50 protein-coding genes, 2 tRNA genes, 3 rRNA genes and 1 riboswitch (2 of these 56 running past the window's edge) are annotated in these 57,671 nt (G+C 40.8%); of the genes, 22 read left to right on the forward strand and 33 right to left on the reverse strand.

All coding sequences use genetic code 11. The features are described 5' to 3' along the window. The 7 genes in view from DYH63_RS01905 to tpiA are tightly spaced (at most 56 nt apart) and all read left to right on the forward strand, a layout consistent with a single transcriptional unit that may run on beyond the window. A protein-coding gene (locus tag DYH63_RS01905; RefSeq protein ID WP_116787188.1) for a DUF1599 domain-containing protein crosses the window boundary here: on the forward strand, positions 1 to 108 show its 3' end. The gene continues 435 nt to the left of window position 1, outside the view; 108 of the gene's 543 nt are visible here — the last part of the coding sequence; its start codon lies off the left edge, out of view; its stop codon occupies positions 106 to 108. Positions 109 to 164: 56 nt separating this feature from the next. Continuing rightward, complete coding sequence (locus DYH63_RS01910; RefSeq protein WP_116787189.1) at positions 165 to 1,271, forward strand: MauE/DoxX family redox-associated membrane protein; 1,107 nt, start codon at positions 165 to 167, stop codon at positions 1,269 to 1,271. A 3-nt stretch (positions 1,272 to 1,274) separates the two neighbouring features. After that, the gene (locus tag DYH63_RS01915) at positions 1,275 to 1,460 is read left to right on the forward strand and encodes a hypothetical protein (protein ID WP_116787190.1); all 186 of its coding nucleotides are present in this window, start codon (positions 1,275 to 1,277) and stop codon (positions 1,458 to 1,460) included. 1 nt (position 1,461) lies between these two features. After that, the gene (locus DYH63_RS01920) at positions 1,462 to 2,538 is read left to right on the forward strand and encodes an ABC transporter permease (protein ID WP_116787191.1); all 1,077 of its coding nucleotides are present in this window, start codon (positions 1,462 to 1,464) and stop codon (positions 2,536 to 2,538) included. 11 nt (positions 2,539 to 2,549) lie between these two features. Beyond that, the gene (locus DYH63_RS01925; RefSeq protein WP_116787192.1) at positions 2,550 to 3,128 is read left to right on the forward strand and encodes a hypothetical protein; all 579 of its coding nucleotides are present in this window, start codon (positions 2,550 to 2,552) and stop codon (positions 3,126 to 3,128) included. Positions 3,129 to 3,182: 54 nt separating this feature from the next. Beyond that, the gene (locus tag DYH63_RS01930; protein ID WP_116787193.1) at positions 3,183 to 3,686 is read left to right on the forward strand and encodes a TlpA family protein disulfide reductase; all 504 of its coding nucleotides are present in this window, start codon (positions 3,183 to 3,185) and stop codon (positions 3,684 to 3,686) included. Next, positions 3,686 to 4,441 carry a triose-phosphate isomerase gene (gene tpiA, locus DYH63_RS01935; protein ID WP_116787194.1) on the forward strand — a complete coding sequence of 252 codons (756 nt, stop codon included), beginning with the start codon at positions 3,686 to 3,688 and terminating at the stop codon, positions 4,439 to 4,441. The genes DYH63_RS01930 and tpiA overlap by 1 nt, the downstream gene beginning before the upstream one ends. Before the next feature lie 179 nt (positions 4,442 to 4,620). On the opposite strand, the gene DYH63_RS01940 is transcribed toward tpiA, so the two are convergent. The 7 genes from DYH63_RS01940 to DYH63_RS01970 all read right to left on the reverse strand — a co-directional run bounded on the left by DYH63_RS01940 (position 4,621) and on the right by DYH63_RS01970 (position 13,218). Beyond that, positions 4,621 to 5,856, reverse strand: a complete 1,236-nt coding sequence (locus DYH63_RS01940; RefSeq protein ID WP_116787195.1) for a homoserine dehydrogenase — start codon at positions 5,854 to 5,856, stop codon at positions 4,621 to 4,623. Between the two features lie 9 nt (positions 5,857 to 5,865). After that, a complete protein-coding gene (locus tag DYH63_RS01945; protein ID WP_116787196.1) occupies positions 5,866 to 7,044 on the reverse strand; it encodes a trans-sulfuration enzyme family protein in 1,179 nt (392 codons plus the stop codon). Positions 7,045 to 7,188: 144 nt separating this feature from the next. Then, positions 7,189 to 7,300, reverse strand: a riboswitch (SAM riboswitch). Between the two features lie 65 nt (positions 7,301 to 7,365). Beyond that, positions 7,366 to 8,982 carry an MFS transporter gene (locus DYH63_RS01950; protein WP_116787197.1) on the reverse strand — a complete coding sequence of 539 codons (1,617 nt, stop codon included), beginning with the start codon at positions 8,980 to 8,982 and terminating at the stop codon, positions 7,366 to 7,368. Position 8,983: 1 nt separating this feature from the next. Beyond that, positions 8,984 to 10,015, reverse strand: a complete 1,032-nt coding sequence (locus DYH63_RS01955) for an HlyD family secretion protein (RefSeq protein WP_116787198.1) — start codon at positions 10,013 to 10,015, stop codon at positions 8,984 to 8,986. Between the two features lie 4 nt (positions 10,016 to 10,019). After that, complete coding sequence (locus DYH63_RS01960; RefSeq protein ID WP_116787199.1) at positions 10,020 to 11,351, reverse strand: TolC family protein; 1,332 nt, start codon at positions 11,349 to 11,351, stop codon at positions 10,020 to 10,022. 315 nt (positions 11,352 to 11,666) lie between these two features. Then, positions 11,667 to 12,548, reverse strand: coding sequence for a helix-turn-helix domain-containing protein (locus tag DYH63_RS01965; protein ID WP_116787200.1), 882 nt, complete (start codon positions 12,546 to 12,548; stop codon positions 11,667 to 11,669). 40 nt (positions 12,549 to 12,588) lie between these two features. Beyond that, positions 12,589 to 13,218, reverse strand: coding sequence for an EamA family transporter (locus DYH63_RS01970; RefSeq protein WP_369692813.1), 630 nt, complete (start codon positions 13,216 to 13,218; stop codon positions 12,589 to 12,591). Positions 13,219 to 13,663: 445 nt separating this feature from the next. On the opposite strand from DYH63_RS01970, the gene DYH63_RS01975 reads away from it, so the two are divergent. Both DYH63_RS01975 and DYH63_RS01980 read left to right on the forward strand, forming a co-directional pair. Then, entirely contained in the window at positions 13,664 to 15,280 is a 1,617-nt protein-coding gene (locus DYH63_RS01975) for a S8 family serine peptidase (protein WP_116787202.1), read from the forward strand. A gap of 15 nt (positions 15,281 to 15,295) precedes the next feature. Continuing rightward, on the forward strand, positions 15,296 to 16,234 hold the full coding sequence (locus DYH63_RS01980) for an NAD(P)H-dependent flavin oxidoreductase (protein ID WP_116787203.1): 939 nt from the start codon (positions 15,296 to 15,298) through the stop codon (positions 16,232 to 16,234). Positions 16,235 to 16,321: 87 nt separating this feature from the next. Here DYH63_RS01980 and DYH63_RS01985 read toward each other — a convergent pair whose 3' ends face one another. The 10 genes from DYH63_RS01985 to DYH63_RS02030 form a co-directional block, all read right to left on the reverse strand. Next, complete coding sequence (locus DYH63_RS01985; RefSeq protein WP_116787204.1) at positions 16,322 to 16,933, reverse strand: YiiX family permuted papain-like enzyme; 612 nt, start codon at positions 16,931 to 16,933, stop codon at positions 16,322 to 16,324. Continuing rightward, positions 16,902 to 17,735 carry a hypothetical protein gene (locus DYH63_RS01990; protein ID WP_162926892.1) on the reverse strand — a complete coding sequence of 278 codons (834 nt, stop codon included), beginning with the start codon at positions 17,733 to 17,735 and terminating at the stop codon, positions 16,902 to 16,904. The genes DYH63_RS01985 and DYH63_RS01990 overlap by 32 nt, the downstream gene beginning before the upstream one ends. Positions 17,736 to 17,781: 46 nt before the next feature. Beyond that, a complete protein-coding gene (locus DYH63_RS01995; RefSeq protein WP_116787206.1) occupies positions 17,782 to 18,618 on the reverse strand; it encodes a hypothetical protein in 837 nt (278 codons plus the stop codon). 55 nt (positions 18,619 to 18,673) lie between these two features. Beyond that, entirely contained in the window at positions 18,674 to 20,092 is a 1,419-nt protein-coding gene (locus tag DYH63_RS02000; RefSeq protein ID WP_116787207.1) for an alkaline phosphatase, read from the reverse strand. A gap of 138 nt (positions 20,093 to 20,230) precedes the next feature. Beyond that, entirely contained in the window at positions 20,231 to 20,584 is a 354-nt protein-coding gene (gene rplS / locus DYH63_RS02005; RefSeq protein WP_116787208.1) for a 50S ribosomal protein L19, read from the reverse strand. 149 nt (positions 20,585 to 20,733) lie between these two features. After that, positions 20,734 to 21,315: a hypothetical protein gene (locus DYH63_RS02010; protein ID WP_162926893.1), complete on the reverse strand. Its 582-nt coding sequence runs from the start codon at positions 21,313 to 21,315 to the stop codon at positions 20,734 to 20,736. A gap of 2 nt (positions 21,316 to 21,317) precedes the next feature. Then, positions 21,318 to 23,189, reverse strand: a complete 1,872-nt coding sequence (locus tag DYH63_RS02015; protein WP_116787210.1) for a hypothetical protein — start codon at positions 23,187 to 23,189, stop codon at positions 21,318 to 21,320. A 135-nt stretch (positions 23,190 to 23,324) separates the two neighbouring features. Continuing rightward, a complete protein-coding gene (locus DYH63_RS02020) occupies positions 23,325 to 23,585 on the reverse strand; it encodes a DUF6952 family protein (RefSeq protein ID WP_116787211.1) in 261 nt (86 codons plus the stop codon). After that, positions 23,566 to 23,880 carry a thioredoxin family protein gene (locus DYH63_RS02025; RefSeq protein WP_116787212.1) on the reverse strand — a complete coding sequence of 105 codons (315 nt, stop codon included), beginning with the start codon at positions 23,878 to 23,880 and terminating at the stop codon, positions 23,566 to 23,568. The genes DYH63_RS02020 and DYH63_RS02025 overlap by 20 nt, the downstream gene beginning before the upstream one ends. Positions 23,881 to 23,908: 28 nt before the next feature. Then, a complete protein-coding gene (locus DYH63_RS02030; RefSeq protein ID WP_116787213.1) occupies positions 23,909 to 24,547 on the reverse strand; it encodes a peroxiredoxin in 639 nt (212 codons plus the stop codon). 215 nt (positions 24,548 to 24,762) lie between these two features. Here DYH63_RS02030 and DYH63_RS02035 point away from each other — a divergent pair, with 215 nt between their 5' ends. Both DYH63_RS02035 and DYH63_RS02040 read left to right on the forward strand, forming a co-directional pair. After that, positions 24,763 to 26,442 carry an amino acid permease gene (locus DYH63_RS02035; protein WP_116787214.1) on the forward strand — a complete coding sequence of 560 codons (1,680 nt, stop codon included), beginning with the start codon at positions 24,763 to 24,765 and terminating at the stop codon, positions 26,440 to 26,442. After that, positions 26,443 to 26,937 carry a MepB family protein gene (locus tag DYH63_RS02040; protein ID WP_116787215.1) on the forward strand — a complete coding sequence of 165 codons (495 nt, stop codon included), beginning with the start codon at positions 26,443 to 26,445 and terminating at the stop codon, positions 26,935 to 26,937. Positions 26,938 to 27,124: 187 nt separating this feature from the next. Here the strand turns inward: DYH63_RS02040 and DYH63_RS02045 are convergent, their stop codons facing one another. Further along, entirely contained in the window at positions 27,125 to 27,988 is an 864-nt protein-coding gene (locus DYH63_RS02045) for a cupin-like domain-containing protein (protein WP_116787216.1), read from the reverse strand. Positions 27,989 to 28,449: 461 nt separating this feature from the next. Here DYH63_RS02045 and DYH63_RS02050 point away from each other — a divergent pair, with 461 nt between their 5' ends. Beyond that, on the forward strand, positions 28,450 to 28,872 hold the full coding sequence (locus tag DYH63_RS02050) for a DoxX family protein (RefSeq protein ID WP_116787217.1): 423 nt from the start codon (positions 28,450 to 28,452) through the stop codon (positions 28,870 to 28,872). Between the two features lie 596 nt (positions 28,873 to 29,468). On the opposite strand, the gene DYH63_RS02055 is transcribed toward DYH63_RS02050, so the two are convergent. From DYH63_RS02055 to DYH63_RS02090, 8 genes are all read right to left on the reverse strand, one after another. Beyond that, positions 29,469 to 29,651: a CsbD family protein gene (locus tag DYH63_RS02055; protein WP_116787218.1), complete on the reverse strand. Its 183-nt coding sequence runs from the start codon at positions 29,649 to 29,651 to the stop codon at positions 29,469 to 29,471. Positions 29,652 to 29,743: 92 nt separating this feature from the next. Further along, the gene (locus DYH63_RS02060; RefSeq protein ID WP_116787219.1) at positions 29,744 to 30,781 is read right to left on the reverse strand and encodes a COX15/CtaA family protein; all 1,038 of its coding nucleotides are present in this window, start codon (positions 30,779 to 30,781) and stop codon (positions 29,744 to 29,746) included. Between the two features lie 206 nt (positions 30,782 to 30,987). Next, positions 30,988 to 32,415: a CCA tRNA nucleotidyltransferase gene (locus tag DYH63_RS02065; protein ID WP_116787220.1), complete on the reverse strand. Its 1,428-nt coding sequence runs from the start codon at positions 32,413 to 32,415 to the stop codon at positions 30,988 to 30,990. Beyond that, complete coding sequence (locus DYH63_RS02070) at positions 32,415 to 33,014, reverse strand: L-threonylcarbamoyladenylate synthase (protein ID WP_240409049.1); 600 nt, start codon at positions 33,012 to 33,014, stop codon at positions 32,415 to 32,417. The genes DYH63_RS02065 and DYH63_RS02070 overlap by 1 nt, the downstream gene beginning before the upstream one ends. 188 nt (positions 33,015 to 33,202) lie before the next feature. Further along, positions 33,203 to 34,336: a hypothetical protein gene (locus DYH63_RS02075; protein ID WP_162926894.1), complete on the reverse strand. Its 1,134-nt coding sequence runs from the start codon at positions 34,334 to 34,336 to the stop codon at positions 33,203 to 33,205. Next, the gene (locus DYH63_RS02080; protein WP_116790719.1) at positions 34,336 to 35,439 is read right to left on the reverse strand and encodes a DegT/DnrJ/EryC1/StrS family aminotransferase; all 1,104 of its coding nucleotides are present in this window, start codon (positions 35,437 to 35,439) and stop codon (positions 34,336 to 34,338) included. The genes DYH63_RS02075 and DYH63_RS02080 overlap by 1 nt, the downstream gene beginning before the upstream one ends. Positions 35,440 to 35,473: 34 nt before the next feature. Next, positions 35,474 to 36,397: a glycosyltransferase family 2 protein gene (locus DYH63_RS02085; protein ID WP_116787222.1), complete on the reverse strand. Its 924-nt coding sequence runs from the start codon at positions 36,395 to 36,397 to the stop codon at positions 35,474 to 35,476. A 1-nt stretch (position 36,398) separates the two neighbouring features. Beyond that, positions 36,399 to 37,196: a glycosyltransferase family 2 protein gene (locus DYH63_RS02090; RefSeq protein ID WP_116787223.1), complete on the reverse strand. Its 798-nt coding sequence runs from the start codon at positions 37,194 to 37,196 to the stop codon at positions 36,399 to 36,401. 172 nt (positions 37,197 to 37,368) lie between these two features. Between DYH63_RS02090 and DYH63_RS02095 the strand changes: the two genes are divergently transcribed. Together DYH63_RS02095 and DYH63_RS02100 are read left to right on the forward strand one after the other, a co-directional pair. Next, positions 37,369 to 38,136 carry a protein kinase family protein gene (locus tag DYH63_RS02095; RefSeq protein ID WP_116787224.1) on the forward strand — a complete coding sequence of 256 codons (768 nt, stop codon included), beginning with the start codon at positions 37,369 to 37,371 and terminating at the stop codon, positions 38,134 to 38,136. An 82-nt stretch (positions 38,137 to 38,218) separates the two neighbouring features. Continuing rightward, positions 38,219 to 39,049: a glycosyltransferase family 2 protein gene (locus tag DYH63_RS02100; protein WP_369692814.1), complete on the forward strand. Its 831-nt coding sequence runs from the start codon at positions 38,219 to 38,221 to the stop codon at positions 39,047 to 39,049. A 338-nt stretch (positions 39,050 to 39,387) separates the two neighbouring features. On the opposite strand, the gene DYH63_RS02105 is transcribed toward DYH63_RS02100, so the two are convergent. Both DYH63_RS02105 and DYH63_RS02110 read right to left on the reverse strand, forming a co-directional pair. Beyond that, positions 39,388 to 41,226, reverse strand: coding sequence for a glycosyltransferase (locus tag DYH63_RS02105; protein ID WP_116787226.1), 1,839 nt, complete (start codon positions 41,224 to 41,226; stop codon positions 39,388 to 39,390). Between the two features lie 9 nt (positions 41,227 to 41,235). After that, on the reverse strand, positions 41,236 to 42,051 hold the full coding sequence (locus DYH63_RS02110) for a 2,3,4,5-tetrahydropyridine-2,6-dicarboxylate N-succinyltransferase (protein ID WP_116787227.1): 816 nt from the start codon (positions 42,049 to 42,051) through the stop codon (positions 41,236 to 41,238). Between the two features lie 138 nt (positions 42,052 to 42,189). On the opposite strand from DYH63_RS02110, the gene DYH63_RS02115 reads away from it, so the two are divergent. The 6 genes from DYH63_RS02115 (at position 42,190) to rrf (ending at position 49,188) form a co-directional block, all read left to right on the forward strand. Continuing rightward, positions 42,190 to 42,924 carry a class I SAM-dependent methyltransferase gene (locus DYH63_RS02115; RefSeq protein ID WP_116787228.1) on the forward strand — a complete coding sequence of 245 codons (735 nt, stop codon included), beginning with the start codon at positions 42,190 to 42,192 and terminating at the stop codon, positions 42,922 to 42,924. 1,044 nt (positions 42,925 to 43,968) lie between these two features. Next, positions 43,969 to 45,484 (forward strand): 16S ribosomal RNA (locus DYH63_RS02120). A 105-nt stretch (positions 45,485 to 45,589) separates the two neighbouring features. Then, a tRNA-Ile gene (locus DYH63_RS02125) sits at positions 45,590 to 45,663 on the forward strand. A gap of 93 nt (positions 45,664 to 45,756) precedes the next feature. Next, positions 45,757 to 45,830 (forward strand) — tRNA-Ala (locus DYH63_RS02130). A gap of 220 nt (positions 45,831 to 46,050) precedes the next feature. Further along, a 23S ribosomal RNA gene (locus DYH63_RS02135) occupies positions 46,051 to 48,930 on the forward strand. Positions 48,931 to 49,079: 149 nt separating this feature from the next. Further along, a 5S ribosomal RNA gene (gene rrf / locus DYH63_RS02140) occupies positions 49,080 to 49,188 on the forward strand. Together the 16S, 23S and 5S rRNA genes with 2 tRNA genes alongside form the textbook arrangement of a ribosomal RNA operon. Before the next feature lie 146 nt (positions 49,189 to 49,334). On the opposite strand, the gene DYH63_RS02145 is transcribed toward rrf, so the two are convergent. The 4 genes from DYH63_RS02145 to DYH63_RS02160 all read right to left on the reverse strand — a co-directional run bounded on the left by DYH63_RS02145 (position 49,335) and on the right by DYH63_RS02160 (position 52,638). Continuing rightward, positions 49,335 to 49,700 (reverse strand): transposase, encoded by a 366-nt coding sequence (locus tag DYH63_RS02145; protein WP_240409050.1) that lies wholly within the window; start codon positions 49,698 to 49,700, stop codon positions 49,335 to 49,337. Between the two features lie 74 nt (positions 49,701 to 49,774). Further along, positions 49,775 to 50,521, reverse strand: a complete 747-nt coding sequence (gene istB / locus DYH63_RS02150; protein WP_116787229.1) for an IS21-like element helper ATPase IstB — start codon at positions 50,519 to 50,521, stop codon at positions 49,775 to 49,777. Between the two features lie 102 nt (positions 50,522 to 50,623). Then, complete coding sequence (gene istA / locus DYH63_RS02155; protein WP_205528256.1) at positions 50,624 to 52,057, reverse strand: IS21 family transposase; 1,434 nt, start codon at positions 52,055 to 52,057, stop codon at positions 50,624 to 50,626. A gap of 209 nt (positions 52,058 to 52,266) precedes the next feature. Continuing rightward, entirely contained in the window at positions 52,267 to 52,638 is a 372-nt protein-coding gene (locus DYH63_RS02160; protein ID WP_116787230.1) for a transposase, read from the reverse strand. A gap of 885 nt (positions 52,639 to 53,523) precedes the next feature. Between DYH63_RS02160 and DYH63_RS02165 the strand changes: the two genes are divergently transcribed. Continuing rightward, positions 53,524 to 56,781: a T9SS type B sorting domain-containing protein gene (locus tag DYH63_RS02165; protein WP_162926895.1), complete on the forward strand. Its 3,258-nt coding sequence runs from the start codon at positions 53,524 to 53,526 to the stop codon at positions 56,779 to 56,781. Positions 56,782 to 56,866: 85 nt separating this feature from the next. Here the strand turns inward: DYH63_RS02165 and DYH63_RS02170 are convergent, their stop codons facing one another. Further along, positions 56,867 to 57,310 carry a DUF4268 domain-containing protein gene (locus tag DYH63_RS02170; protein ID WP_116787232.1) on the reverse strand — a complete coding sequence of 148 codons (444 nt, stop codon included), beginning with the start codon at positions 57,308 to 57,310 and terminating at the stop codon, positions 56,867 to 56,869. 58 nt (positions 57,311 to 57,368) lie between these two features. Between DYH63_RS02170 and DYH63_RS02175 the strand changes: the two genes are divergently transcribed. Further along, positions 57,369 to 57,671, forward strand: the 5' portion of a protein-coding gene (locus tag DYH63_RS02175; RefSeq protein WP_116787233.1) for an NUDIX hydrolase. 336 nt of this gene lie beyond the right edge of the window; only the first 303 of its 639 coding nucleotides appear in the window; it begins with the start codon at positions 57,369 to 57,371; its stop codon lies off the right edge, out of view.

A 57,671-nucleotide genomic window follows, 5' to 3' on the forward strand; every position in this document is an offset into this window, starting at 1 on the left:
GAAGATAACAAAGGCAAAACCCTGGTGAGCGAAGGCATAGATGCCAACTACCAGGATATGCTTAATTATGCGGTGTTTGCCCTTATACATATAGGCTTTGCGCAATAACAACTCATTAACAAAAGGCATTGGTTTATGCCTTATTTTTGAGAAAACTAATTAAAATGAACAATTCAAAGCAATACATTTCTTACACCTTAAGAGGTTTTGTAGCCTTTTTATTCCTCATATCGGCGGTAGCTAAATTATATCCGTCGCCTTATTTTGCCATCTCTACCTTCGAAATGAAACAGCTGGTACCACTCGGGTTTTCTGAAGGGTTAGCAGTATATTTTTCGCGTATACTTATAGGGGCAGAGTTTGCATTGGGGCTTTTGCTGCTACAGCCGCATTACCTTAAAAGGTTTGTAATACCGGCTACCATAGCATTGCTTGCGGTATTTGCCATACACTTAACCTACACTATATTTAGTGCCGGTAATTCTGGCAACTGTGGTTGCTTTGGAGAACTACTGCCTATGACACCGCTGGAATCGGTATTTAAAAATATCGTAGCGATAGGCCTGCTGATATGGTTGTACAAAATACTGCCTGTAGGGGCTGACCGTAATAATTTTGCGATACTTACATCGGTACTTTTTGCGTCGATACTATTTATATTTATGCTTACGCCAATAGCAAGGCAAACATCAAACACTTTTGATATAGGGGAGCCTATACCCGAAGAAGCTGCTTTGGATAGCCTTGCCACTGAGCCTTTAGCACCTATAACGCCAACAGAAGCTACAATACCAACGGCTGCGATTCCTGCTACACAGGCAACGCCAGCCACAGCAGCCACTCCTGCCACAGCCGCAACAACACCTGAAGCACCTGCCGGGCCTGCACAAAAAAAGTCGGTTTATTCACAATTTTTTGCAGGGGCAGATAAAGGTAAAAAGATAATAGGATTATTTGCACCGGGTTGCGAGCACTGTCGTGAGACCGCGAAGCAACTTACCGAAATGAAGGCGAAGGATAAAAACTTCCCTGACCTGTATATCATTTTTATGGATGAGGAAGCCGACCTGATTCCGGACTTCTTTAAGTTTGCCGGTAAAGAATATCCTAACAAGGTGCTTGATGTGCCATCGTTCTGGAAAGTGCTGGGCAATAGCAAAGATACCCCGGGCGTTATCTACCAGTGGAATGGTAACGAAATAAAAAGTTGGGATGGTATAAACGAAAAGAAATTTGTAACATCTGAACTGCTAAAAGCGCTAAAAAAATAATCTATGCTAAGTAAAAGGATAAAGCCGCTTATCATAGCGCTGGTACTGTATTTTATAGGATTTTTTCTCTATAAATTTTCTAACGGCAATATGCTGCTGGTAGTGCCGGGTGCAATTTTTATGTTTGCAGGACTGGTAATGAATGTTATTTTTATGATAAGGATGCTAAAAGACGTATTAAACAAATAATTTGATACGCTACTTTTTACATAAAACAGGATATGCACTGCTAACACTCTTTGGGGTGATAACGGTCATATTCTTTTTGTTTACAGTATTGCCGGGCGACCCAGCCCGTATGATGCTCGACCAGAATGAGAACAGCGAGCAGCTGGCGCTCATAAAAAAGAAATATGGTTTTGATAAGCCTGTTAGTACACAATATTTGTATTATTTAAATGACCTTTCGCCCATATCATTTCATAGTACCAATGCAGATGATTACACGTTTTTAGCCGAGGGTAAATATACTGCGGCCAGGCTGTTTACCTTGGGTGGTACAACAACGGTTTTAAAAGCACCTTATTTACGCGAAAGCTTCCAGAAAAGTGGTAAAAAGGTAACACAGGTTATAGGCGATACCTTACCTAATACGGTGGTGTTGGCGTGTTTTGCCATACTCATCGCCATCGCCATAGGTGTGCTTCTGGGAGTGGTTTCAGCACTGTATAAAGATACCTGGATAGACCGTACCATAGCACTTGTAAGTACGTTGGGCATGAGCCTGCCGTCGTTTTTTGCGGCAATATTGTTTGCCTGGGTGTTTGGGTTTTTACTGCACAAATATACCAACTTAGATATGACCGGCAGCCTTTATGAGGTAGACGACTTTGGCGAAGGCACCCACATAAAATGGAAGAACTTTATACTGCCATCTATTGTTTTAGGCATACGTCCGCTAGGGGTAGTAATACAGTTAATGCGAAACTCACTACTCGAAGTTCTGAGCCAGGATTATATTCGCACCGCGCGTGCTAAAGGTCTGAGCGAAGTGCGCATCATCCGTAAGCATGCACTTAAAAATGCCATGAACCCGGTAGTAACCGCCATATCGGGCTGGTTTGCCAGTATGCTTGCCGGCGCTGTGTTTGTAGAATACATCTTTGGGTGGAACGGCCTTGGTAAAGAAGTAGTAGAAGCGCTAAATACGCTCGACCTGCCTGTAATTATGGGATCAGTACTGGTTATTGCCGCCACCTTTGTAGTTATTAATATACTGGTAGATGTTATTTACGCATGGCTGGACCCTAAAATTAGGTTGTCTTAAATGATTATGCTATGGCAATAGAAATACGCTATACCGAGTGGTTTGGGGATGAAATTTTGCCATCTCAAATCGCGACGATTGAAAAATATCTTAAAGAATATTTTTTTGATGGCAAACACATAAAAACGGAGCTTTATATTGAGCAAGAACTTAAGTCTACCCGATATAATATTGAAGATTTGAATGACATCGGCCGGATTTTGAATGAAGATCCAAACGCTGGAATTTGTTATATTCACAAGGAATTGGAATATTTAATTGAAGAAGTTTCAACTTATGAAGAAGCCGTGCTGAAATATAAAATAATTGCGGTCGATGAGCTACACGATCAAGCAATTTGTTATGCTCAGATAGACGTACAGACTGGTCTGCCTAAATTATCGGACGTGGAAAAGTATTATAATGTAAATGGCGAGCGAAAGTATCTTTTTACATACGACGCTAACGGCGAATGTGAAAAAATATGGGGTGAAGATGATTACACTGAAGATGTATGGCCCTCGCAAATTGGCGTTCGTTCCGATGTGAAATTTACTTGGGATGGTTTTGAGTACTATAGATATGCATTACCAATTATACCTGAAAAGTAAGCAGTTTTATCATAGACTTATCGTAAATTTGTTACAATTAATTATATATTAAAAATGAAAAACCTATTTTTACTGCCTATACTATTCTTTATGATTTCATGCACGCAGGCACAGGAAAAAACTGCTTTTGGAAAGGAAGCGCTTGAGGCTAAAATGACCTCGGTAGACGGAAAAGAAGTTGCATTTAAAGACATTCTTGCCCAGTACAAAGGCAAGGTTGTGGTTATAGACGTTTGGGCTTCGTGGTGCCCGGATTGTAAAAAAGGCATGCCAAAAGTGCACGACCTTCAAAAGCAATTCCCTAATGTAAAATACCTGTTCCTTTCGTATGATCGTGTAGATGAAAAATGGAAAAACGGTATAGAAACATTCAATACCAAAGGTGGTGATAACTACCACGTAGGGACCAGCATGAAAGAAGGTGCTTTTTCTAAAGACATTGTGCTGGACTGGATTCCGCGTTACATGGTAATTGATAAAACCGGAAAAATTGCACTTTTCAAAGCCATTGAGGCCGATGATGCAAAACTTATAGAGACTTTAAAAAACCTAAAATAATGAGAAAAAAGATCGTTGCAGGTAACTGGAAAATGAATAATGACATTAACCAGACTGAAACCCTTATTGATGAGCTACTGGCTAAAAAACCTGAACATACAAACGCTAAAATTGTAATAGCGCCAAGTTTTGTAAACCTGCAGGCTGCTGTGGCTAAAACACATGGTACAGACATTATTGTTGCAGCGCAAAATATGCATCAGGCAGAGAGCGGCGCTTATACAGGCGAGGTTTCTGTAGGCATGCTTAAGAGCCTTAAAGTAAACACTGTTATCCTGGGCCACTCAGAGAGGCGTGCTTACTTTGGCGAAACTAACGAGCTTCTTGCTAAAAAAGTTGATACTGCGCTTTCTCATAACCTTACCGTTATTTTCTGTTTTGGCGAAGAGCTTGCCGACAGGCAAAGTGGCAACCACTTTAACTTAGTAGAGAGCCAGCTTCGCGAAGGCCTTTTCCATATTTCTGAAGCAAACTGGAGTAGTGTTGTTCTTGCTTATGAGCCGGTTTGGGCTATAGGTACAGGCGAAACGGCGAGCCCTGAGCAGGCACAGGAAATGCACGCATTTATCCGTAACCTTATAAGCGAGGCGGTTAGCCCTGCGGTTGCGCAAAATGTTTCTATCCTTTACGGAGGCAGTGTAAAACCTGATAATGCTGCAGAGATATTCGGCAAACCGGATGTTGATGGTGGCCTTATAGGTGGTGCGGCACTTAAAGCAAATGATTTCCTTGAAATTGTAAAAGGTATAGCATAAGCTATCCTTTATAATATACGAAAGCGGCCTCATGATTATATGAGGCCGCTTTTTTTTGTTTATGAATACCTCAATTGCTTAGTATGTCAGTCTGTTATATATAAAAATAGAAGGCGCCCGTTTGTGGATGGGCGCCTTCCGGTAATTGGAAAATAGTTGAAAGAAAATCCTGTAGTTGTTTATGCAAGCGCTTCCTGCGCTGCAATGGCGGCTTCCTGTTCGCTTACCACACTGATAAGTATGAACGAAACTTCGCCGGGTTGTGCTGCCTGAAGTTTCTTCAGGTTGCTGAGTGAAATGTTTCCGGTAATATAACCGGAATCTTTGTTGGTATACGCCTCCTCAATAGCGCTAAAGTGCAGCTTCAAGGCTTCGGCATCATCTTTTTTATGGCGCAGGAGTACCTTAAGTTCTACATTATCTGTAAGCGAAAGGTTTTCTTCGCGGTATATTTTTTTGTACTCGTATTTATAATCGTATGTAAGCGCAGAGATATCGCTCAATACCGCCGAGGCAGTAGGGTAGGCACCCGCGCCTTTGCCCACAAAAAAGTGTGTGTCGGCAAAACTGGTTTTGGTAATCACGCCGTTAAACACATCGTCTACATGGTACAGGCGGTCTTCGGGCGTTACAAACTTCGGCAGTACAAAAGCTGAGAATGTACCATCTGTACCTTTATAAGCCTGTGCGACAAGTTTTATTTTCAGTCCTTTTTCTTTGGCGTAGCGTAACTCAAGATCGCCTATGTTGTCGATACCTAAGTTAAAAAGATCTTCAGGCGTGGCAATGTACCCAAATGAGTGCGCCAGCAAAATCAACAGCTTGTATTTGGCATCAAACCCACCGGTATCCAATATCGGGTTGCTTTCTGCAAAGCCCAGATCCTGTGCCTGCTTAAGGGCATCAGCATAGCTAAGGTTTTCGGCAAAAGTCTTGGTCAGTATGTAATTAGTACTGCCGTTAACAATACCTTCAATCGATTCTAAAAGGTCGTTATCGTAATACTCTTCCAGGTTACGGATTATGGGCATACTGGCGCATGCAGCAGCTTCATACAACAACGGAACATTATATTCGCGTTGCAGGTCGAGCAGTTCCTGAAAATGCTCTGCCACCATTTTTTTATTGGCAGATACCACAGCCTTGCCTTTTCTCAACGCAGCAGAAACTATTTCAAACGCCGCATCGGCATCATCTATAAGTTCTACAACTACATTAATCTCGGCATCGTTAAGAATGTCATTTTTATCGTAGGTAAAGTGTTCAGCGCCTATTTCTCGGGGCTTATCCTTATCCTTTACACAAATGTTTTTGATGTTGGCTTTAAGGCCGGGTGTTTTTTGCAGTACCTCATACAGGCCATGCCCTACAACCCCAAAACCAAAAAGGCCTATATTTAATTGTTTCCTTGCCATTGTGTGGTGTTATGCAGTTACAGATTTACTATCGGCAGTAACATTAACGGCTACGGCAAAAGCTTGTTTAAGGTCGTCTATAAGATCATCTGCGTCTTCAAGTCCTACACTAAGGCGTATAAGGCTATCGGTAACACCGGCCTGGTAACGCTTTTCTGCCGGAATAGATTTATGGGTCATTTCACACGGTAAACACAGCAGACTCTTAACGCCGCCAAGGCTTTCTGCAAGTTTGAACAGTTTAGTACTGCTTACAATTTTAGAGGCAAGTTCTTTATCGTCGATAACAAGGTCAAACGTTACTACACCACCAAAGAATTTCAATTGCTTTTTAGCAATGTCATGGTTGTGGTGTGTAGGCAGGCCAGGGTAATATACATTTTTAACCAGTTTTTCTTCAAGCAGGTATTCAGCAACTTTTTGTGCATTTTCGGCATGTGCTTTAATACGCAGGCTAAGGGTTTCTATACCACGGATAACAAGCCAGCTGTCGAATGGTCCAAGGATGGCACCAGAAGCGTTTTGTACAAATTTAATTTTATCGCCCAGTTCCTGAGTAGCGGTAACTACAAGGCCGGCAATAAGGTCGCTGTGGCCAGACAGGTATTTGGTAGCACTGTGTACCACGATGTCTGCACCCAGATTGATAGGTTTTTGCGCTATTGGCGATGCAAAGGTGTTGTCTACGCAAAGCAGTATGTTATTAGCTTTTGCAATTTTAGCAATAGCCTCTATGTCAGAAATTTTAAGGGTAGGGTTAGTAGGTGACTCGATCCAGATAAGCTTGGTTTTGTCAGTAACGGCATCGGCTACGTTTTGGGCATTAGTAGTATCTACATACTTAATGCTGATGCCAAATTTTTGATACACATGGGTAAACAGCCTGAAGGCACCACCATAAATATCGTCAACGGCTATAACTTCGTCTCCTGCGCTAAGCAGTTTTATAACCGCGTCTATAGCTGCAAGGCCACTGGCAAAGGCATAACCATTAGTACCGTTCTCTAATTGGGCAATGGTATCTTCAAGTACTTTACGGGTAGGGTTGTTGCTGCGTGCATAGTCAAAGCCTTTGTGTACGCCCGGTGCATCTTGTACAAAAGTTGATGTTTGGTAAATAGGCACCGAAATGCTTCCGGTTAATGGATCGATAGGCAGGTTGTTCAGGATTGCAGTTTGTTCTTTCATTTTGTTTCCGAATTAATTTTTGTTAAACATTTCGTTTCTCAAAAACTATTCAAAGCCAGGTATCGAAAAGGCCTAAAATAAAAAAAGCCTTCCCGACAAGTCAGAAAGGCATATAATATCTTGGTAGAATTATAAACTGTTTCTTACTTATCTATCCCTGCACAGGCAGGGTTGAATGTGGCACCTTATCATGCAAAAGCATGGCAGGTTGCCAAGACGTCATCGGGTCAATTCCCTCGGTCTTTCTGGATAAGAATAATGTTTGAAGAACTTGCAGCAAAGGTAAGGGACAACATTTTAATTTTCCAAATAAATTTTTATTTATTTTTCAATCAGCTGTAAATCAATTATTTTTGTTTTGTTGCTAAAACGGTTTCGGTAAAAGTTTCTAATCATTGGGAGTGTTATGGCACCAAGAACAATAGCTCCGGTAGCGGCGGCAACGAGCAAGAAAATAGCCTGCGAGGTAAGCAGCTGGCTTTGTACCGCCATCTGTTTTGCTATAGTGGCGCGTGCCATGTTTGTGGCATCCTGCAAGGCATAGCCTTTGCTTAAAAATTGCTGTATGGCGGTATCGTTAGCCTCATTATATACGCTGTCGTATGGCGTTAAGTGCGCTAAAAACTGCTCTTTGTAATGCTGGTTAAAAAACAGTTGCAGTGTATAAAACCCGGCGAATGAGTGCAGCGTAGAAAAAAAGCGTACGTTGCCTGCCACTAATGTTCCTGAAATACCTGTATTTACGGGTACTTTAGAGAGTATAAAGGTAGCTATGGGCATAAACAGTATACCACAGGCCACACCGTGCAGAAATATGGGTAGCGCAAGGTCTTCAAACGACATATCGGTCGATATGATACGGTACATCCAGTAGTTAAAAGCACACATGCTGCCAAAGCCACCGATAAGGAAAAAATGCAGGGTGTGCCTTCTGCGCATTACCAGCTGTGATGCCGCATACATGGCAATACCCATGCCTGTAATATTACAGGCTGCAAGGGCTACATACTGGTAATTTGGCCATTGCGATACATTGCTGATGTGGTTGTAAATTAGAGAAATAGTGTCTTTAAAGCCGTAAAACAATGCCAGCAGAAAAAGCCCGGCAACAAACTTTGGCGACCTGAATATACTAAAGTGAACAATAGGCCTTTTGGTCTTAACCTCCCGGTAAATAAACAGGTAAAGTAATGCCAGTATGAGCATAAAGCAGTACGTAATTTCCCTGCTTTCAAACCAGTATTTCCTGGGGCCATATACCATAAAATAAGCTACAGACAGCATTAAGGACGCCATGATGATATAGGCTTTCCAGTCGATTTGATACAGGGGCTGCTGCCTGTGCAGGCGTTCTTTAGTAAACACAAAAAAGGCTATTATTATAGAGAGTACCTGGAAAAGGATTACAATGTAATAGATCATCCGCCAGTCGGTATTGTCAATAATCCATGCAGATGGAGCACCTGCCGCTACACTACTGGCTAATAATGTACCATAGTAAACAGAATAGCCCACAGCCTGTTTTTTCTCGTTATGCAGGCGGGTAAATATCAGTGTAAGCATTGCTCCTGCAATCATGCTTATGGTAACGCCCTGAAAGAAACGCAGTACTATGAAATAGTTTACATCGGTAACTTTCATGATGATGAGGTTTAGTACTATGCCCATCATCAGTACGCATATCAGGTATTTCCGTGTATTAAAATAGTTGAGCAGTTTTATTTGTAATGGTAAAAAGGCAAGTAGCGAAACATAGGTTACCTGGATAGAAAACGTAATGTCTTCGGGCTGTGCGCCAAAATATGATACCACATAATTTTGCGTAAGCGAAAAGAGCGAGAATTGTAGTATAGAAACCAACAGGATAATGAAAATAGCCGCACGGGTTCCCCACGTCCAGTTGTGTATCCATTCCCTGAAATAGATGTTCTTGTCCATTTTAGCTTTTCTTTACGGCAACTTCTACGTTCATGCCGGCCTTGATAGCAGAAAGATCGGTATCGGTTAGGCGAATCTTAACGGGTACACGCTGTGTTATCTTTACAAAGTTCCCAGTTGAGTTATCGGCAGGCAGCAGTGAGAATTTAGCACCCGTAGATCCTGCAATGGCCTCAATACTGCCGTGATAGGTTTTATTACTAAAGCCGTCTACAGTAATTTCTACAGGCTGGCCTACGTGCATATCTTCCAGTTGGGTTTCTTTAAAGTTTGCGGTAACCCACTTGTTCTTCTCATCAATAATGGGCACCAGGCTTTGCCCCGCCTGTACCTGCTGGCCCACTTGTAGCACTTTTCTGCCCAGCCTGCCGCTTACCGGTGCGGTTATTACGGTATATTGCAGGTTAATGTTTGCCAGGTCAAGCAGGGCTTCTTTTTGTTTTATTTCAGCCTGTATTAATGCGCGGCTCGCCTGTAACTCATCAACTTTGGCGTGTGTAGTTTTAAGGGTGTTTCCGGCAGCGTTGTATTCGCTTTGGGCTACATCATAGGTGGCTTTTATCTGCTCATATTCCTGTAGGGTGGCAGCTTCTTCGTTTAGCAGGTTTTTGTAACGTTTAAGATTCTGCTGCTTTTCTGTAAATTTAGCTTTAGCCGAATTTATCATGTCTTTATTTACATAAGTACCCGTTTCTACCGTACCTATCTGTGCATCAAGAAACAGCAGGCGGGCTTTGGCATCTTCTAAAGCGGCACGTGCTTCGTCAACTTTTGCACGGTATTCGCGGTCATCAATAAGTATCAGGGTATCGCCTGCTTTTACATACTGATGTTCCTCAAAATCAATCGCTTTTATGTAGCCACTTACCCGGGCAGATATAGGGCTTATGTAAGCTTCGGCCTGGGCATCGTTAGTTTCTTCGTAGTGGTTAGCATGCACTATGTAGCGTATAAAGTATATTGCGGTAATGGCAATAATGGCAAACACGGCAATGTTAAACAGGATATTGAATGTTTTTCCTTTAGTATCCATACTGTTATAGTTTTCCTTTGGTATAAAGTGTTTGGTAATAGTAGTATTGCTGCATGATCTGCGCCTCTACAAGATTGTATTTTGTTTGCAGATACAGATTGTCAGCATCCAGCAGGTCTGCAAGCAATGCCAGTTGGTTAAAATATTTAGTGCTCATTATCTTATAATTGGCCTGTGCCTGTGCAATTTCTTTTTGGGCAAGGGCTGCTTTTTCGCTCATATCATCCATTTTTATGTCAAGCGAAGTAAGCTCCAGCAGTACATTATCTTTAGCAGCTTTTTCGGTAAACTTAATTTCTTCAAGATGTTTTCTCTCTGCTTTTACCTTATGTATATTTTGGTAGAGAGAGGCCAGTGAATACGACATTTTAAAGCCTACATAGCCCACAGCATAGTACTGCGGTACATAGGGGTACCTTAAATAGTTAGGATAGTTATAGCCGTAAGCGGCAATAAGTTCTATAGACGGGTAATAGTTACTACGGGCTTCCCTTATTACAGCCTCTTGTAGTAAAATACTTTGCGATGCCTGCTGCACACTATAAGCTGAACCGGAATCAAGTTCCCGCTCTGTTGTTGCCATTGGTTTTGTGGCAGCAAGCACGGTATCTGTAAGTACAATATTAGTTTCTATAGGCAGGTTAAGCAATATGGCCAGCCTGTTGCGGTTAATTGTTATGGTGCTTTCATTCTCTTTTTTCTGGTATTCCCGGTTAGAAAGGTTCATTTCGGCACGCAATACATCACTGCGGGTTACTTTCCCATTTTTGTGGAGTGAATTAATATTCTTGAGACGTATCTTTTCCTTATCTACCTGCTCTTTATACAGGCTGTCGAGTTTTGAAAGACGCAAAATTTCGAGGTAGTGCTGTACAGTTTCTAACGCTATGCTGCCCTCGCGTTCTTTTACATGAATATCAGCCAGGCGCTCTCTTGCTTCAAACTGTTTGATGGAGGCCTCATGCTTACCGCCGGAGTACAGGTTAAAAGATGCTTCTATACCCGCATTTGCCTGATAACTTGCCGGTGGTGGTGGTACTGATTCCGACTCTGTAAAGCCATGGTCATACAGTGTTGCTTTGCTTAGCCTTTTGTCTGATGCATCAATTTGAACATGTGGCAACACATGGCTTTTAACTTCTGCAAGACTGGCAGCACTGGCTTCGAGCCCCATACGGGCGGCAGCAACGTTGTTGTTTTTTTCTTTTGCAAGCCGTACTGCATCCTGTATGCTTAGGGTATAAGCATTTGAATTTTGCTGGGCACTGTCTGTAATAGGAAACAGCAATGCTATAAAAACCAACCAAAAAGCCGGGAATTTATAAAAAAGGTTCATTAAAAAGAGATTAGGTGTTTTTCGTCAGAATAAGAAATAGTCAAAATCAATTTCAGTCAAAATAAGATTACGAAAAGCTTGTAGTGAGCAAATGAGTCACCTGATGTTTTGTGTTGCGCGGTTAAACCCTTTTAAATTTATTTCAGGATTTATAGTATTGCATTTTAGTATGTTGCGGTATTGGTTATTGTTGTTAAGTAGCGTACTTATAGCCATGTTGCAAAACGTGTTCATATCGTGATTTTAACACTACAAAGGTCGTGCAGTTTTGTAGTATAAATAAAGTCAATATGGCGGCACTTTTCGTCGGTTTTTCTAAAGAGCAGACTTTCGGTATTGCAATGGGGTAAATTCTGTGTGGGCTTTAAAGAATTTGCCAAATACAGATTGGTCAGCAAAGTTAAGCTGGGCACTAACCTCTGCTACAGATAGTTTCTTGTTTTGAAGCAATACTTTAGCCTCCAGGATAATGGCTTCGTCTATCCATTCGCCTGCCGTTTTTCCGGTAAATTTTTTAAGCTGTTCAGACAGGTGTTTAGGGGTAATGTTTAGCCTGTCTGCATAAAACTGTACCGTGCGCTGGCTTCGGTATTCTTTATAGAGCAGTTTCTTAAAATTAGCAACTATAGGCTGAAGATTATCAGCATTAATTTTAATGCCGCCATCCTGCTGCCTGTGTACGGCATCTGATTCGTTTATCAGTATAAAAGTACTACTGCGCACAATTTCTGCTTCGTGCAGGTGGCCAGATTGTACAGTATCTTTTATAAACGTAAAAATACGTGCTATACGGCTTGTGGCCTCAGTATTGGGTTTGCAGTAATGGCGGTCGTCTTTTTCAAAAAAGTCGAAGCCCATCAGGTAAAAAACATTGGTACGGTTTGCCAGTAAAAAGCTGTCTTTAAAAAAAAGAATCTGCATTACCGGTGGGTTGTCCGGGTCTTCCTGCATGGTGCGCACTACCGTGGGGCCAAGTGTAATAATTGCAGGGGCTGTTACACGTTGTGTATATAAGCCTGCCTGCACATATATGGCGCCCTCTTTTAAGTAGCTTATAGAGTAGGTTTCGCTGCGGCGTGGCTCAGGGTAAAAAAGGCTGCTCTTGCCTATTTCCACAAAAAAGAAGTCCTTATTGCTTACCGGCAAATTAAACATTTTTTGCTGGTGCTGTATAGAGTAAGTGCTTATCTTTTTCATTTGCCCGTGCGCCCTTTATTTTTACACGAAGTTAGGCAAATTAGCTGTATATCTGCGAAAGTGCTATAAGCACTATGGCAACCAGGGCAAGGATGATACCCGCATAATTACGAACCGAAAGCTTTTCGTCAAAAATAAGTACGCCCGCAAGGCTGCCCGTTACAATAACGCCCATATTCATGGCTGCAAAAACCGTAGACGGATTTGTAGAAAATTCTTTATGCGCTTTAAGGTAGAACAGTATGTTTCCAAAATTAAAAATACCCACTAGTGCGCCATAGGCAATGTTCATGGTGTTTATTTTTTTCTTCATGAAGATGATCTCGTACAGTACAGCGCAAAATGTAATGATAAGCGCGCCAACAAAAATCATGAAAAGAGATGTGGTATATTCCGGTTCAGGAAAGAGCGCTACTTTTTTAAACATCGTGTCTACAATGCCAAACCCTAGTAGTACTGCGGCAGGGTACATCCACTCGCCGGCTGGCTTATCTGTTTTTTTAGAGAGGATAAGCAATAGTGCCGGCAGCCCTACAGCCAGCCCCATTAGTTTATAGTTATTAAAGTCTTCTTTAAAAATAAACCAGGCAGCCAGTATGGGTATGAATAATGACAGGCGCTGGGCAGCATCTGTACGTACTATGCCCACATTTTTTATAGATAATGCCAAAAACAAGAATATAGATGGCAGTAATAACATTAGTGTAGTATAAGTACCCCAGTGAGAGGTGTACAAAGCAATAGAAGGCTCTGGCTTAAAAAATAAATAACACAGCACTAATGCCACAACATAGTTGCAACAAATTATTTGCGTATTACGGATTACACTACAGCGGGCTGTTTTAAATATTATGCCTACCGATACACTGCATAATATGCTTAAAACAAGATAAAGCATGTTGTTCTACTGTTTAGGGATACAAAAATACGGTTTTCCGTAATTGGTGTGTTGTAAAATTATACCGAATAATTGTTTTTAGGTTATTTAGGGCATCACAACACAAATAAGGTGTGTTTTGTGCCACTTGTAACTTAACACGTAAAAATATTGAAATCTTTTTATATCCTAAGATTACCAACATTGTGTAAATTTGATGAATATTGACCAAATGTAAATGAAAAGAATTCTATTCCTTTTTTTATTGTTGCCGCTTATGGCAGCTTCGCAGGAAGATGCCTGGGTATATTTTACCGATAAGCCCGATGCGGCTTATTACCTTGCAAACCCACTTGAAATGCTTTCGCAAAAAGCCTTAGACAGGCGTGCACGCCAAAATATAGCCCTTGATGATAAAGATGTACCTGTAAGCCAAACCTATATAGATGCCGTAAGGACAAGCTTTGGCATTACCATAATGGCAAAAAGCAAATGGCTTAATGCACTGCACGTGCGTGGTAGCGCATCTGATATCCGCAGGTTAAGTAGCCTGAGTTTTATAGCATCAATAACCTATGCAGATAATACTCTTAACGGACGCAGAAAGACAGTTGCTACTTCAAAAAGCAAAGCAGTAAGCAAACAACTCAACACGCAGGCTGATTATAACTACGGTTCTGCTGCTACACAGATAGAGATGCTTAACGGGCACCTGCTGCACCAGCAGGACTTTACAGGCACCGGACTAACCATTGCCGTACTTGATAATGGTTTTCCTGAAGTAAATAACCTGCCCATATTTGAACACCTGTATAATAATAACCTTGTTTTAGGGACTTACAATTATGTAGACAGAACAGACGATGTTACCATAGGCGGATCTCACGGTACGCTGGTATTAAGCACCATGGCAGGTTATAAAGATGGACAACTTGTGGGCACAGCCCCTGATGCCTTTTATTACCTTTTTGTAACAGAAGATGATGCCGCCGAAAACCCTGTAGAAGAATCATACTGGGTACAGGCAGCCGAAGCAGCCGACAGCCTTGGGGTAGATGTTATAAATACATCACTAGGGTATTTTACGTATGATAACCCTGCTTACAGCTATACCTACGAAAATATGGATGGCAACACAGCATTTATGACCCGTGGTGCTAACGTGGCCTTTAGCCGTGGTATTTTTTTGGTTAACTCGGCAGGAAACAGCGGGGCAGGTAGTAATCCATATATTAGTGTGCCTGCCGATGCGTTTAATACGCTTACCGTAGGTGCTGTAGACAGCAGCGAACAATATGCATACTTTAGTTCTATAGGCCCAAGTGCAGACGGACGCGTTAAGCCTGATGTTATGGCTATGGGGCAGGGGAGTGCTTTTAGCGGTACAGACGGGAGTATAGGTGCAGGAAGCGGAACTTCTTTTTCAAGCCCTATTACAGCCGGGCTAGTGGCGTGTTTATGGCAGGCTTTGCCCGATAAAACCAATGCTGAGCTGCTACAGATCATTCGGCAGAGTGCTGACAGGTACAGTAACCCTGACGGTTTCTATGGGTATGGCATTCCAGATTTTTGGCAGGCATATCAAAGTGCTGCCCTTTCAGTAGCGGGACTTGCTAAAAACACTATTGAGTTGTATCCTAATCCGGCAACGGATGTTGTGTATGTGGTTTTACCCGATGAGGTTGTAGTATGTACGGCTGCTTTTTATAATAGCTTGGGGCAATTGGTTTTGCAAAAAACAATTAGCAGGGCAAATAATACAATAGACATTTCGGTATTAGCCAATGGTATATATAACTATACAATTTCTTTAAAAGATGGCTCCGCCAAACAAGGGAAGATTATTAAACTATAACCAATCATTTTATTGATGAATAAAATAACCCAACTCTTTAAGATACAATATCCTATAATACAGGCCGGAATGATATGGGCCAGCGGCTGGAAACTGGCCAGTGCCGTAAGCAATGCCGGCGGACTGGGATTAATAGGTGCAGGATCTATGTATCCGGAGGTACTGCGCGAACACATTCAAAAATGTAAAGCAGCTACTGATAAGCCCTTTGGAGTAAACGTGCCCATGCTATACCCTAACATTCAGGAGATCATGGATATCATTGTTGAAGAAGGGGTGAAAATAGTATTTACATCTGCGGGTAATCCTAAAACGTGGACATCCTTTTTAAAAGAAAAGGGTATTACGGTAGTACACGTAGTGAGCAGTGTAAAGTTTGCGCTTAAATCTCAGGAGGCGGGTGTTGATGCCGTAGTTGCCGAAGGTTTTGAGGCCGGAGGGCATAACGGGCGCGAAGAAACCACCACCTTTACCCTCATACCCATGGTAAGAGAAAAGCTTACTATTCCGCTTATTGCGGCGGGCGGTATTGCTACCGGCAGGGGGATGCTTGCCGCTATGGTATTAGGAGCCGATGGTGTGCAGGTAGGAAGCCGTTTTCTGGCTACTACTGAATCGTCATCGCACGAAAAGTTTAAGCAAATGGTGGTAGATTTACAGGAAGGTGAAACACACCTTACACTAAAAGAGCTTGCGCCGGTAAGGCTTATCAAAAATAAATTCTTTCATGATGTTATGGCGCTATATGCCACATCGCCCACTCCGGAGGACCTTAAGACACTCCTTGGGCGTGCCCGTGCAAAGAAAGGTATGTTTGAAGGCGACCTTGAGGAAGGGGAGCTGGAGATAGGCCAGATAGCAGGCCTGATAAATGATATTAAGCCTGCTGCCGATATTATAAAAGATATGGTCGAAGAGTTTGAGCAGGCGAAGAAAGAAATAGCGTTATTTTAGGGTTCTGTCATTACGAGGAGGAACGACGAAGTAATCTGATTATAAGATTACTTCGTTACTCGCCATGAAAGAGCTGTTTTGAACCCTTTATTTCTCAATTACAGTCTTTAACAAATCGCTATTATAAATATCTGCGGGCGAAATTACTTTTTCATCCATAGGGATGTTATTGCCATAACGCTCTTTCATTTTTTGCTGTACTGCCGGGGCTGATAAATTAAAATCTTTCAGCTTTTTCAGGTGGCCTACTTCAAGTCCGGTAGCATTTTTGTATAACTTCCAGATCAGTTCGCTGCAATAAATGCGGTCATCACTCCATTCAAAATAGAGGTCATAATTTTTCCCGTTCATGGCTCTGGCTGCTGTTTTCATTTTAGTTAAAGCTAAAGGTGTAAGAGCTCTAGTGTCTTTAAGTCGCTTTACGGTGTAGTGGCTATCTTTTCCACGGGCTATCCATGCAGATAAAGGGGTTTTTGTTACAGGTTGTATCGCTTCAAATACAAAATACCGCCCCTTGTCTTTATACACTATTCCGCAATGCGAGTATTCAGTGTGTGTAGCAAGCTGTATGGCCCTGCTTTGTGCTGAGGTTGAGGTCTGAAAGATAATGTCGCCATCGCGAAGCAGGCTTACATCAGCAGCCGTTTCTTTTTTACAGCCAATTAGACTAGTTATTATCAGCAGGAACAGTATTCTCATGGCGTGCTTTATAAACGTGTATCAGGTGTCTTAACTCTTTTTCTTTTATTCTCAGGTTTTCTATCTCAATCTCGATTGAATTGCCCTGATAAAAAAATGTAAGTACAGGTTCTTTATTTTCGGTTATGATGTTATCATTGTAGATGCCTTTCCATTGCATCAGTCCTTTATCGGGTATCCTGATGCCCTCTTCATCTAAAATAAGTTGCGGTTTTTTATTGCGGTACATTTTTATGGCCTGGTATACGAATAACAGCCCCAGGGGTAGCGTAAAATAAGCAACCGGCTTGTGCTTAACATTTTCAGAATAAAAATAGATGTAAGGTGATGCTCCCAGTAATATTGCTGCGATCCCTATTTTTTCGTATATCTTATAGGCCGAAATATAAATGTATGTTGCAGGTGGTACACCGGTATCATCACTGTAGAGATCGGGTTGGCTAAAGCGGCGTTCGAGCGCGGCAAGGGTTTGGCGCTGGGTCGCGTTAATAATTTCAAACCGGTTAGAAAAGCTACCATCCCGGTGTATGATTTTATCTGTAATAGCACGTTTTTTAAGTTCGTGCAGGTTACGTACATTACTGTAGGCCCATATCTTCCAGTAGACGACTGTAAAACCCCAGCATATAAAAGAGAGTACAAGCCCTACTAAAAAACCTGCAGCTACAAACCAACCGCTTTTTGTAATTGCCAGGAGGTAAAAAGAAGCCGCAAAAGGCATTAGTAAACATAGTAGAGGTAATACATTGCATAGCCATTTTCCTCTGGTAAGAGCTTTATCTACAGATACTGTGTATTTCATTGGTTCATTGGTTAAAATATAATGCAATATACAATGTGCCTGAAAATTAAAAACGGCTTTGACGGCTTTTTTCAAAACGTGCTTTGTATACTTTTATCAGCTGTTCTATTTCGAGGGCATTTTTGTCAAGGTTGTTTATCTCTGTACCTGTATGTGTTTTGTTGTAATTTACAACTAACATTTGTTTGCCCCGCCCTATGTGCTTTATTTGCGTTGAGGTAATTTGTTGCCACGCTATTAGGGCTGTATCCCGCAACGTTATACCTTCATTGCTAAGGATAATATGCGGCCCTTTAGTACGAAATTCTTTGTATGCCCGGTACAATAAAAAGATGGCAAAAGGCAGTGTAATAACAAAATGAAGGTAAGGTTTATCCGGATATGGATTGTAAAGCAATTCACGTATTACGATACCAATTAAGAACAGTGCGAATACTGTAATGATATAAGGGGTTGCTTTTGCTTTGTATATCTCAGTTTTGTCTCTTACCGAAAGGTCTACATGAAAAACATCCGGTTGCTGAAATTTGCGTTCCAGCTGTTTTAAGCGTTCTTTTTGTGAAGGTGTCTTAATTTCGAGCTTTTGCATAAAACTGCTATCTGCCCAGATGAGGTGGTATTTTAGTGCATCACTTTTTAATTCGTGAATATTACGCACATTTTCATATGCCCATATCTTCCAACTTACAGTTGCATACTGCCAGTAGGCAAATGCTATAAGAGTGCCAACAGGAAATCCAAGCAACCCAAGCGGAACCTGGTGTAGTGCCGCACCTATAAAAATGCCTGCAAATATTGAGGTAAGCCAAATGGCTAAAGAAGTAAAGGGTATTAGTAACCGTCCCTTTTTTATGGCCTGGGCTACAGTATAAGTTGTGTTCATGTAAAAGTAAAATGCCACGCTTGCAGGCGTGGCATCAAATATAAAGAAACTTCTCTTAAAATTTATTTTCTACTTCAGCAGCCTGAAGCATAAGGTAATGCAGGTCAGTATTTTTTACAAAAGGCTTCAGCAATTCGCTCCCTGGGCCAAAGGCTGCCAGGTTAACGTAGTCTGCGCTGTGGTCCATGCTTATCCAGCCCACGCTGGTATAGCTTTTCTGCATCTCTGCAAACGACTTAAAAGGAACTTTTTTGTAGTTGTACAGCCCGTCTTCTTCTTTATTCAGACCTGAATAATGGCTTAGTATACTCTTTGCTTCGTCTTCGGTAAGTGTGTGCCCGTTGCCATAAGCAATAAGCTCTCGCACTTTAGCAGGGGTAAAGTCGGGCTTTATTTCGTTTAGCAGCCACTCATTAGTATGGGTAAACTTCTGTATGCTGTCAAAGTTGTCATTGGCATTCTTGCCATAAATTACACCTGGATTTGCGTTACCGTGGTCGGTTGTGATGATAACAAGTGTTTCTTTATCCTGTTCGGCAAAGTCAATGGCTACTTTTACAGCTTCGTCAAAAGCGGTCATGTCATAGAGTAGCGCACCTACATCATTAGCGTGTGCGCCCCAGTCTACTTTACCGCCTTCTATTTGCAGTACAAAACCATTCTTGTTGCCCTTCATGTGGCTTATGGCTTTCTGTGCCATTTCGGCAAGGGTAGGAGTATTGTTCGTTAGCTCTTTATCATTAGTACGATCAAGACTGTAGGGTAAGCCATTATCGCCAAACACTCCTAAAACCGATTTTCCGGGAGAGGTGGCCAACATCTCCTGGCGTGTGCGTGCCACCTGCCAGCCTTTAGCCTTATAAGCGGCATACATATCTTTCTTGTCTTTACGGTGGCCTGCGCTAAAATAGTCGTTACCGCCGCCCATCATAATGTCAAAGCCCAGTGCCAGGTAATCTTCGGCAATGTCTTCCATCGCGTTGCGGCTGTCGTTGTTTACACAAAAACCTGCCGGGGTAGCGTGAGTAATGGGTACTGTGGTAACACAGCCCGCCATTTTACCTGCCTTTTTAAACTTTTGCCATATCGGCATATACTTTTCGCCATTAGGACCTACATTAAGCACGCCATTTTTAACGCGAACGCCACCGCCCCATGACGAACTGCCGGCAGAAGAATCTGTAACTATAGAGCTTGCCGAAGCTGTATCCATAAGGGCATTAGTAACACGACTGTCTTTATAAAGCTGTATCCAGTTACTGCCTTTACCGTTTTTGCGGCTCAGGTACAGGTCGGCCATATTAAGCGTACCTGTGCTCATACCGTCGGCCACCATAAAGATGATGTTTTTGGCTTTTTTATTTTTATTGAGGATGCCTGTATCAAATACAGATGCGGTGCTTTCTAAAGGATTGATAAGGGCAGCGCCTAATGTGAAGAGCGAGCCGTTTCGGAAAAATTTTCTCCTGTTCATTATAAATTGGAATTTTGCCAAATTTAATAACATTTACAGCACTCAGCATTACCGGAGGGTTAAATTAACACAGGCAGGAGGGGGCAAAAAAAATCCCCGCACAATGTGCAGGGATTCTTAAATATGATCTTGTAAGAATTACCTTCTTCTTTTTTCTTTGATCTTGGCTTTTTTACCAGTAAGATCGCGGAAGTAGAATATACGAGCTCTTCTAACTTTACCTCTTTGGTTAAGTTCGATTTTTTGAAGTGCAGGCATGTTAAGTGGGAAGATACGCTCTACACCTACAGCACCAGACATTTTACGGATAGTAAATGTTTGAGTGATACCGGCGCCCCTTTTCTGGATAACAACACCTTTAAAGAACTGAGTTCTTGTTTTTTCACCTTCTTTAATTTCGTAGTACACAGTAATAGTGTCACCTGCGCCGAAATCAGGAAAATCTTTTTTTGTAACGAATTCGTCTTGTACGAATTTTACTAAATCAGACATGCTTTTTAGTTTTAAATGTTTGCATCAGAACAACATACCACGATTTTCGCCAGAGGTTGACCCGATTGAGGGTGCAAATATAAAACTATTTTTTGAAGTGCAAAGTAAAAATATAAAGTTTTAAGGGGTTAGTTTAGATTGTGTTAGAACTAATTCATGTTGTAGTCATCAATTTCATGTACAATGTTCCATTTCCCTTTTTTTCTTTCCATAACTATCACCTTAAAAGTGCCCAGGTATAGCCCTGCACTAATGCTTTTAGCTACTGTAAAAATACAGTACTTTTTTTGATATAAAATAGGTTTAGAAAACGAATAAACATCAGTAGTTACATTACCCGCTTTAATCATATTGACATCAGGGAAATTACTTTTGTTTATTAGCGATATACCGGTAAGGTTAAAATCTTTCGCATCCCACTCTTTGTCTTCCCATATGCTATCTGTTTTTATATATCCATAGTTGTATGCCATTTCATCAAAATCTTTTTGGTTGTAAAGCGTCTCTGGTGCTCCATCATACCGTTCCATATTTCCGGTCGAAGGATTTATAATTTGTCTTCCATGAAAGATGTCTATGGTTTTTTTATTGCTTATTATTTGCTTTAGAATGACTACACTATTTGATTGCCTGACAGAATTAGTTAGGTAGTAGTTTACAGGATCATTGCTTCTTATTGCTGCGCACCCAGTGGCTACTATTATTACAAGAAATATGAAAAATGTTTTCATGGTCAGTTGCAGGTATTTCCGACAGGCGAAGCACCTTGGGTCGGATATCCAATCAATTCTGAATTGTATCTTGCAATGATTCGACTCCTGTTGTTATTTTCATTTGGATATAGTGTATTAAATATAGGTGCTTCCTGAAGGCTACCCCAAGCTAAGTCAGTATAAATCTGTTGAGGTGCAGCACCTTCAGTTACTGGTGTACCTGTTTGATATTCTTGTAATGCGGAAGCCATAACATTTACATATTGATTAGCCATCTCTTCATGATGTGCCTGGATTGAAGAGCCGGGATAGGTTTTGTCAACAAATTTTTGAAATAAAGTTGGAAAATCATTATAGGCTGAAGAGTTTTGAGGAACTCCGTTATGATAATCGTCGAAAATGCTCATAAAGTACGCATGTATTAATTCATGTATTAAAAGAGTAGCTCTCCCCAGTTTAGTTGCATTACTAAAAGGAAAATCAGAATTTAAAGTTACAGTATAATTGTAAGGTGAATTCACAACTGTATTAGCTGGGCTTCCACTTGCAATTGAGGCTGATTTAACTGTTGTATTATATGTACTTCCATTTGCATCCAATTTAGCAAATATTTTACAGATATCTATATCAGAATTGTTTTTAATAGCATTTAATACACTAGCACTGCATTGGTCAAGTTGCGAGTAATTTATTTCCTTTTCAATTAAAAATGGTTTGATGCTAGAATAATTCCACGGATTATTTTTAATTGAATCGACAATTTCGGAAACAAATTCCAAACTCTCCTCACTAAACCCATTCTCATCTAAATAATCACAAATATCCTGAGCAGCCTCAACATTAGACTTCGCTAAATTTAAAATATCAATGGCCATTTCTTTAGTAATGTTGCTGTACAAATTATCTAAAACAAACTTTGCCACATCTTTACTTGCACCGGAAAAATTATTTAGCTTCAATTGTTCTACCATAGGTATCCTTACATCTACATTTGCGGCACTTGTCATAGTAGCACGTTGGGTTGGGGTAAGGTCATTATTGTAAAAATTTTGTTCTGCTGTTGGTATCGTCAGTAGCGGAAATGTGATTATGGCATCATCTTTATCAGGGTCATACGGCGGAATATTAGGGTTATAAGTACCACCACTGTAATAGCCGCCGTTGCCACTACCCAGGCCGCTATAATTGCCGCCGGTTACCCAGCCATTATCGCCGTCATCAATCAGTAAACTACGTGTAAGAACAAGTAACTGCGGCTTTCTGTCGGCATGGCAGCCACCCCAACTTGATATATTAGAGCCATTATGTGTAGATACTCCGTTAGTTATATGGCTGCAGCCAATAATAACAAGTTCAGTGTACCACACTTGTGTAATTTTTGCAGCAACTGATGATGATTTAAATAGCGGAAGCGGTGTTCGCGTTACTAAATTCTTAAAAAGGGTAGGCTTTCCATCAATTAAATAATCTTTCTCAACCTCAGATAGGTTGTAGGTATAGAGCTGAGCAGAATAATCGCCATTAGGTACAGAGCTAAGTACCAAGTTTTCGGTTTTTCCGCTGTCAGGCAGACGGTATATAGAAAATGTGAGTGAGTGGTAGGATCCTTTGTCAATTCTCAATATGCTATCAGTATTTACATAAAAGTCATAATCTTCGTTGTATACACTTTTAGTAAGTTGAGCTTTATTGCGCTCTTCGTCAATCTTGTTTAAAATTTCTAAAACTTTAGGGTATTGTGCTAAATCTTTTTTTGAAATATAAGTATGCTTAAAACCTGTTTCGTGGGAAGAAGCATTTTTTTCGGTATCAGCGATGTCATCATGTTCACATCCGGAAAAAATAAATAAAAGGCAGGTCAATGCTGCTAAAAAGGAAAGTGCTTTTTTCATTATATTATAAATTGGTTGGTAAAGCCAATTTATAAAAATGCTACCATATATGTGTTAAAAAAAACGTTAATGTGTACAAGCAAAAAACGCCCCCGTTTCCGGAGGCGTTTCAATATAAGGTAGTTGCAAAACAACTTAATTCTTGTCTATAGCACCAAGAACGCGCATCATAAAACTATTAAGCGCATCTTTTTTGCTCATGCCGTCTTTTATCATTTTGCTTACTTCAAGCGCACCATACATATTAGAGATAAGTTCTCCCACTACATCAAGCTCCTCGTCTTTTAGCGAAGGCACTTCGGTAAGCGCTTCAAGCACTTCCAGGGTTTCTATAATATAGTCCTGGTCGTTTTGCTCTATAAACTCCGTTAGGTGCTTAATTACTGGTAACTTCATTTACAAGATCGGTTAAAATTTCTACTTTATTAGTTTGTACCTGGTTAACCAGTACCCCGTTTTTAAACGTGGCAAAAGTGGGCAGGTTATCTACCTTAGCCAGCTTGCGCGACTCAGGAAAATTTTCTGCGTCTGCAATTACAAACGTTGCGTTTTCATTTTCTGCAGCCATTTTTTTGAATTTTGGCTTCATGATCCTGCAATTACCGCACCATCCGGCCGAATATTGTACCACAACAACCGGTGCGCCGGCAACAATTTCTGCCAGGTTGTCCTTATCTAATTCCTGTAACATGATGGTTTACTTTTTTTGTATTTATAATTTAGTTAGAAGCAAGGTATGATGCCACACCTTTGCGGTCTGCCGTCATTGCTTCTTTGCCTTCTTCCCAGTTTGCAGGGCACACTTCACCTTTTTCCTGTACGTGAGTGTAGGCATCTATAAGCCTTAGGTATTCGTTTACATTACGCCCAAGAGGCATATCGTTTACACTTTCGTGGAATATTTTTCCGTCTTCGTCTACAAGGTATGTAGCACGGTAGGTAACGTTAGAACCTTTAAGGATAACAGAGTCAGTTTCTTCGTTATATTCAGAAGACTCTACATCAAGAATGCCCAGTATGTTAGAAAGGTTTCTCGTAGTATCTGCAAGTATAGGGTAAGTAACACCTTCTATACCACCGTTATCTTTTGCAGTGTTTAACCATGCAAAGTGTACCTCGTTAGTATCGCAAGAAGCGCCTATTACAGTAGTATTTCTTTTTTCAAATTCGCCAAGTGCAGCCTGAAACGCGTGAAGTTCTGTAGGGCATACGAATGTAAAATCTTTAGGGTACCAGAAAAGAAGTACTTTCTTTTTGTTGTTTACAGCCTCCTGGTAAACGTTGATCGATAAATTATCGCCCATTTCTGAAATGGCGTCAACGGCAATGTTTGGGAATTTTTTTCCTACTAATGACATAATCTTTGTATTTAAGTGGTTTTAAAAACGTTTTTAGAACAACACAAAAATACGCCGTTTATTAAATCATCTGATATAAGATTTATCATATTTGTTTATGATTTTATAAATAAAACCTATCTGTAATAAATTAACGATAAATTGTGAAAAATGCAACATAACACGCTTTTATGTTTTAAGTTTTTTATATTTGTTGCTGTACCAATACATAACAAATGGCATTTAAAGATCTTTTTCGTACTAAACCAATAGGCAAAATACTACAACAGGGCGGCGATGGAGAGCACGGCAGCCTGCACAAAGTATTAACGGTAAGAGATTTGACATTTTTTGGTATTGCAGCCATCATTGGCGGAGGTACATTTAGTGCCATTGGTAATGCTTGTTTTTCTGGCGGGCCTGCTGTAATATTGCTGTATATAATGTGTGCTGTGGCGTGTGGCTTTACCGCTATGTGCTATGCCGAATTTGCATCGCGAGTGCCGGTATCGGGCAGTGCTTATACCTATGCTTATGTATCTTTTGGCGAGCTCTTTGCCTGGGTTATTGGCTGGGCGCTTATCATGGAGTATTCTATTGGTAACATCTATATTGCCTTCTCCTGGAGCGGTTATTTTACAAACCTGCTCGAAACGTTTCATATCCATTTGCCTGAATGGCTTACCATAAATTATACTGAGGCACACCGTAATTTTACAGAGGGCAAGGCTGGAGAAGGCTTTAATGCATGGCAAAACGCACCATTACTGGGCAGCCTTAGAATAATCTTCGACCTGCCCGCGGTAATAATAAATGTACTGATAACCTACCTTGTATACCGTGGTACTAAAGAGTCTAAAAACTTTAGTAATGCTATGGTGGTTATAAAACTGCTTATCGTGTTACTGGTAATTGCTGTAGGTGTTTTTTACATAGATATTGATAACTGGACGCCTTTTATGCCTAAGGGCTTTGGCGGTGTTATGGCGGGTGTATCGGCAGTGTTTTTTGCCTACATAGGTTTTGATGCTGTATCTACCCTTGCAGAAGAATCTAAAGACCCTCAGCGCGACCTGCCAAAGGGGATGATTTATTCGCTGGTTATCTGTACAGTACTGTATATTATCCTGGCACTTGTGCTTACCGGTATGGTGCCGTATGAAAAACTGGGAGTAACAGATCCGTTAGCTGAAATATTTGCCCTTAAAGGTGTAAAATGGATGCTGTTTATTGTTTCTATAGCTGCTGTGGTAGCCATGACAAGCGTTATGCTGGTATTCCAGCTGGGGCAGCCGCGCATCTGGATGACCATGAGCCGTGACGGACTGATGCCAAAAAAATTCTCATCAATACACCCTAAATTCAAGACCCCAGGATTTGCAACCATAGTTACGGGTATTGTGGTAGGGTTACCTATCTTTTTTACCGATGAAACCTTTGTGCTCGATTTTACAAGTATAGGTACGTTATTTGCCTTTGTACTGGTATGCGGCGGTGTATTGTTGCTGTCTCCTCAAAGTGCTGAAGAAGTGGCCGAAGCCAAAACAAAAAGCAAATTCAGAATACCATATATCAATGCCAAGTTTATATTCCCGCTTATTATAATTGCTGCCGCAGTAATTGTGCACCTTTCGGTTCCTGATTTCTTTAGCAGTACCTTCGATTTTTCGGGAGATGTAACAGCTAATATTACAATGGTTATCTTCTTTGTGCTATGTGTAGTTATGGCGGTGCTGGCATTTTTAAAAAACCTTTCGCTTGTACCATTGCTGGGATTAGTGTCTTGCTGTTACCTGCTTACCGGTATGGCGCTTAGTAACTGGATGTGGTTTGGCGCATGGCTGCTGCTTGGACTGGTGTTCTATTTTGCATACGGCAGAAGCCACAGTAAGCTAAACGTTAATAAATCGGTATAATTGAGCAGTAACGATAAGCTTGGTTTACAGGTGCTCGAAGACTTAGGTTTAGGTATCAGTGATTTTACTACAGATAAAGAAAGTGCCGACTATAATGCCGCTTCTTTTAGCCTGAATGGGCTAAACATATTGTACAGGTCGGCTAAAATTACCCCTACTAAAAACGGACAGTTTGTAACGCTGTGGAAGCGAATAAAAAATGGTACTATTCAGCCATTTGATAATAACGATGCTGTTGATTGTGTTGTTGTTGCTGTTCAGAAAGATGGACAATCAGGACATTTCATATTTTCGGCGGATATTTTGTTCCAACAAAAAATATTCTCGAAAGATAACGTAGAGGGGAAACGAGCTTTCAGGGTATATCCTCCATGGGATGTTCCGCAAAGCAAACAGGCAGCTAAGACCCAGAAATGGCAACTGGATTTCTATATAGAGATTAAAGACGGAATGTATACCAATCCTGTAAAAGTAAAATCGCTTTTAGGCTTGTAATTATCCCAGCCGGAAAGGTTAGTTGTTTTATGCTGTAACCCGAAAATGATATAGTTAAACCCTCTAAGCTTTCAAAGCTGAATTTAGGTTAAGATGACGTTTTAGATATAACAAAAGGCCTGATAAAATTATTCTTATCAGGCCTTTATGTTGATTACTGCAACTTTGAAACTATGAAACTCTGCAACTATTTCAATAAAGCATTTGTACGTCTTACAGCTTCTTCAGCTTTATAATCCAGCCATGCCTGGCCTTTGCGCTTACGCATCCAGTTATCGTAAATACGGTTAAAGGTAACGTTAGCTAAGCCCTTAAACAGGTTCTTTGGCCTGCCTGCAAGCGAGCGGAGACTTAACGAAAAGCCCGGTGTTTCATATTTCATATAGTGCCACCAGCCTTCGGGCATGTACAGCATTTCGCCGTGCTCCAGGTGGGTAATGTATGGGCGTACTTTTTTAAGCGCAGGAAATTTTTCAAAGTCAGGATTGTCAAAGTCAATATCTTCATTACAAATCCATGAGTAGGGCAGGCGGTACATATATTTAGTATCCTGCGGATCTACCAGCACGCACTGTTTTCTTCCGCTAAAGTGAAAGTGCAGTATGTTAGGAAAATCAATGTCATAATGCATAAAAACCTTAGCACCCTCGCCTCCAAAAAATACCAAAGGAAGGCTCTTTATAAGGCGCAGGCCAAGATCTGGCCACTTCATATCTGCTTTCATAGCAGGAACTTCCTTAAGCAGGTTGAACAAAAATATGCGAAGCTGTGTGGGGCCTTTTTTTAGTATGGCAATATATTCTGCCATGGTCATGGTAAAGTCGGGTTCGTTTACCTTTTTAGTATGGTCGGTTTTGCGGTTGTCATAAAGAGGTACCATTTTATCGCCGGCAACCTCCTTTAAAAAATCAAAGTTCCACTTTTCAAAAGCGGGCCAGTCTTCTATCTGGCGTGTTATAACCACGGGTTTTTGTGGTTTGTAATAATTATCTATAAACTCCTGTTTGGTAAGTTTTTCAACCCGTTCTATTTGCCTGTAATCAAATCCCATGATGATGATATACGCTGTCTGTGCGCTCTACCAAAGGTACCGAAAAATTATATGCAGTAATAAAACTTTTAAATAGTGACGGGTCTATTTATTAACCGTTTTTTTAACCAATGATATCTATAGCTTAATATTGTAAAGTGTTTAAAATCTATAAGCTAAAGTTGTGTCAGGCTATTTTAGGTGCTGTTTACAAGTAGTTTGGTTTATAAAACACATTGAATTTAACTTATTGCTACCTGTCAAAAGTGTTTTAGCAGGCATTTTTTTTAACCGGTATTTTGATGTGGATACTATTGTATGGCTGAGGTGTGTAATATGGGTAACCGTAAATAATTACGCACTTCCCATTTGTCTGATAGTTTTAGGTAAACGTTTGATTTTTAGTGTGCTTTTTATTTTGGAATAAATATTTTCTTACCTTTAGTAAGTGTTTGATTATCAATTTAAAAACCTTACTTATTATGCAATCTAATATTACTACGACCAAAACCCAGGACATTTTCAGGATACTGCTGGGGTTACTGCTATTATTTACAGGCATAGGCCATCTTACCTTTGTACGGGAAGATTTTGCTGCACAGGTGCCATCTTGGGTACCGCTGGGTGTAGATACTGTTGTAGTACTTTCGGGTATTGTAGAATTAACCCTTGGCTTTTCGCTCGTAGCACTGGGCAGGTATAAAGTTTGGGTAGGGTGGGTAACAACGGTCTTTTTTATCGCCATCTTTCCGGGAAACTATACCCAGTACATAAACCATACCGATGCTTTTGGGCTTAATACCGATAACCTGAGATTAATAAGGCTGTTCCTGCATCCTATTTTAATTATCTGGCCGCTGTGGAGTACCGGCGCGTGGAAGGCTGCATTTGGAAGAAAAGCTTAGTTAACGTGAGTTCGAGTTAAGGTGCTATTTTTCTTTTCAAAACCTACAAGGTTACAAAAACCTTGCAGGTTAGCACAGATTCGATTATTTAGGGTTCCTGCAAGGTCTTCAAGACCTTGTAGGTATAAATTTAAAGGTTAAATATCTTATGATTCGCTTAAATCGAACTCACGTCAGTCAGTATACTTAGTAATATAAAGCATTCCCTTTAGGTACATTTCTAAAGATCAGGCAAAGGCATGAAGGCGCAAAGTTTTCTGTAACTGTTAGATAATTTATTAAGCTTTGAGGATCTGCCCCTTTGCGAGAAATATTTTTGGATTGAATGAGAATTAAATAATAGAAATAAAAAATGTCGTGTTTTGCACAGTAGAGATTTCTCCTTCGTCGAAATGGAAGGGCGTTGTGTTCCATTTCGACCGCAGCCTGCCTGCCGGCAGAGGCAGGCGCAGCGAAGTGGAGAAATCTCAGAGTTATTATGACAATAAATTATTCCTATTACTTAGTGAAAATAAAAAAACTGTTCGGCAAACAAATAGCTTGTTTACAGAACAGTTTCCGAATGTGGTTATGGCCCGTTGAGGGAAAGGGTTCAGCTATTGAAAAAGAGACATAATTTCTTTTTTCGCTTTGCCCAGCTTCTGCTCAAGGCGTCCCCACATTTCATCGTCTTTACCTTCTTCGTATTTTAAATCGTCATCGGTAAGTTCGGCATATTTTTGTTTGAGTTTTCCTTTAAACTCATCCCAGCCACCTTTAATTTCGGTTGAATTCGGCATATCTTTTTGTTATTAGGTTATTTTCAGTATTGTAAAATTACACCCTGAAATCCTAATTTGATGGTAAAGGAATGATAATGGTTTGCTAAAGTTTAGGCTTGCTGTGCAACACTCCTTCTGCTTTCCAGTATCATATAATACTGCGTTCCAAACAGCAGCGAAGCCGTTACCACATGGATACTTTGCGAGGCAAAAGGGAAGTCAAAGTTATACATGGCAATGCCACTGGCAATCTCTACAAGCAGCAGGCATAAGACCCATGATGTTTTTGCATAGCCAAGCCCTTTTTGCTTGTTCATGATAAACAGCCAGATATTCATACCTAACACGGCGATAGAAAATGAGCGGTGAATGTAGAAATTAATTATAGGATCCTGCATTACCAGGTGAATGTTTTCATGCCCCAGAAGCTTTACCTGCTCGTCTACAAACTGGCGCACCTCTGTACCCAGTACTACCTGTATCAATGTAAACACAAGCGTAACCCATAATAGCTTTTTAAAGAAACCATCGTGTTTATAAAAGGCTTCGGTATGGGTTAGTTCTTTTGCCTTATCAAGTATATTGAGTATTACCCCAACAATAATAAGTGCCACAACCATATGCACGGTTATTTTTACGGGATTTAAAACGCTGTATACCACCGTAGCACCAAGCCAGGCCTGAAAGCCCATTAAAAAGACGGCTAGCCAGGATAGTAATATGATGGACGATTTTGTCTTACCAAAAGAGAATGATGCAAATGCCATAAACAACACAGCCAGCCCTGCCAGTGCCCCGGTAAGCCTATTGATATATTCTACCCAGGTATGTACAGGGTTAAACTCGGCATAATCGTGTTTGGTATAATGCTCCCAGTTGGCTTCGTTATAATCGGCAGCGGTTGTAAAGGTTTCCCGCGCCACCCATAGCTTTTCATCATGAATGATAACCTGTCCGCGCTTAAATTCACGGTTGGGCGTAAACTGTAGTTCCTTAATATCAGTAGGGGGAATGTAATATCCAAAGCACTTGGGCCAGTCAGGGCAACCCATTCCTGAGCCTGTCATCCGTACCAGCGCACCGGCTACTATTACTAAATAAACTAGTATTAAGGCTATTCTTGTTATGCGGGGAAAGTACCGTTTCATTTTTTATTTAATTTGGCGCAAGGTCTTACTAACCCTATGCCTATTCTATGATAAAAGTCATTTTGTAATCATCAGTTACAAGGTTTTGTCATTCCGACGATAGGAGGAATCCCGATTGAAATTTGAGATTCTTCCACTCCGCTGCGCTACGTTCAGAATGACAAAGCGCAAACAACGTCAAGAAACAATAAACACAAAACAACAAACTAAGCTGGCTGAAGGCCAAGCTTAAGTGCCCGTACCATCATAAAATCATGGGCTGCCTGGTACTCGTTTGGTATTTCGCCTTCCAGTATCGCTTCTTTAATGGCTTCTTTTAAAATCCCAATTTCTCGTGAAGGCTTGATATTGAATATCTCCATGATCTCTTCGCCGGTAATGGGCGGCTGAAAATTGCGTACATGGTCGCGCTCCTCAACCTCTACAATCTTTTGGCGGACGATCTTAAAGTTATTGTGGTATTTTTTAAACTTGTTAGGGTTCTTGGTGGTAATGTCAGCTTCACAAAGCGTCATCAGGCTGTCAATGTCCTCACCGGCATCAAACACCAGCCTGCGCACGGCACTGTCTGTCACAATATCCTGTGCCAGTACAATAGGTCGGGAGCTAAGCATCACCATTTTAGATACAAACTTCATTTTTTGGTTCAGCGGCATGTGCAGGCGTTCAAACAGTTTTTTGACCATCTTTCCACCCAAAAACTCATGCCCGTGAAACGTCCATCCCTGTTTTTTATGGAAGCGCTTTGTAGGCGCTTTGCCTATGTCGTGTAATAATGCCGACCAACGCAGCCATACATCATCTGTGTTTGGGGCAATGTTATCTACTACCTCAAGCGTATGGAAAAAATTGTCCTTATGCGTTTGGCCTTCCACCTCTTCAACACCTTGTAATGCTGTAAGTTCAGGTAAGATGATGTGTAATAATCCGGTTTGGTGTAGCAGTTTAAATCCAACCGACGGCACCGGGGTAGACAGTATCTTGTTAAGCTCGTCTACAATGCGCTCGCCGGTAATTATCTTTATGCGTTCTTTATTTCTGCTTATGGCCTCTAGCGATTCAGCTTCAATGGTAAAGCCCAGCTGTGTGGCAAAGCGTATGGCGCGCATCATGCGTAGCGGGTCATCACTATATGTAATATCCGGATCTAAAGGTGTACGGATGATTTTGTTTTTAAGGTCTTCAACGCCATTAAACGGGTCTACCAGTGCGCCAAAGTTATCTTTGCCCAGTGATAGTGCCAGTGCATTAATGGTAAAATCGCGACGATTTTGGTCATCTTCAAGCGTGCCGGTTTCCACCAGTGGGTTACGGCTGTCTGCACGGTAACTCTCTTTACGTGCGCCAACAAACTCTATATCTATATCTTCATAACGCAGCATGGCGGTGCCATAGGTTTTAAAAACCTGTACTTTTGGCTTATGTTTTATGAGCGAAGACACTTTTTGGGCAAGGTCTATACCGCTGCCCACGGCTACAATATCAATGTCTTTTTTAAAATCGCGCTGCAATAAAAAATCACGCACAAAACCACCTATTACGTAGCTGTCTACGCTAAGGTTAGCGGCAGCTTCGGCAGTAATTTCAAAAATTTTATTAGTAAGTGCTTCTTTGTATGAAGTGTTGTTTTCCATTATCGTATCACTTTTACTGTCATATCGTTGCCCAGCTTGATGATGGACGACGGTATGGCGGCAATTTTTTCGTGGTGCAAATTTACGATATAGTCTACACCGTCCAAAATATGATGGTCAATTTCTTTAAAACGGGTAGGGGTAGGCATCCCGCTGATGTTAGCCGATGTAGAAACCAAAGGTTTTTTCATGCGTTCCATCAACTTAAAGCAAAAAGGCTCCTTAACCAGGCGAACCCCCAGGGTTTTATCTGGTGCAATAAGGTTAGGTGCCACATTACGCGGATTGTCTAATATTAGTGTAGTAGGCTTTTCGGCAAGATCAAGTATTTGCCAGGCCGTTTCAGGTATATTATTAAAAACCTGGTACATCATACGGTCGCTGTTCATTAGCACGATCATGCTCTTGCTTTCTTCGCGTTGCTTAAGCTCGTATATTTTCTTTATGGCTTCAGGGTTGGTTGCGTCGCAGCCTATCCCCCAAACGGTATCGGTAGGGTAAAGAACAATACCGCCGTTCTTTATAGCTTCGTAAGCGTTGTGTACTTCCTGGTTTATGAGGTCTTGCTCACTCATGTTCATTCTGTCTAATGGATGCATGACATTCTATTTTAAGGCAAAATTACTTCTTTTTAAATTGGGAATAAAGCGAATAGTGTATACTTTGAAGTATTGTAATATAAAACTGTTCAAGGCCGCTACAATTGTCTTTACTTCATCTTGTGTAGGTACAAGGCTTTTTAACAGCTTTAAGATCGCTGTTTACTGCAATTTACACCGGGTTTTGCTTATTGTTTTGCAGTTATTTTATTTTCAACAAGCATATAACGTTTCTGTTCTTGTTCGTTAAAAGCTTCAACACGCAATAGATCTTCGTTAACCGTGATTATTAACTCAGTTATCCCGGATATTGGTTCATTGCTAACATCTTCCCAAACATGTTTTAATGTTTTCATGTCTCTCCCCATTTTCTTACCATGCACTAATACCATTGGCACGCTCAGTTTGCCTTTAAATTTAAGCTCTAACTGACGGTTCTTAAAATCAAGGGCAGCTTCTAAAAACTGGTACTCAAATGATGCCTTTTTATTTAGTGCATTATCTTGTGGTAAAATAATGCCGGAAGGAAAAATAAAGGTTTCTTTTTCAGGGGCATTGCCTTTTATTTGTAAGATGCGCATCTTATCGATGGTTTCTTCTACCCCATTTGTGAAAACACCCGAAGTGCGGAAAAAATTTTTTAGTTTTCGTGATGCTTTTTGCTCGTCCTTGTCCTTTAAAAAAGTAGTATAAATGGCATCTTTTACATTTACGTTTTTTTCTCTGAATATTGCTATCAGTTCTTTTACAGAATCTTCTTTAGGATACGGAAGCTTCAACTTCATTGCTTTATTTACAGCATCTGTAAATACGTGCACAGGTGTTTTCCCCTTAACGTCTTCTAGCATTATGTTTAATGTATTAGCTATTACCTGAGCGTCATCGAGGTTTATAATAATTATGGCTTCATCAAAATATTCTTTTTTGGTATATTTTAAATTCTCCGGCGAAAAATAAGGAATGTAGGCTCTTATTGGTAATTTATAATCAGCTAAATATTGCTGTGTTAAAATTCCCCTGGATATTTTTCCTGCCTGCGCAAAGTTCATACTTATACTGTCGGTGTTTGGCAATAAAGCAGTGTAGGGTGAGCGGCTTATTATTGAAAATGAATAAAAACCGGCATCACTTTTACTGCTCTTAGAAAATTGGAAATCATAAATAAAGGCTTTACCAAAGGCTGACTCAATCCAGTTTTTAATTACGGGCATGTTTGTAGGATAATTGTCTCCCGGTGTAATGTTCATTGCCACTGTTAGCCTGCTTTGGGCTAATATTGGGAATGAGCACATTAGTAGTAATATGAGCCTGAATTTTAGCATTATAAATACTTATTTAAAACTTCAACTATCTTTTCTACTTCATCTGGTGTAAGTACCGGGCTTATAGGTAGGCTCAGCACTTCGTTATGTATTGCCTCTGTTATAGGGAAACTCAGGTGGGCATACTCAATGTAAGCCTCCTGCTTATATAACGGAATGGGGTAATGTATAAGGGTTTGTATGCTGTTTTCAGTCAGATACTGTTGCAGCCTGTCGCGCTCTGCCGTGCGGATTACAAACAAATGCCATACGTGCTCAGCTGTATCTACAGGAACTTTAGGCAAAACAATAAGCGGATTCGTAATATGCTGGCTATAATATGTGGCAATTTCACGCCTGCGTTCATTTTCGATATCCAGGTGTTTAAGCTTTTCATCCAGTACAGCTGCCTGTATCTCATCCAGTCGGGAGTTAAGCCCTTTGTACTGGTTTACATATTTAGTTTCAGAACCATAATTAGCAAGCGCACGGATGGCTTTTGCTAATCCGTCATCATTTGTAGTAACTGCACCACCATCGCCCAACGCGCCAAGGTTTTTGCCGGGGTAAAAGCTAAATCCTGCTGCATCGCCCAGGTTGCCGGTTTTAATACCATTGTGTGTTACGCCTATGGCCTGCGCATTATCTTCTATGATCTTAAAATTGTACTTTTGAGACATTGCTTTTAGCGTATCGCTAAAAATAGCCTGCCCATACAGGTGTACCAGCATTACAGCCTTGCACTTTCCGGACATTGCTGCTTCAATCTTCGTTATGTCGATATTAAAGGTATCGGCATCAGGCTCTACAAAAACAGGAACCAGGTTATTATCGGTTATAGCCAGTACCGATGCTATATAGGTATTGGCAGGAACAATAACTTCGTCACCGGGCTGCATTACTCCTAATTCTATGTACGCTTTAAATATAAGGCGTAAGGCATCAAGGCCATTTGCAACGCCTATAGTATGTTTTGACCCAATATAGGCCGAAAGGTTATGTTCAAACTGCTTTACTTCTTCGCCCAGTAAGTACCAGCCACTCCTGAATGTTTTTAGCATACGGGCTTCAATGGCTTGCTGGTGGGCAAGGTTTATTTTTTGCAGGTCGAGAAATTTTATCATAGCGGCCGTATTTTTAGCCTGTAAATTTCGGTAATTATTTTTCTGCAATAACCTGTTTCAGCTTTAAAGATGAAGATAGTGGCGCACCTTTTAACAGTAACCAAAATAAAGACCAGTATCTGGGTTTAGCCAGGCTGCTAAAAAAGTATTTAATAATAAGGTATATATGCACTATAAAACGCCCGGATGCGCCATAATGCTTACCCATAACATACAGTGCAGATATTTTAAGCTCTTTTTTAATAGCAAGGCTTTTCTCTGTACTACCGCCGTGATAATGAATAAATTCTGCTTCGGGGATAAGGTAGGCTGCTTTGCCTTTAGCGTTTAGTCTTTTACAAAGGTCGGTTTCCTCATAATATAGAAAAATATTAGTGTCAAAACCGCCCACAGCATTAAAGTCTGCCGCACGCACAAACATAAAACTGCCCGGTATGTAGTTTACTTTAACGGGGCTAGTGTATGTTTTTTTTCTTTTCGGATACATTTTTGGGTTTATTGCCTCAAGTACATTCCGGCCAAACAGTTCGCGGGCAGGAGATGAAAAATGATCCAGCGATACCATAAACTTATCTTCGCCCGTGTAGGCCTGGGGCCCGGTAATGCCATAAGATGCATTTGTATCCATAGCATTTTTAAGTATGCTAAGGCAGTCGTTTTTAAAAACAGTATCATTATTAATAAAGGCATAGTATTTTGCATCTGCATAATGCACGCCTGTCATGTTACCTCCACCAAAGCCTGTGTTAATGCGGCTACGCACCAGCTTAAGGTTTTCAAAATCTATTGTTTTAAGCCCCAGTTGCAGGGCGTGGTAATCTTCATCTTTAGAGCAGTTATCTACTACTACGATCTGGTAATTAAGCTTAGCCGGTGTTTTTTGAACTACAGATGCAATACATTCTATAGTAAGACGGCTGCTGTTATAATTTATTAAAATAACTGCAATATCAAACATGCTATAAATATTGGTTAATGCCCTTTTCTATAAAAGTGAGCTTTTTAAGTCGTGTTTCATCTTCAACCGCAAAATTTTGATTTACGTGCAGTTTGCATTGGTCAGGATGATAAATATGATAAGCAATGCCTACGTGTTTAAGTCTTCGGCCCTTTATGCCAAAGTTGTGCATGCGTTCTATAAGCTCAGAATCGTCCTGCCCCCAGCCCGTAAGGGCTTCGTTAAACCCATTTACGGCAATAAAATCTTTTCTCCAAAAACTCATGTTGCAGCCCCTTAGCTTGCGCGAACGCTTGTCTTCCTGTTTTTGAAAGAGCATAAATATCGGCAAACGCAGTGCGCGTGTACGTTTTTTTATATTGGCATCAAAAAAGCCAAAGCTGATAAGCTTTTTCTTGAATAATTCAGGAAGCTTTTCTTTAAGCAGGTTTACACGCGATCCAAACAAATATTGGCCTTGCTTTGCAAACCTAAGATGGTCTCTTATAAAATGGGGGTGGATAATAATATCTCCGTCTATCTCTACAATATAGTCACAGCAGGCCTTCGCAATGGCTTTGTTCATTATTACAGGTTTACGGTTTTTTATATCTTCATGCCAGATATGGATGAGAGGTACCGGAAAATCCTGACGCAGTTTTTCTATGAGCTGCCTTGTATCTTCGCGCGATCCGTCATCTGCCACAATAACCTCATTTGGCAGCAGGGTTTGGTTCTTTACGCTCAGCAATAACAGTTCAAGAGCTTCCGGCCAATTGTAGGTGGGAGTAACCAAAGTACAGGTGGGCAGCTGTTTCATATTGTTATTCAGGATTAGAGATTTACTGCAAAGAAGAGTAAAATAAATCATTTTTGCAAAAATGAGATTTAAATGTTTCTTACCTGTATAATAATATGAAAATATTGTTATGTTTTAACGTTAGACAAAGACCCTAAAAAAAACGTACTTTTGTAAAAAAGAACGTTAGTTAATGAATACAGTAATAGCACCAGCTTTTGCTAATAAAGCCAGTGAAATAGAGCATTGCATAACCCATTTTGATACATACGGAGAGGTATTTGTAAAAGGCAGGCGCAACACAATAAAAACATATCCGCTGGGCGAAATAACCGTTAATGTAAAATCATTCAGGGTACCGCCTTTCTTTAACCAGATAGCATATCGTTTTTTTAGAAAATCTAAAGCCAGGAGGTCTTATGAGTATGCTAATGTTTTATTAAAAATGGGTATAGGTACACCGCTGCCCATTGCTTATTTTGAACATACAAAGGCGCTTACTTTTAAAGATAGTTATTATATGAGCGAGCACCTTACGCCCGATCTTACTTTTAGGGAGCTTACAGAAATACCGGATTATCCTGAGCACGAAATTATACTAAGGCAGTTTACCCGCTTTACATTTATGTTGCATGAAAAAGGGGTGGAGTTTAAAGACCATACCCCCGGTAATACGCTTATAAAAAAAACGGGGCCCGGGCAGTACTCTTTTTATCTGGTAGATCTTAACCGGATGACGTTTCATACAGCGCCCATGTCTTTAGAAAAACGCATATTAAACATGGCTAAGCTTACACCGCTTACACCGCTTATAAAAGTAATGAGTAATGAATATGCTTTACTCTCAGGCGAACCCTACGACCGCGTTTTTGGGCTACTGGCAAAGCACGCACAGCATTTTAACAGCAGGTTTCATCGTAAGCGGGCTTTTAAACGCGCTATAGGCCTTAGGAAAAAGTAGTATATTTGCATCCGGAAAGCGGCTAAGCATCTGAGCATCTAAGTGGGTCAGCAGCTTAGCAGCTCACAAACTAAAAATGAAAATGAAAATATCTGTAATTGTAAGTACCTATAATGCTGAGCGCTGGCTCGAAAAAGTATTGATAGGTTACAGCAACCAAACGTATAAAGATTTTGAACTTATTATTGCCGATGACGGTTCACGCCCTTCTACAAAAGAGCTGATAGACCGTTATGCGGCTAATTATCCGGTGCCGGTGCGCCACCTTTGGCATGAAGACAAAGGCTACCGCCGCCAGGAAATTCTCAATATAGCCATTATTGAGGCTGCTAACGAATACATCATCATGACTGATGGTGATTGTGTACCTCGTAAAGATTTTATAGAAGTACACGCTAAGCTGGCTGAAAAAGGCCGTTTCCTTTCTGGAGGTTATTGTAAGCTTACCATGAAAACCAGCGAAGCCCTAACGGAAGACGATATACTGAGCGGGCGTTGTTTTGATGCCAACTGGCTTAAAAAAATTGACAAACTGGGCTTTAGCCAAAGGCTTAAATTATCTTCTGGCCCTGTGTTAGGTGCGGTACTTGATACTGTTACACCTACAAATCCATCATTCAATAATTGTAACTCAAGCGGCTATCGCGAAGATATGATTGCTATAAACGGCTATGATGAGCGTATGAAGTATGGTGGGCCTGATCGTGAGTTTGGCGAACGCCTCGAAAATCATGGCGTTAAGGGTAAGCAAATACGACACAAAGCGGTGTGCCTGCACCTGGATCATGCACGTGGTTATAAAACGCCTGAATCTCTGGCTGCTAACCTTGCAATTCGTAAAGAAGTAAAAGAGAAAAAAATAAACTGGACTCCTTATGGTATTGTTAAGGAGGCGGGAGTAACTGTTGAATAAATAGTAACTTTCATTAAAATAATAACAGCTTGTCTTAAAAAAGGCAGGCTGTTTTTTTTTGCGCTAATACCGGGCTTGAAGAGTATCAGGAGAATTTTACAAGGTATTTTTTACGACGTAGTGCACGAAATCTTTCAACAAAGCGATATGAATATTTCCTTTTAAGAATACGAAGAACACAAAGCTTTGTGGCCTTCCGTCGAAGGCGGCTTTTCATAGTGAACTTTGTGAAAATCATTGTGTGCCTTGTGGTGAAACTTATACAAGTAAGAATTATCAAAAGGTGTTTCCAAACTGTATCTTCTGTGCTAAAAATATTTTAGATTGAAAAAACGCTCTTATTCTATATAAGTAGATGGTACAACAATATTTTCTTCAATAAATAACGCAAGTTTATCTTTAAAAAGGTCAAGTTGCAGCTTCTTATACAACTCTAAGGCCTCTTCTTTAAACTCTTTAGGGTGTTTGCCGGCATATATCTCCGGATAAAAATCCTGAAGGTGCACTGCCGTATGCTTATTAGTTTCTGTAAGCATATCCCACGATCCCTTATTTATCCATGGAGAAAACAACGTAAATGTAGGTATATTAAGTGCCTTAGCCATATTTACGGCACCACCTTCATTGCCTATAAGTGCAGTGCATTGAGATAATACAGCAATCATTTGTCGAAGGTCGCCTAAATACAGGTCTAATAATATACGTTGCTGTGTTTGCGGCTTGCAAAAGTTAAAAATTTCCTTTGCTTTATCAGCTTGTTTAGGCAGGTAATTAAATAAAAGCTGAGCATTAGAATTTTCAGCAACAAAATCAGCAATTTTAGCCATTTCCTCTGCCGGAAGGCTCTTAATGTCATCACTACCCATTACGCTAAGCATAATTACAGGCAGGTTTGTATTTATTTTTTCTGATAAAAGCTTTTGGGCAGCTTCAATTTCCTGTTGTTCAAGATAAATTTTTGGAAACTCCGCAGGAAGATCAGTACCTGTATAGGCTTCGGCAAGCTGCATTCTATGAACCAGCGCTGAGTTCGAAATACGCCAGTCTGGCTCTACGGTCTTATCATAAAAAAAAGAAGTATACCATTTTCTAAAACCTATAGTCGTTTTTGCACCGGATATAAGCGAAATAATACCGCTTTCCCATTTGCTGTATGCATCTATTACCACATTATAGTGACTTTTGCGTATGGCAAGTGCAAATTTTAGCAATGCAATGCGGCTTTTTCGCTGTGCATCGGTAAAAATTACCAAATGGTCTATGTTTGGGTTGTTTTGTACTACAGGGCGTGTAAAGTCATACACCATATAATCAATCTGCGCTTCAGGATATGTTTCCCTAAGGGTATTGCATATTACGCTGCTGGCTAAAACATCGCCAATCATTTTTTGCTGTATTACCAGTATTTTCTGAGCAGCGTTATTAAGCTCACGTAAATATACATAACGCATATAAACATGATAGCCCAGTATACGTGCTACATCATAACCGCGTTTACCATTTATAAACCCAAGTTTTAATACATAGTATTTAAAAAAACGGAATGCCGGCCTTACCGTAAAATGTAAAATATTGGTACGAACGCCTTCCTGGTAAAATTCTTTAGCCTTAAGGCGCGAATACTGAAGCCTTTTTTGAAGAAAGTCTTCTTTATCTTTAAAAGAATAATGCTCTATGGCATATTTTAGTACGCGGCTTTTTCCGTTAATGGTAAGCTGCTCATGTACCAGCTTATCGCTATAACGGCATTTACTTTTACGGAAAATGCGTGCAGTACGGTCTTCATTAAAATTATTGTTTACTAATGGCCTGCCCTGATAGTAAAATATTCGCTTTACCCAAAAAGCGGCCTCTTCAGGATCGCTTTTTATAACAGCAATAATTTCTTCAACACCTTTTTGCGTAATACGCTCATCGGCATCAAAAAACATTACCCAGTCGTGAGATGCGAGTTCTATAGTATAATTACGTTGCGACGAAAAATCATCAAAGGCACGTTGATAAAAACGCACATGCGGGTATTCCGCCTTTATAATTTCGGGCGTAGCATCTGTACTGTAAGAGTCTACCACAACAATTTCATCTGCAAACGAAATGTTTTCAAGGTACTCCCTTATATTGTGCTCCTCGTTATATACTATTGCAAGGGCTGTTATTTTAGTTGGTTGGCCTTTCATCCGCAATTTTTAAACCGCTACGTCATATTCCCTAAGGGCATTGTTAAGCGAAGTTTTAAGGTCGGTAGACGGCTTGCGTTTCCCTATAATAAGTGCACACGGAACCTGGTATTCGCCCGCTGCAAATTTTTTGGTATAACTTCCGGGTATTACTACGCTGCGCGCAGGTACAACACCTTTCATTTCTACAGGCTCATCGCCGGTAACATCAATAATTTTTGTAGATGCGGTAAGGCACACATTTGCACCAAGCACAGCTTCGGCCTCTACGCGCACACCTTCTACTACTATACAGCGCGATCCTATAAAAGCGCCATCTTCAATAATAACCGGGGCAGCCTGTAAAGGTTCTAATACACCGCCTATACCCACGCCACCGCTAAGGTGCACATTTTTACCTATTTGCGCGCAGCTTCCTACAGTAGCCCATGTGTCTACCATAGTGCCCTCATCTACATAAGCACCTATATTTACATAGCTGGGCATTAATATAACGCCAGATGCTATAAAGGCACCATGCCTGGCAACAGCATTAGGTACTACGCGAATACCTTTTTCTGCATAATTGCGTTTAAGGGGCATTTTATCATGATATTCAAAAATTCCCGACTCAAGCGTCTCCATTTTCTGGATAGGGAAATACATTACAATAGCTTTTTTAACCCATTCATTTACCTGCCATCCACCTTCAATAGGCTCAGCAACACGTAGTTTACCCGTGTCTGTAAGCTCTATAACTTGCCTTATTGCATTTGTGGTTTCTTTGTTTTGTAGCAGGCTGCGGTCGTTCCAGGCCTGTTCTATAATAGTCTGTATATCGTTCATTGTAGTGCAATGGATTTTGGCAAAGATAGTAATCTGATTAAATTTTAGGTGCATTTACGGTAAATATCGACTGATGAGAGGTTAAATTATGGTTTTATTGGCGTTAAACTTTTTATCTTTATAGGATTAAGTTTTTACATGAAAGATAATTTTTCTACTCAGGCGGTAGCCTACGCAACCTACCGGCCTCACTATCCGCAGGAGATGATACAATATATTATGTCGTTTGTTGCAGAACAGCATACTGCTTTAGATCTAGCAACCGGAAATGGGCAGGTTGCGAAAGCGTTAGCGCCTTATTTTGATAAAGTATATGCTACAGATATTAGTGCAAAGCAGCTTGAAAATGCCCAGGCGGCAGATAATATATATTATAGTGTAGGAAGTGCTGAGGAAACGGGCTTCGAAAACAATACTTTTGATCTTGTTACCGTAGCTCAGGCAGTGCACTGGTTTAAGTTTGATACTTTTTATAAAGAAGTAGCGCGTATTTTAAAACCAAATGGGTTGTTTGCAATACTTGGCTACGGTCTTTTGAAAACCAATCCGGATGCAGATGCTCTAATATGGCGACTCTATCGGGATGTACTTGGTGCCTATTGGGATGCCGAGCGTCATTATATAGATGAAAATTATGCCACGATACCTTTCCCGCTACAGGAAATTGAGACTGAAAAGTTTTATAACCGCTTTAACTGGACTTTTGAGCAGCTCGTAGGGTACTTTAATACATGGAGTGCCGTACAACACTATATAAAGGAGCATGGAAAAAATCCTGTGGATAGTATTAAGGAAGAACTTAAGGTAGTTTGGGAAGTTTCAGATAAGCAGGTAACCTTTCCGTTGCTGCTGCGTTTGGGCAGATTCGAATAAATTTACCTTTATATAAAGGAGCGATTACTTCTTAATAGTTTTATAGTAGCTCAATTTATACCTTATATACAGTAATGATATAAAGCATAAAGCACCATATTGCATATATTCCTTTACAAACTCCACAAAATCGTTTCTCAAAACCCTGTTATTTTTGAACAAACACGATCAAAAGAGCCTTTTTAGTTATAAATCATTCAAAAGATAAAAAAACTTCCCCTCCCAACGCCCACGTTAATAGAACGTTAAGATAAAGTTTCAAAAAAGGGGTTTAAAAGGCTTGTAAAAGATAAAAAGAGTTGTAGATTTGCACCCGCATCACAGCAGACGTTCTTTACCACGATGACACTAATAAGGCAGAAGGTTTTTAACCGGAAACCACTTTCAAAAAAAAGTAAAAAAAAGATTAGGAGATAACGAAAAGTTTACTACTTTTGCACCCGCAACTACGGCAAACGATCTTAGCTTCTAAACTTCAGGAAAACCCAGTAAATACTGGTTATCCGCTTCGAAATAAATTTGAAAAAAGTTAGAAAAACATTAGGAGAAGAGAAAAAGTTTACTACTTTTGCACCCGCAACTACGGCGACGTACTTTGAGAGACTGAAACACGAGACGGATTTGAAAAGAAATCATTTACTCATATATGTGAGTTATGAAAAGCCTTTAAAAAAAGCATCGAAAAAAAAGTTTAAAAAAAGCTTGGAATTGAAAAGGAAAAGATAGTATCTTTGCCCTCCCAAACCGCGAGAAGCGGGATAGCTTGAAAAGCGAAACAGACTTTAAAACGAAGTTAAAATAAAGAAAATAAATTTTCAAAAAAAAGCTTGTGAGTTTAAAAAGAAGTTGTAGTTTTGCAGCCGCTTAGAGAATGAGAAGATAAAGAAACAATATTTGAATCTTTAAATTTTAAATCTTTAAATGACAAACAGAAAGACACGTTCATAGACATATTGGATTGACAGCATAAGAGAGAGTAAGACTACTAGCTTTTATTGAATTAAAGAATACCTAGCAACAAAGGTCGTAAAAATATAAAAATATACGATGAAGAGTTTGATCCTGGCTCAGGATGAACGCTAGCGGCAGGCCTAACACATGCAAGTCGAGGGGTAGAAGTCTTCGGACTTTGAGACCGGCGCACGGGTGCGTAACGCGTATGCAATCTACCTTGTACAGGGGGATAGCCCAGAGAAATTTGGATTAATACCCCATAGTATATTTGAGTGGCATCACTTGATTATTAAAGTTCCAACGGTACAAGATGAGCATGCGTCCCATTAGTTAGTTGGTGTGGTAACGGCACACCAAGACAATGATGGGTAGGGGTCCTGAGAGGGAGATCCCCCACACTGGTACTGAGACACGGACCAGACTCCTACGGGAGGCAGCAGTGAGGAATATTGGTCAATGGGCGAGAGCCTGAACCAGCCATGCCGCGTGCAGGATGACGCATCTATGGTGTGTAAACTGCTTTTGTACGGGAAGAAACACTGCTACGTGTAGCAGCTTGACGGTACCGTAAGAATAAGGATCGGCTAACTCCGTGCCAGCAGCCGCGGTAATACGGAGGATCCAAGCGTTATCCGGAATCATTGGGTTTAAAGGGTCCGTAGGCGGTTTTATAAGTCAGTGGTGAAATCCGGCAGCTCAACTGTCGAACTGCCATTGATACTGTAGAACTTGAATTATTGTGAAGTAACTAGAATATGTAGTGTAGCGGTGAAATGCTTAGATATTACATGGAATACCAATTGCGAAGGCAGGTTACTAACAATGGATTGACGCTGATGGACGAAAGCGTGGGGAGCGAACAGGATTAGATACCCTGGTAGTCCACGCCGTAAACGATGGATACTAGCTGTTTGGTCGTAAGGCTGAGTGGCTAAGCGAAAGTGATAAGTATCCCACCTGGGGAGTACGGGCGCAAGCCTGAAACTCAAAGGAATTGACGGGGGCCCGCACAAGCGGTGGAGCATGTGGTTTAATTCGATGATACGCGAGGAACCTTACCAGGGCTTAAATGTAGAGTGACAGGACTGGAAACAGTTTTTTCTTCGGACACTTTACAAGGTGCTGCATGGTTGTCGTCAGCTCGTGCCGTGAGGTGTCAGGTTAAGTCCTATAACGAGCGCAACCCCTGTCGTTAGTTGCCAGCGAGTCATGTCGGGAACTCTAACGAGACTGCCGGTGCAAACCGTGAGGAAGGTGGGGATGACGTCAAATCATCACGGCCCTTACGTCCTGGGCTACACACGTGCTACAATGGCAGGTACAGAGAGCAGCCACTTCGCAAGGAGGAGCGAATCTATAAAGCCTGTCTCAGTTCGGATTGGAGTCTGCAACCCGACTCCATGAAGCTGGAATCGCTAGTAATCGGATATCAGCCATGATCCGGTGAATACGTTCCCGGGCCTTGTACACACCGCCCGTCAAGCCATGGAAGCTGGGGGTACCTGAAGTCGGTGACCGCAAGGAGCTGCCTAGGGTAAAACTGGTAACTGGGGCTAAGTCGTAACAAGGTAGCCGTACCGGAAGGTGCGGCTGGAACACCTCCTTTCTAGAGACACGACCGTTAGGTAAAATTAAAGAAGTAAAGATGAAAACATCTTACTCTCGCTGTTAGTTCAAATAATATAATAAGGAGTAAAAGAGGATATTTTATAGTCTCGTAGCTCAGCTGGTTAGAGTACTACACTGATAATGTAGGGGTCGGCAGTTCGAGTCTGCCCGGGACTACTAATTTTACACTTATTAAAGGAAATTCTGGAGGTTGAGTGCCTTATTAATTGAAATTTGGGATTTGATACTTAGAATTTCAATACAAATAATGGGGGATTAGCTCAGCTGGCTAGAGCGCCTGCCTTGCACGCAGGAGGTCATCGGTTCGACTCCGATATTCTCCACAAATCGATTAGTCGATTTGAAGATTAGATAATTTGAAGATTTATTTTCAAATGGTTGAATTTTCAAATTTTCAAATTGAAAAAAGTTCATTGACATATTGAGATAAGAAAAACAAGAAAAATATAGAAAGCATGTAAAGTGTTGAAATGTTTTAAGAGTTGAAAGTTTAAAAGTTGCAAAACTTTATAACGTTCAACATTATAACTTCAACCGTAAGTACAATAAGCAAAATAAGGGCGTATGGGGGATGCCTGTGGCTCTCAGAGGCGAAGAAGGACGTGATAAGCTGCGAAAAGCTGCGGGGATTGGCACATACGAATTGATCCGCAGATATCCGAATGGGGCAACCCAGTATGTTGAAGACATACTACTCCGATAGGAGGGCAAACCCGCTGAACTGAAACATCTAAGTAGGCGGAGGAGAAGAAAACAAAAGTGATTCCGTAAGTAGTGGCGAGCGAACGCGGAATAGCCCAAACCAAAGTTGTTACGGCAATTTTGGGGTTGTAGGACCACGACATTTGTTGCAAATTGAATTAGAACCATCTGGAAAGTTGGGCCATAGACGGTGATAGCCCGGTATAAGTAAGAGATGTAAATGATAGTGGTATCCTGAGTAGGGCGGGGCACGTGAAACCCTGTCTGAATCTGGCGGGACCATCCGCTAAGGCTAAATACTCCTGAGAGACCGATAGTGAACCAGTACCGTGAGGGAAAGGTGAAAAGAACCGTGAATAACGGAGTGAAATAGATCCTGAAACCATACGCCTACAAGCGGTCGGAGCACCTTTGTGGTGTGACGGCGTGCCTTTTGCATAATGAGCCTACGAGTTACCGTTGCTGGCAAGGATAAGTACTTCAGGTATGGATCCGTAGCGAAAGCGAGTCTTAATAGGGCGCTTTAGTCAGTAATGGTAGACGCGAAACCGTGTGATCTACCCATGGGCAGGATGAAGCTGTGGTAACACACAGTGGAGGTCCGAACCGGTTGACGTTGAAAAGTCTTCGGATGACCTGTGGGTAGGGGTGAAAGGCCAATCAAACTCGGAAATAGCTCGTACTCCCCGAAATGCATTTAGGTGCAGCGCTGGCTTAGTTTATTAGAGGTAGAGCTACTGATTGGATGCGGGGGCTTCACCGCCTACCAATTCCTGACAAACTCCGAATGCTAATAAATGATTACCAGTAGTGAGGGCATGGGTGCTAAGGTCCATGTCCGAGAGGGAAAGAACCCAGACCATCAGCTAAGGTCCCCAAATCTATACTAAGTTGAAAAAACGAGGTTTGTCTGCCCAGACAGCTAGGATGTTGGCTTGGAAGCAGCCATTCATTTAAAGAGTGCGTAACAGCTCACTAGTCGAGCGGACGAGCATGGATAATAATCGGGCATAAGTATAGTACCGAAGCTATGGATTTGTATTATATACAAGTGGTAGGGGAGCATTCTAACAGCGTCGAAGGTGTAATGTGAGTTATGCTGGAGCGGTTAGAAAAGAAAATGTAGGCATAAGTAACGATAAGGGGTGCGAGAAACACCCCCGCCGTAAGACTAAGGTTTCCTCAGCTATGCTAATCAGCTGAGGGTTAGTCGGGACCTAAGGCGAATCCGAAAGGAACAGTCGATGGCCAACGGGTTAATATTCCCGTACTTCTTATAATTGTGATGGGGCGACGGAGTGATGAAAGCACCGCGAACTGACGGAATAGTTCGTTGAAGTACCTAACTATAGGATTTGTAGTCAAATGCGCAGATCCTGGTGAAATACGATAGTACACGGAGCCTTCGGGCAAAGTGATAGTGTGCCTAAGGGCTTCCAAGAAAAACCTCTAAACTTAGATTATAAGAACCCGTACCGTAAACCGACACAGGTAGTCGAGGAGAGTATCCTAAGGCGCTCGAGAGATTCATGGCTAAGGAATTAGGCAAAATAGACCTGTAACTTCGGGAGAAAGGTCGCCAGCAGCAATGCTGGCCGCAGTGAAAAGGTCCAGGCGACTGTTTATCAAAAACACAGGGCTCTGCAAAATCGTAAGATGAAGTATAGGGCCTGACACCTGCCCGGTGCTGGAAGGTTAAGAGGAGATGTTATTTTCGGAGAAGCATTGAATTGAAGCCCCAGTAAACGGCGGCCGTAACTATAACGGTCCTAAGGTAGCGAAATTCCTTGTCGGGTAAGTTCCGACCTGCACGAATGGTGTAACGATCTGGACACTGTCTCAGCCATGAGCTCGGTGAAATTGTAGTATCGGTGAAGATGCCGATTACCCGCAGTGGGACGAAAAGACCCTGTGCACCTTTACTATAGCTTAGTATTGACCTTGGATAATTGATGTGTAGGATAGGTGGGAGACTATGAAGTGGCGTCGCTAGGCGTTGTGGAGTCATTGTTGAAATACCACCCTTTGGTTATCTGAGGCCTAACCCCATATTGTGGGGGACATTGCTTGGTGGGTAGTTTGACTGGGGTGGTCGCCTCCAAAAGAGTAACGGAGGCTTCTAAAGGTTCCCTCAGCACGCTTGGTAACCGTGCGTAGAGTGCAATGGCATAAGGGAGCTTGACTGAGAGACATACAGGTCGATCAGGTACGAAAGTAGAGCATAGTGATCCGGTGGTTCCGCATGGAAGGGCCATCGCTCAAAGGATAAAAGGTACGCCGGGGATAACAGGCTGATCTCCCCCAAGAGCTCATATCGACGGGGGGGTTTGGCACCTCGATGTCGGCTCGTCACATCCTGGGGCTGGAGAAGGTCCCAAGGGTTGGGCTGTTCGCCCATTAAAGTGGCACGCGAGCTGGGTTCAGAACGTCGTGAGACAGTTCGGTCTCTATCTACTGCGGGCGTTAGAAATTTGAGTGGATCTGATTCTAGTACGAGAGGACCGAGTTGGACTGACCTCTAGTGTATCTGTTGTTCCGCCAGGAGCACCGCAGAGTAGCTACGTCGGGAAGGGATAAGCGCTGAAAGCATATAAGCGCGAAACCCACCACAAGATGAGATTTCTTTTAAGGGTCGTGGAAGATGACCACGTTGATAGGCTATAGATGTAAAGGCAGTAATGTCATAGTCGAGTAGTACTAATAACCCGTTAGCTTATGTACGTCTTTCCTGCCCCGCAGGGGGCAGGGAGAACTTTCTAAAAAATAGTACTTGAATTTTTATCTCAGTATGTTAAGATATTGGTTTATGGTTGAATGTTGTTATACTACAGCATCATCAATAAACGCATTGCCCAAAGCAATGAACCTTTTAAGGTGATTATTGCGGCGGGGCTCACCTCTTCCCATCCCGAACAGAGAAGTTAAGCCCGCCTGCGCAGATGGTACTGCATTTTGTGGGAGAGTATGTCATCGCCTTTTTTTAGAAAGCCCTTTACAAGTGTAAAGGGTTTTTTTGTTTTGGTAAAAATCGCTGTAAAGAGAGCACCAATACGGGGATCAATACCAAAAGTTGTGGGATTTACAGATTTAAGCATATAAGTTAATAAGCCTAAATAGAAAGAATTCTATAGATGTATACCCCTGAATTTACTTCTGAAGCTTTTTATCTTTGCATTGAAAGATTCTGCCGAAGCATTAGTACTCCTGTTGTCAAAATAGTTTAAGATTGTTCTGTAATATGTTTCTATTGTCCTTGATATGGTGTTGAATGATTTAAAACCTGCCTGTCTTACTTCTTCATGCCATTTGGCAAGTTTAGTAAAAGCGATTATTTTATCTTTAGTTTGGGTAAAGATGCCGGTTAATTTCTGAGATAACTTATATGCTTTTTCAATATCAGGGTATAATCCAAAAACAAGTTCTGCCTGGATATACCAATTAAATTGACCCCCTCTCGCCAGAGCAAATTGACCCCTTAGAGTTGTTGACAAAAAAGAGTAAAAGTTGTAGTTCGTTGCAGGCTTTAAAAACGGTAGTTTTTAGTCCTGGTTATTCACTAATATTTTTACAAAAATACATTATCTGATTTAGATTTTCTTCTCCTTAAAGATTCACCATAGAGTTCCAGCCTTAAATAGTGATGAACAATACGGTCAAGTACTGCGTCAGCTATGGTTTTCTCACCGATTATATCATACCATTGCTTTACCGGTATTTGGGAAGTAAGCATCGTAGAGCGTTTCTGGTGGCGGTCTTCTATAATATCAAGCAGTATAAGCCTTGACTGGGGGTCGAAGGGTTGCAGTCCAAAGTCGTCGAGTATCAGCAGGTCTACACGTTCTATACGCTTAAGTTCAGCCAGTAAGGTGCCTTTTGCCTTGGCTAGTTTAAGCTGCCCCATAAATTTAGCGGTGTTGACGTACATTACTTTAAAGCTGTTTTGGCAAGCCTGGTAGCCCAGTGCTGTTGCGAGGTAGCTTTTGCCTGTACCGGTAGATCCGGTAATAAATATATCCTTATGTTCTTTTATAAAGTCAAGGCCTGCAAGCCTGTGGAACTGGTTTTTATCCAGACCCCGGTCAATAGCATAATCTACCTCTTCCAACGAAGCTTTGTAACGGAAGCCCGCTGCCTTAATGGCCCGTTCTATATTTCGGTTACGTCGGTCATCCCATTCGCTGGCTATTAAAAAAGCTATGAACTGGTCTGGTGTAAGCGATTCTTTTAGGGAAGTTTCCAGATTGGTTTTAAAGGCATCATACATGCCATATAAGCGCAACTGGCGCATCTTGTCTAACGTTTCATTATTCATGGTCTTTATTATTTTAATAGTAATGATTATTGGTAATATTCTCTTCCACGGATGTTATTGTGCGGGGGTATTTCTGTTAACTCTTCTTCAGCCTGAAGCTGGTCAAGGCGCTTGCGCAGTATCTCCGTAATTGTACTGGCTAAGGTTCATTGCCCAACGGCAGGCATTGGTAAGCCTTTCGGCGCCTACACGTCTTGAAAAGCTTAAGATACCCGAACAGGATTTATAAGCCTGCTCGGGATAGGGTTTAAGTTCCAGTACTTTGCTTATATAAAGAGCTACATCCTCGTGTATGGCCTGTGCCTGCTGTATAAACTTCTCGGGGCTCCATTCGGTAAGGAAGCGGTGTTGTGAGGCAAGGTGGTCTTCATTGGTTGTGTAGTGGTATTTGCTCCTTATTCGCTCATGGCAGGCAATCATGGTATACTGATAATAAACCTTTACCAATGCCGTTGTGTAAAGTATCTTTACCTTTTTGCCGATGTAGGTATAAGGTACGCTGTAGTAATGTATGTCTTCCCCCAGACGTATGTAGCCGTTTTTCATAACGGTAACCATTACCTGCTTGTGAACCTGATAATCAATAGGGTTTAAAGCAGATAAGGCTTCGCGCTCTATCTCCTCGAACTGTTCCCTACGGGAGTAGCTGCGCCCGGAGAAAGGCTTGTTATTATGCATTTCAAGTGCTGGGAGTATTGATTCGTTAAGGGATACAAGAGTATCGAAGCTATGACCTTCCAGACGGGTGTAAATGCTGCGGTAGATTAGTTTTACTGCACCTTCTACTAAAGACTTGTCACGGGGTTTATAAACACGTGCAGGCACTATAGTAACGCCGTAGTGTTCAGCAAAAGCAGCAAATTCATCATTAAGCACTGCTTCATATTTGCTGCCCCGTGTTACTGCCGAACGAAGGTTGTCCGGCACGATGGCCTTTGGCACACCACCAAAGTAACGCAACGCATTTTGGCAGGCAAGGATCAGGTCTTCTTTACGCTGGCTATCCACGGCTTCCACGTAGGTAAGCTGGCTACAGCCCAGTATGGCAACAAAAACCTCTACATCGCGTGCAGCCTCACCCTGGCCAACCTTCAGCTTGCTGCCAGCAAAATCAATATACATCTTATCGCCCGCCTTGTGCTCCACATGCATGACTGGCCGGGCGAGTTGCAGGTAAGTATGGATGGCATTATTAAAACTGGAACGGCTATAACCATCTGGATATCTCTCAAGGTATTCCTTATAGAGCAGTTCCCTGGTCATACCTTTCTTTTTAAGCCTTTTACATAGCTCAGGCAGTAATGGCTCTAACTCCTGCATACGTGGGCTGCTATGGATTTTGGCAACAGGAGTAGTAAAAATGATAGAGAGTTCGCTGTCGCTTTTGGCGCTAAAGGCCTCAAAATCTATATCCAGACCGTTCCAGATGCGGACATATTTCTTGATTGTGTTGCGGGAGGTGCCCACCATCCCGTGGATTGTTTTGATCCCCGTCCCCTGGCAATACAGGCGGATGATCTGTCTTAATTTATTCATTTTTATCGGCTTATTGGACATTCTTACGCAGGTTTAGGTTTATCAAAACGCTAAACTAAACCTTGTTCCAAAGCCGACAACGGGCTACTTTTTTAAACTCTTTTGAGGGGGCATTTTCAATTGGCCACAGGGGTCAATTTGCTCTGGCGGAAAGGGGTCATTTTCAGCCGGCGAAAGGGGTCTTTTTGAATCGGTCAAGAGGGGTCAGTTTACACTGGTTTGTCCACTGCCCTTTCTTTTTGTGTAAAAGTCCATTTTTCCGATCTTTTGTACAGGCTGTAGCGGCCTCTTGCCAATAGTTGTTTTACAGTACCTCCATTACTTAACACAATGGGTTCATATCTTTTCTTTTCAGCTTTAGCTACTTCTATAACCTCACTTTCCTGATCAATAGCTTCCCACCTGTGCTTTATCCTTATCTGCTGCAAAGCTTCTGTAGCGAGCTTTTGTACATGGAAACGATCCGTTACTAATGTAGTATTAGGAAAACTCCTTTTGGCGATAAGCTGAATGTTCGCTGCCATATCAAGGGTGATTTCCTTAACCTTATTGCGTTGCTTTAAAGGTGTTTTGCTTATCATATTGATATTTGATCCATAGAAAGGATATTCTTAGATGTTTTAGCTGAAGAGAAACCATTTATAAGCATGGGACTTTTGATTCCAGGATATAAAATTACTTAGAAAGTTTTATTATGATATTGTAGGATGCTGCTGTTAATGCCATAAAACCCGACTAGTGTTTTAGTCTTGGTTATTGGTATATGCTGATTTATTTAAAAAAATAACTCACTGCTTATTAATATGTTAATGTAATTCAATATTCGGGGTATGAGTCAGGTGTAGGTTGTGTTTTTCCGTTTATCGATAGTCAATTTTCCAGTCTTTTATATAGGCTGTAATGGCTCTTATACAAAATTTTTTTAATCTGTTTGTTTTATTTAACTAAACAGGCTTACTGCTTAGTTAATTGTTTGTGGTTTATTTACTAAAGGCATTAACATAATTTTGTTAGTTCATTTACTTTTTTTGTAAGTATATATTTTGCGACTTTGTTAGTGAAATATGGGCTTTCGGAAGATATGAGGTATTGACATGATGAAGTTGGTAGTACAAATACTATTATTTTGGCTGTTTATAATTAATTAATTTATTTTTTTTTCGACAAAGAGTTAATTACTTGCGATGAATGACCAAATGCTAAAGTTTTTGTATTTATTTGCTATTGATATATTTTAATATTACTATTTCTTCAATACCGCTGGTTTTTAGGTATTTATGAATTTTTAAAATTATTTAAAAAATGAATAATGTTAAAAAATTCGCCAAAACAATAGCTCAAGCTGTTATTAATCAGTTATTTATAAACTAACTTTTCCTAACATTGTAGTGTTCGATAATCACAAATATCATATTAGTGGTTTCTTACAAAATGATTTTAGATGGACAGGAATAATGATTAAGCATATGAAAAGAATTAAACTCTACTTTGTTTTACTACTTTGTTTTCTTTACACTGGTGTAAATGCGCAGTTGGCTAATTTTAGCCTGGAAATAACAAAAACCAATGAAACGTGCCGTGGTAATGGTTCACTAACTTTTTCAGTATCTAATACAACGCCTAATGCTGCTATACTGTATAAAGTATTTAAAATGCCTAATGCTTCTAGTCCACTGACTATTCAGGAAAATAATTATTTTACAGGATTAGTTGCAGGTACATATAAAGTTGTAGCGATACAGTCATTTGGAAGTTTATTAAATACGCAGGAGAAGCAAGTTGTAATTGAAAATAATATTACTCCGCTTACTTTTTCAATATCATCTTTAAATCGTAATTGTACATCTGGTGGAGCTATTGTATTATCTGCTTCGTCAGGTACTATTGCCGAATGCGAAATACTTTCTGGTCCTGTTAGGCGCAGCAGGCAGACAGATCTTACTTTTGACAATCTTCCTTCTGGTATATATAATGTAAGAGCTTTTAATGAGTGTGGTATAGGTAAAGTAAAAACCTTTGCACTTTCGGTAGTTAATGCTACGCTAAATATTTCTGATCCAGAATTTAACGATGCAGGAATGCCTTGCGATTCTATAATGGTTAGTAATAAAATTACTCCATCTGCCGGTGCTATAAATTATCCTCTAGCTGTAAGGCAAAGAATATATCCTATGGATATGAGTGGTAATGATATTGTTGTAGACTATGTTTTTCAGACAGGTAATCCTGATCTTCAAGTGATAACAACCAGAATGCCAAGGCATCTTACGCAATCATATACTTATGATATTGAAGTTATTGATTATTGTGGGAATCCATACCAAAAAAATGATAATGTGGTAGATCCTTCTATCAGCTTAAAGCTTAGTACAGGTGAAGCTCCTTGTGCAGAAAAATATCTTATACTTAATGCATCAATGTTTAAGGGGTCTTATACTGTAAACTTCTTAAATGCTCCGGCCGATTTTAATCCTGCCGACTATAATGCGACACCGCAAGGACCATTTACTACAGCAACCGTTAATTTTGGAGGAGTAAATAACTCAGTTCCTTTTGGAACATATGAAGTAGAAATTACAGATTCTTGTGGCAGAACAGTAAAAGAATCTATACTTATAGAATTTAAAAAACCTGTACCTTCAGTAGGAGGATCAAACAACGGCTGTTTTTCACTGTTTGGAAGTATAAGTATTCTTTCACCTCCACAAAAAATAGTTTCGGCTACTTTGCTTAGCGCTCCGTCAGATTATACTACAGTTTTTCCAAAGGACCTGACAGCCAATATTAATGCTTTAGGACAAGTAAAAATGTACAACATTCCATTAGGAGATTATACTATAACTTTTACTGATGATTGCGGGTTTGTATATACTAAAACTATAAAAGTTCCGCCGTATACTCCCAAAACATTTGATATTACTACTCTTCCTTCTTGTGGACCAGACATGGGTGCAGTAAGATACAGAAGTGGTAACGGAGATATTGCCAATGTGAAAATTACAGAGGCGCCTGCTTCATTCGGACAATCTCTTCCTTATGATGTTACATCAAGGCTAAATGCAGATGGCGATCTTTATATGACAAACCTGCCTGCCGGAACTTACAAGTTCTCAGGTCTGGATGTATGTGGTGTGGCAGAAGAAAATACAATTGTTGTAAATGGATATAATGCACCGGTTAATCCGTTTGTGTTTACACCTAACTGCGGAACCTTTTCGGTTAAAGTAGACGATAAAAGTAATGGTACAGAAGGTGCTACTTACTGGTTGCAAAAATATTTCCCGGCAACAAACAGCTGGGGCCATCCACAAACAGGTGGTCTGTATCATGAAGGAGATGTACCTACGGCAACTAATGGTATAAGACTATATAACGCTGCAACAAGAAATAATAACAACTTTAGCGGCGATTTCAGGATAGTAAAGAAATTTGAAACTTTCACTGAAGGTTCTTCTCAAAATAGTGTTTGTGTAAGTGTATTTGATAAATTTCACTTTGCTGAATCTTTATCTATAACCGCAGCATATACCCTGGCATGTACAGGTGCACCAAACGATATTGTTTTAGAGTATGAAGGAATACCTACAGCATTTAAAATTATTAAAAAGAACGGACAGGACTTTACTTTAGACAACGGAGCAAGTAATGTTTTTCATAATCTTGAGCCTGCTGAGTATATTTTCCAGATGGAAGATGGATGCTATAACGTAATTACACAAATGTTTAATGTGGTTAATCTTCCATCTATAGGTGCTGCCCAGGCACCTGGAGATATGATACAGTGTGCTGATAAGGGTGAAGTAGCAAATCAGGTATATCGCCTTTCTGACCAAAATGCAACAATACTAGGCCCGCTTTATAGCTCTATGTACACCATTACATATTACACAAGCCAGATTGATGCTGAGGCAGGTAACAATGCCCTGCCGGATTATTACAACAGTCGTTCTAATGGTGAACAAATTTTTGCAAGGCTTGAGAATAACCAAATTCCTATTTGCCATGCTATCACATCTTTCAAATTACTTGTAGGTGTAAACCAGGAGCCGGAAATAAAAACATATGGTACAATATGTAACCAAGGCAAATTATCGCTAACAGCAGCACCGGGTTATGATGCTTATATATGGAGTACAGGAGAAACTACACGTACTATTTATGTAACAGAACCGGGTAATTATAAGGTAGAAGTACGCAAGTTTTATGGCAACACATACTGCCCGGGATATAGTGAAGTAGAAGTGGAAGAATCATTTACACCTGAAATTACTAAGATACAGGTGGATGACTGGACACGTGATGAAAATATGATTACTATTTATACTACAGAGGGCGATCGTGAGTACTCTATAGATGGTATGAATTATCAGGAATCTAATGTATTTACAGGCCTTGAGCCAGGTGTATACAATGTGCATGTAAAAGACGCTAACGGTTGTGGAGAAATTACACAGGAAGTTGTTCTGTTAAACTATCCAAATTATTTTACACCTAACGGAGATGGAGAGCATGACAAATGGCACATAAGCTATTCGTTTAAAGAGCCAAATTTCAAAGTTTCTATTTTTGACAGGTATGGTAAACTGATAACAATGCTACAGGCGAACAGCGATGGCTGGGATGGTACTCTTAACGGCATCCAACTACCAAGTACAGATTACTGGTTTGTAGCTACCAGAGAAGACGGAAGAGAACTGCGTGGTCATTTCTCAATGCTTCGATAATTTGATAGTTTAGCAATTTTTTTTTCAAAATCCCCTCTAAGCATCCGGAGGGGATTTTTTGTTTACTGTTTAATTATATAAGCAATTAAGTATTTATCTCGAGGTCACGTATGTAGTCTTCATATTCATAAAAAAAGCGTTCAAAGGCATCCATATGAATGCTAAAGAACCTGAATATTACTGCCCAGCTTGCCATATTGTAAAGGCTTATGCCATCTATCTCTACCCATATACGGCTTATTGCTTTACCGGTTTCCAGATAATAATCGCGCTCCAGTACTACCTCGGGCAAAAAATCGTCGCGAAGTATGCTTTGTAGCGATTCTATTTTTTCAAAATAGATTTTTCGCTTCTCATCATCCTTAGGCTCAATGTCCAGGCTTACCTGTGCTTTTTTGTTGTCTATGTAAAACTTAAAGCTCACGTCTTTTATCTTGGTGTCATACAACAGCCACTTACGTGGATATGCCTCTGCGAAGGCAGTCCAGAATTCTTTTTTCATTTTTTGGGCTTCAGCTTTACTAAACATAGTCTTTGGTTTTACAGCATAGTTTTCGTACCTTTAAAAAACAGGATTTACTACACGTATGCTTTTTTCTGATTTTACAAATTACATCCCAAAGTTACTAAATGAGCAGTTACCTGCCGTTGCCGCACACTTAAAAATGGCACCGGTAGAACGAAAAGCTTCTTTAGAACCCGATTATTACTTGAAAAATAACCCGCGCAACTCTGCCGTGATGATGCTTTTTTATCCAAAAGACAGAGAAGCAACGATTGTACTTACTAAACGCAATACCTATGCGGGCGTACATTCTGCGCAAATATCGTTTCCTGGAGGTAAGGCAGAACTTACAGATAAAGACCTGGCTTATACTGCACTGCGGGAA

The organism is Flavobacterium psychrotrophum (assembly GCF_003403075.1).
GTDB classification, from domain to species: Bacteria; Bacteroidota; Bacteroidia; order Flavobacteriales; family Flavobacteriaceae; genus Flavobacterium; species Flavobacterium psychrotrophum.

Excerpts from the sequence above, each read along its gene's own strand:
- DYH63_RS01950 (WP_116787197.1), bottom strand. The coding sequence starts at position 8,982 with ATGGACAAGAACATCTATTTCAGGGAATGGATACACAACTGGACGTGG.
- DYH63_RS02165 (WP_162926895.1), top strand. The coding sequence starts at position 53,524 with ATGAAAAGAATTAAACTCTACTTTGTTTTACTACTTTGTTTTCTTTAC.
- DYH63_RS02015 (WP_116787210.1), bottom strand. The coding sequence starts at position 23,189 with ATGAAAAAAGCACTTTCCTTTTTAGCAGCATTGACCTGCCTTTTATTT.
- DYH63_RS02065 (WP_116787220.1), bottom strand. The coding sequence starts at position 32,415 with ATGGAAAACAACACTTCATACAAAGAAGCACTTACTAATAAAATTTTT.
- DYH63_RS02100 (WP_369692814.1), top strand. The coding sequence starts at position 38,219 with ATGAAAATATCTGTAATTGTAAGTACCTATAATGCTGAGCGCTGGCTC.
- DYH63_RS02060 (WP_116787219.1), bottom strand. The coding sequence starts at position 30,781 with ATGAAACGGTACTTTCCCCGCATAACAAGAATAGCCTTAATACTAGTT.
- DYH63_RS02080 (WP_116790719.1), bottom strand. The coding sequence starts at position 35,439 with ATGATAAAATTTCTCGACCTGCAAAAAATAAACCTTGCCCACCAGCAA.
- DYH63_RS02070 (WP_240409049.1), bottom strand. The coding sequence starts at position 33,014 with ATGCATCCATTAGACAGAATGAACATGAGTGAGCAAGACCTCATAAAC.
- DYH63_RS02085 (WP_116787222.1), bottom strand. The coding sequence starts at position 36,397 with ATGTTTGATATTGCAGTTATTTTAATAAATTATAACAGCAGCCGTCTT.
- DYH63_RS01965 (WP_116787200.1), bottom strand. The coding sequence starts at position 12,548 with ATGAAAAAGATAAGCACTTACTCTATACAGCACCAGCAAAAAATGTTT.
- DYH63_RS01910 (WP_116787189.1), top strand. The coding sequence starts at position 165 with ATGAACAATTCAAAGCAATACATTTCTTACACCTTAAGAGGTTTTGTA.
- DYH63_RS02050 (WP_116787217.1), top strand. The coding sequence starts at position 28,450 with ATGCAATCTAATATTACTACGACCAAAACCCAGGACATTTTCAGGATA.
- DYH63_RS02045 (WP_116787216.1), bottom strand. The coding sequence starts at position 27,988 with ATGGGATTTGATTACAGGCAAATAGAACGGGTTGAAAAACTTACCAAA.
- DYH63_RS02030 (WP_116787213.1), bottom strand. The coding sequence starts at position 24,547 with ATGTCATTAGTAGGAAAAAAATTCCCAAACATTGCCGTTGACGCCATT.
- DYH63_RS01995 (WP_116787206.1), bottom strand. The coding sequence starts at position 18,618 with ATGAACACAACTTATACTGTAGCCCAGGCCATAAAAAAGGGACGGTTA.
- DYH63_RS02055 (WP_116787218.1), bottom strand. The coding sequence starts at position 29,651 with ATGCCGAATTCAACCGAAATTAAAGGTGGCTGGGATGAGTTTAAAGGA.
- DYH63_RS01925 (WP_116787192.1), top strand. The coding sequence starts at position 2,550 with ATGGCAATAGAAATACGCTATACCGAGTGGTTTGGGGATGAAATTTTG.
- DYH63_RS02090 (WP_116787223.1), bottom strand. The coding sequence starts at position 37,196 with ATGAAACAGCTGCCCACCTGTACTTTGGTTACTCCCACCTACAATTGG.
- DYH63_RS02010 (WP_162926893.1), bottom strand. The coding sequence starts at position 21,315 with ATGAAAACATTTTTCATATTTCTTGTAATAATAGTAGCCACTGGGTGC.
- istA (WP_205528256.1), bottom strand. The coding sequence starts at position 52,057 with ATGAATAAATTAAGACAGATCATCCGCCTGTATTGCCAGGGGACGGGG.
- DYH63_RS01975 (WP_116787202.1), top strand. The coding sequence starts at position 13,664 with ATGAAAAGAATTCTATTCCTTTTTTTATTGTTGCCGCTTATGGCAGCT.
- DYH63_RS02160 (WP_116787230.1), bottom strand. The coding sequence starts at position 52,638 with ATGATAAGCAAAACACCTTTAAAGCAACGCAATAAGGTTAAGGAAATC.
- istB (WP_116787229.1), bottom strand. The coding sequence starts at position 50,521 with ATGAATAATGAAACGTTAGACAAGATGCGCCAGTTGCGCTTATATGGC.
- DYH63_RS01930 (WP_116787193.1), top strand. The coding sequence starts at position 3,183 with ATGAAAAACCTATTTTTACTGCCTATACTATTCTTTATGATTTCATGC.
- DYH63_RS02075 (WP_162926894.1), bottom strand. The coding sequence starts at position 34,336 with ATGCTAAAATTCAGGCTCATATTACTACTAATGTGCTCATTCCCAATA.
- DYH63_RS02000 (WP_116787207.1), bottom strand. The coding sequence starts at position 20,092 with ATGAACAGGAGAAAATTTTTCCGAAACGGCTCGCTCTTCACATTAGGC.
- DYH63_RS02115 (WP_116787228.1), top strand. The coding sequence starts at position 42,190 with ATGAAAGATAATTTTTCTACTCAGGCGGTAGCCTACGCAACCTACCGG.
- DYH63_RS01940 (WP_116787195.1), bottom strand. The coding sequence starts at position 5,856 with ATGGCAAGGAAACAATTAAATATAGGCCTTTTTGGTTTTGGGGTTGTA.
- DYH63_RS02170 (WP_116787232.1), bottom strand. The coding sequence starts at position 57,310 with ATGTTTAGTAAAGCTGAAGCCCAAAAAATGAAAAAAGAATTCTGGACT.
- DYH63_RS02095 (WP_116787224.1), top strand. The coding sequence starts at position 37,369 with ATGAATACAGTAATAGCACCAGCTTTTGCTAATAAAGCCAGTGAAATA.
- rplS (WP_116787208.1), bottom strand. The coding sequence starts at position 20,584 with ATGTCTGATTTAGTAAAATTCGTACAAGACGAATTCGTTACAAAAAAA.
- DYH63_RS01980 (WP_116787203.1), top strand. The coding sequence starts at position 15,296 with ATGAATAAAATAACCCAACTCTTTAAGATACAATATCCTATAATACAG.
- DYH63_RS01960 (WP_116787199.1), bottom strand. The coding sequence starts at position 11,351 with ATGAACCTTTTTTATAAATTCCCGGCTTTTTGGTTGGTTTTTATAGCA.
- DYH63_RS01915 (WP_116787190.1), top strand. The coding sequence starts at position 1,275 with ATGCTAAGTAAAAGGATAAAGCCGCTTATCATAGCGCTGGTACTGTAT.
- DYH63_RS01945 (WP_116787196.1), bottom strand. The coding sequence starts at position 7,044 with ATGAAAGAACAAACTGCAATCCTGAACAACCTGCCTATCGATCCATTA.
- DYH63_RS01985 (WP_116787204.1), bottom strand. The coding sequence starts at position 16,933 with ATGAGAATACTGTTCCTGCTGATAATAACTAGTCTAATTGGCTGTAAA.
- DYH63_RS01955 (WP_116787198.1), bottom strand. The coding sequence starts at position 10,015 with ATGGATACTAAAGGAAAAACATTCAATATCCTGTTTAACATTGCCGTG.
- tpiA (WP_116787194.1), top strand. The coding sequence starts at position 3,686 with ATGAGAAAAAAGATCGTTGCAGGTAACTGGAAAATGAATAATGACATT.
- DYH63_RS02110 (WP_116787227.1), bottom strand. The coding sequence starts at position 42,051 with ATGAACGATATACAGACTATTATAGAACAGGCCTGGAACGACCGCAGC.
- DYH63_RS02025 (WP_116787212.1), bottom strand. The coding sequence starts at position 23,880 with ATGTTACAGGAATTAGATAAGGACAACCTGGCAGAAATTGTTGCCGGC.
- DYH63_RS01990 (WP_162926892.1), bottom strand. The coding sequence starts at position 17,735 with ATGAAATACACAGTATCTGTAGATAAAGCTCTTACCAGAGGAAAATGG.
- DYH63_RS02020 (WP_116787211.1), bottom strand. The coding sequence starts at position 23,585 with ATGAAGTTACCAGTAATTAAGCACCTAACGGAGTTTATAGAGCAAAAC.
- DYH63_RS02105 (WP_116787226.1), bottom strand. The coding sequence starts at position 41,226 with ATGAAAGGCCAACCAACTAAAATAACAGCCCTTGCAATAGTATATAAC.
- DYH63_RS02035 (WP_116787214.1), top strand. The coding sequence starts at position 24,763 with ATGGCATTTAAAGATCTTTTTCGTACTAAACCAATAGGCAAAATACTA.